The 56,044-nt window shown below is 67.0% G+C and carries 53 protein-coding genes (1 of these 53 cut by a window edge); 28 read left to right on the top strand and 25 right to left on the bottom strand.

The genetic code is table 11. The features are described from left to right. A protein-coding gene (locus ACO1BU_RS10095) for a hypothetical protein (RefSeq protein ID WP_424135810.1) crosses the window boundary here: on the top strand, window positions 1-224 show its 3' portion. It extends 154 nt beyond the left edge of the window; the window shows 224 of its 378 coding nt (coding positions 155-378); the start codon falls outside the window, past its left edge; its stop codon occupies window positions 222-224. 142 nt (window positions 225-366) lie between these two features. Next, window positions 367-942 carry a cytochrome b gene (locus ACO1BU_RS10090; RefSeq protein ID WP_424135809.1) on the top strand — a complete coding sequence of 192 codons (576 nt, stop codon included), beginning with the start codon at window positions 367-369 and terminating at the stop codon, window positions 940-942. A gap of 163 nt (window positions 943-1,105) precedes the next feature. Here the strand turns inward: ACO1BU_RS10090 and ACO1BU_RS10085 are convergent, their stop codons facing one another. The 12 genes from ACO1BU_RS10085 to ACO1BU_RS10030 form a co-directional block, all read right to left on the bottom strand. Further along, entirely contained in the window at window positions 1,106-1,873 is a 768-nt protein-coding gene (locus tag ACO1BU_RS10085; protein WP_424135808.1) for an ABC transporter ATP-binding protein, read from the bottom strand. Between the two features lie 31 nt (window positions 1,874-1,904). Continuing rightward, window positions 1,905-2,708: an MlaE family ABC transporter permease gene (locus ACO1BU_RS10080; protein WP_424135807.1), complete on the bottom strand. Its 804-nt coding sequence runs from the start codon at window positions 2,706-2,708 to the stop codon at window positions 1,905-1,907. Further along, a complete protein-coding gene (gene alr, locus ACO1BU_RS10075) occupies window positions 2,705-3,778 on the bottom strand; it encodes an alanine racemase (protein ID WP_424135806.1) in 1,074 nt (357 codons plus the stop codon). The genes ACO1BU_RS10080 and alr overlap by 4 nt, the downstream gene beginning before the upstream one ends. After that, complete coding sequence (locus ACO1BU_RS10070) at window positions 3,771-5,285, bottom strand: replicative DNA helicase (RefSeq protein ID WP_424135969.1); 1,515 nt, start codon at window positions 5,283-5,285, stop codon at window positions 3,771-3,773. Before ACO1BU_RS10070 ends, alr begins: the two co-directional genes overlap by 8 nt. A 27-nt stretch (window positions 5,286-5,312) precedes the next feature. Beyond that, window positions 5,313-6,599 carry a class I SAM-dependent methyltransferase gene (locus ACO1BU_RS10065; RefSeq protein WP_424135805.1) on the bottom strand — a complete coding sequence of 429 codons (1,287 nt, stop codon included), beginning with the start codon at window positions 6,597-6,599 and terminating at the stop codon, window positions 5,313-5,315. Between the two features lie 170 nt (window positions 6,600-6,769). Continuing rightward, on the bottom strand, window positions 6,770-7,336 hold the full coding sequence (rplI, locus tag ACO1BU_RS10060) for a 50S ribosomal protein L9 (RefSeq protein ID WP_424135804.1): 567 nt from the start codon (window positions 7,334-7,336) through the stop codon (window positions 6,770-6,772). 16 nt (window positions 7,337-7,352) lie between these two features. Further along, window positions 7,353-7,631, bottom strand: coding sequence for a 30S ribosomal protein S18 (gene rpsR, locus ACO1BU_RS10055; RefSeq protein ID WP_043830720.1), 279 nt, complete (start codon window positions 7,629-7,631; stop codon window positions 7,353-7,355). A gap of 6 nt (window positions 7,632-7,637) precedes the next feature. Continuing rightward, window positions 7,638-8,108: a 30S ribosomal protein S6 gene (gene rpsF, locus ACO1BU_RS10050; RefSeq protein WP_424135803.1), complete on the bottom strand. Its 471-nt coding sequence runs from the start codon at window positions 8,106-8,108 to the stop codon at window positions 7,638-7,640. A gap of 193 nt (window positions 8,109-8,301) precedes the next feature. Further along, a complete protein-coding gene (locus tag ACO1BU_RS10045) occupies window positions 8,302-9,153 on the bottom strand; it encodes a phytanoyl-CoA dioxygenase family protein (protein WP_424135802.1) in 852 nt (283 codons plus the stop codon). Between the two features lie 65 nt (window positions 9,154-9,218). After that, entirely contained in the window at window positions 9,219-9,902 is a 684-nt protein-coding gene (locus ACO1BU_RS10040) for a Fe2+-dependent dioxygenase (protein ID WP_424135801.1), read from the bottom strand. Window positions 9,903-10,006: 104 nt separating this feature from the next. Next, a complete protein-coding gene (locus tag ACO1BU_RS10035; RefSeq protein ID WP_424135800.1) occupies window positions 10,007-12,256 on the bottom strand; it encodes a TonB-dependent receptor in 2,250 nt (749 codons plus the stop codon). Window positions 12,257-12,543: 287 nt separating this feature from the next. Then, window positions 12,544-14,784 carry a TonB-dependent receptor gene (locus ACO1BU_RS10030; RefSeq protein ID WP_424135799.1) on the bottom strand — a complete coding sequence of 747 codons (2,241 nt, stop codon included), beginning with the start codon at window positions 14,782-14,784 and terminating at the stop codon, window positions 12,544-12,546. Window positions 14,785-15,079: 295 nt separating this feature from the next. Here ACO1BU_RS10030 and ACO1BU_RS10025 point away from each other — a divergent pair, with 295 nt between their 5' ends. From ACO1BU_RS10025 to ACO1BU_RS09990, 8 genes are all read left to right on the top strand, one after another. Next, window positions 15,080-15,346 (top strand): hypothetical protein, encoded by a 267-nt coding sequence (locus tag ACO1BU_RS10025; RefSeq protein ID WP_424135798.1) that lies wholly within the window; start codon window positions 15,080-15,082, stop codon window positions 15,344-15,346. A 115-nt stretch (window positions 15,347-15,461) separates the two neighbouring features. After that, a complete protein-coding gene (gene fabD, locus ACO1BU_RS10020; RefSeq protein ID WP_424135797.1) occupies window positions 15,462-16,421 on the top strand; it encodes an ACP S-malonyltransferase in 960 nt (319 codons plus the stop codon). An 8-nt stretch (window positions 16,422-16,429) separates the two neighbouring features. Beyond that, the gene (locus ACO1BU_RS10015) at window positions 16,430-16,876 is read left to right on the top strand and encodes a GNAT family N-acetyltransferase (RefSeq protein WP_424135796.1); all 447 of its coding nucleotides are present in this window, start codon (window positions 16,430-16,432) and stop codon (window positions 16,874-16,876) included. Next, window positions 16,876-17,613, top strand: a complete 738-nt coding sequence (gene fabG, locus ACO1BU_RS10010) for a 3-oxoacyl-[acyl-carrier-protein] reductase (RefSeq protein WP_424135795.1) — start codon at window positions 16,876-16,878, stop codon at window positions 17,611-17,613. Before ACO1BU_RS10015 ends, fabG begins: the two co-directional genes overlap by 1 nt. 176 nt (window positions 17,614-17,789) lie before the next feature. Beyond that, window positions 17,790-18,029 (top strand): acyl carrier protein, encoded by a 240-nt coding sequence (locus tag ACO1BU_RS10005; RefSeq protein WP_424135794.1) that lies wholly within the window; start codon window positions 17,790-17,792, stop codon window positions 18,027-18,029. 134 nt (window positions 18,030-18,163) lie between these two features. Beyond that, entirely contained in the window at window positions 18,164-19,447 is a 1,284-nt protein-coding gene (fabF, locus tag ACO1BU_RS10000; RefSeq protein WP_424135793.1) for a beta-ketoacyl-ACP synthase II, read from the top strand. 109 nt (window positions 19,448-19,556) lie between these two features. Continuing rightward, window positions 19,557-20,573: an endolytic transglycosylase MltG gene (gene mltG, locus ACO1BU_RS09995; protein ID WP_424135792.1), complete on the top strand. Its 1,017-nt coding sequence runs from the start codon at window positions 19,557-19,559 to the stop codon at window positions 20,571-20,573. A 40-nt stretch (window positions 20,574-20,613) separates the two neighbouring features. Beyond that, complete coding sequence (locus ACO1BU_RS09990; protein ID WP_424135791.1) at window positions 20,614-21,492, top strand: DMT family transporter; 879 nt, start codon at window positions 20,614-20,616, stop codon at window positions 21,490-21,492. A 59-nt stretch (window positions 21,493-21,551) separates the two neighbouring features. Here the strand turns inward: ACO1BU_RS09990 and ACO1BU_RS09985 are convergent, their stop codons facing one another. The 7 genes from ACO1BU_RS09985 to ACO1BU_RS09955 all read right to left on the bottom strand — a co-directional run bounded on the left by ACO1BU_RS09985 (window position 21,552) and on the right by ACO1BU_RS09955 (window position 27,815). Continuing rightward, window positions 21,552-22,247, bottom strand: a complete 696-nt coding sequence (locus ACO1BU_RS09985) for a 4-carboxy-4-hydroxy-2-oxoadipate aldolase/oxaloacetate decarboxylase (RefSeq protein ID WP_424135790.1) — start codon at window positions 22,245-22,247, stop codon at window positions 21,552-21,554. Then, window positions 22,244-22,972, bottom strand: coding sequence for a PIG-L deacetylase family protein (locus ACO1BU_RS09980; protein ID WP_424135789.1), 729 nt, complete (start codon window positions 22,970-22,972; stop codon window positions 22,244-22,246). Before ACO1BU_RS09980 ends, ACO1BU_RS09985 begins: the two co-directional genes overlap by 4 nt. A 15-nt stretch (window positions 22,973-22,987) precedes the next feature. Continuing rightward, window positions 22,988-23,854, bottom strand: a complete 867-nt coding sequence (locus tag ACO1BU_RS09975; RefSeq protein WP_424135788.1) for an amidohydrolase family protein — start codon at window positions 23,852-23,854, stop codon at window positions 22,988-22,990. A gap of 16 nt (window positions 23,855-23,870) precedes the next feature. Beyond that, on the bottom strand, window positions 23,871-24,842 hold the full coding sequence (locus ACO1BU_RS09970; protein ID WP_424135787.1) for a Bug family tripartite tricarboxylate transporter substrate binding protein: 972 nt from the start codon (window positions 24,840-24,842) through the stop codon (window positions 23,871-23,873). A 55-nt stretch (window positions 24,843-24,897) separates the two neighbouring features. After that, window positions 24,898-25,803 (bottom strand): NAD(P)-dependent oxidoreductase, encoded by a 906-nt coding sequence (locus ACO1BU_RS09965; protein WP_424135786.1) that lies wholly within the window; start codon window positions 25,801-25,803, stop codon window positions 24,898-24,900. After that, complete coding sequence (locus ACO1BU_RS09960) at window positions 25,800-26,690, bottom strand: ABC transporter substrate-binding protein (protein WP_424135785.1); 891 nt, start codon at window positions 26,688-26,690, stop codon at window positions 25,800-25,802. Before ACO1BU_RS09960 ends, ACO1BU_RS09965 begins: the two co-directional genes overlap by 4 nt. 117 nt (window positions 26,691-26,807) lie before the next feature. Continuing rightward, the gene (locus tag ACO1BU_RS09955; protein ID WP_424135784.1) at window positions 26,808-27,815 is read right to left on the bottom strand and encodes a LysR family transcriptional regulator; all 1,008 of its coding nucleotides are present in this window, start codon (window positions 27,813-27,815) and stop codon (window positions 26,808-26,810) included. Window positions 27,816-27,937: 122 nt separating this feature from the next. Between ACO1BU_RS09955 and ACO1BU_RS09950 the strand changes: the two genes are divergently transcribed. From ACO1BU_RS09950 to ACO1BU_RS09935, 4 genes are all read left to right on the top strand, one after another. Further along, window positions 27,938-28,957, top strand: coding sequence for a Bug family tripartite tricarboxylate transporter substrate binding protein (locus ACO1BU_RS09950; protein WP_424135783.1), 1,020 nt, complete (start codon window positions 27,938-27,940; stop codon window positions 28,955-28,957). A gap of 17 nt (window positions 28,958-28,974) precedes the next feature. Next, complete coding sequence (locus ACO1BU_RS09945; RefSeq protein ID WP_424135782.1) at window positions 28,975-30,000, top strand: Bug family tripartite tricarboxylate transporter substrate binding protein; 1,026 nt, start codon at window positions 28,975-28,977, stop codon at window positions 29,998-30,000. Window positions 30,001-30,173: 173 nt separating this feature from the next. Continuing rightward, window positions 30,174-31,157 carry a Bug family tripartite tricarboxylate transporter substrate binding protein gene (locus ACO1BU_RS09940; protein ID WP_424135781.1) on the top strand — a complete coding sequence of 328 codons (984 nt, stop codon included), beginning with the start codon at window positions 30,174-30,176 and terminating at the stop codon, window positions 31,155-31,157. After that, on the top strand, window positions 31,154-32,008 hold the full coding sequence (locus ACO1BU_RS09935) for an amidohydrolase family protein (protein ID WP_424135780.1): 855 nt from the start codon (window positions 31,154-31,156) through the stop codon (window positions 32,006-32,008). The genes ACO1BU_RS09940 and ACO1BU_RS09935 overlap by 4 nt, the downstream gene beginning before the upstream one ends. 49 nt (window positions 32,009-32,057) lie before the next feature. On the opposite strand, the gene ACO1BU_RS09930 is transcribed toward ACO1BU_RS09935, so the two are convergent. Continuing rightward, entirely contained in the window at window positions 32,058-33,422 is a 1,365-nt protein-coding gene (locus tag ACO1BU_RS09930; RefSeq protein WP_424135779.1) for an aminotransferase-like domain-containing protein, read from the bottom strand. 506 nt (window positions 33,423-33,928) lie between these two features. Here ACO1BU_RS09930 and ACO1BU_RS09925 point away from each other — a divergent pair. From ACO1BU_RS09925 to ACO1BU_RS09910, 4 genes are read left to right on the top strand one after another with little or no spacing between them, the layout of a single operon-like run. Continuing rightward, on the top strand, window positions 33,929-35,371 hold the full coding sequence (locus tag ACO1BU_RS09925; RefSeq protein ID WP_424135778.1) for an enoyl-CoA hydratase/isomerase family protein: 1,443 nt from the start codon (window positions 33,929-33,931) through the stop codon (window positions 35,369-35,371). Continuing rightward, window positions 35,368-36,960: a class I adenylate-forming enzyme family protein gene (locus ACO1BU_RS09920; protein WP_424135777.1), complete on the top strand. Its 1,593-nt coding sequence runs from the start codon at window positions 35,368-35,370 to the stop codon at window positions 36,958-36,960. The genes ACO1BU_RS09925 and ACO1BU_RS09920 overlap by 4 nt, the downstream gene beginning before the upstream one ends. Continuing rightward, window positions 36,960-38,681, top strand: a complete 1,722-nt coding sequence (locus tag ACO1BU_RS09915) for a thiamine pyrophosphate-binding protein (RefSeq protein ID WP_424135776.1) — start codon at window positions 36,960-36,962, stop codon at window positions 38,679-38,681. The genes ACO1BU_RS09920 and ACO1BU_RS09915 overlap by 1 nt, the downstream gene beginning before the upstream one ends. A 42-nt stretch (window positions 38,682-38,723) precedes the next feature. Then, window positions 38,724-39,725, top strand: coding sequence for a Bug family tripartite tricarboxylate transporter substrate binding protein (locus ACO1BU_RS09910; RefSeq protein ID WP_424135775.1), 1,002 nt, complete (start codon window positions 38,724-38,726; stop codon window positions 39,723-39,725). A gap of 69 nt (window positions 39,726-39,794) precedes the next feature. On the opposite strand, the gene ACO1BU_RS09905 is transcribed toward ACO1BU_RS09910, so the two are convergent. Together ACO1BU_RS09905 and ACO1BU_RS09900 are read right to left on the bottom strand one after the other, a co-directional pair. Continuing rightward, window positions 39,795-40,706 carry a LysR substrate-binding domain-containing protein gene (locus ACO1BU_RS09905; RefSeq protein WP_424135774.1) on the bottom strand — a complete coding sequence of 304 codons (912 nt, stop codon included), beginning with the start codon at window positions 40,704-40,706 and terminating at the stop codon, window positions 39,795-39,797. Window positions 40,707-40,855: 149 nt separating this feature from the next. Further along, complete coding sequence (locus ACO1BU_RS09900; RefSeq protein WP_424135773.1) at window positions 40,856-41,641, bottom strand: alpha/beta fold hydrolase; 786 nt, start codon at window positions 41,639-41,641, stop codon at window positions 40,856-40,858. Window positions 41,642-41,904: 263 nt separating this feature from the next. On the opposite strand from ACO1BU_RS09900, the gene ACO1BU_RS09895 reads away from it, so the two are divergent. From ACO1BU_RS09895 to ACO1BU_RS09870, 6 genes are all read left to right on the top strand, one after another. Beyond that, window positions 41,905-42,792, top strand: coding sequence for an FAD binding domain-containing protein (locus ACO1BU_RS09895; RefSeq protein ID WP_424135772.1), 888 nt, complete (start codon window positions 41,905-41,907; stop codon window positions 42,790-42,792). A 15-nt stretch (window positions 42,793-42,807) separates the two neighbouring features. Further along, window positions 42,808-43,296, top strand: a complete 489-nt coding sequence (locus ACO1BU_RS09890) for a (2Fe-2S)-binding protein (RefSeq protein ID WP_424135771.1) — start codon at window positions 42,808-42,810, stop codon at window positions 43,294-43,296. Further along, the gene (locus ACO1BU_RS09885) at window positions 43,289-45,763 is read left to right on the top strand and encodes a xanthine dehydrogenase family protein molybdopterin-binding subunit (protein ID WP_424135770.1); all 2,475 of its coding nucleotides are present in this window, start codon (window positions 43,289-43,291) and stop codon (window positions 45,761-45,763) included. The genes ACO1BU_RS09890 and ACO1BU_RS09885 overlap by 8 nt, the downstream gene beginning before the upstream one ends. Further along, on the top strand, window positions 45,763-46,491 hold the full coding sequence (locus tag ACO1BU_RS09880; RefSeq protein ID WP_424135769.1) for an enoyl-CoA hydratase/isomerase family protein: 729 nt from the start codon (window positions 45,763-45,765) through the stop codon (window positions 46,489-46,491). The genes ACO1BU_RS09885 and ACO1BU_RS09880 overlap by 1 nt, the downstream gene beginning before the upstream one ends. 24 nt (window positions 46,492-46,515) lie before the next feature. Next, entirely contained in the window at window positions 46,516-47,496 is a 981-nt protein-coding gene (locus tag ACO1BU_RS09875) for a Bug family tripartite tricarboxylate transporter substrate binding protein (protein ID WP_424135768.1), read from the top strand. 439 nt (window positions 47,497-47,935) lie between these two features. Beyond that, window positions 47,936-49,189 carry an MFS transporter gene (locus ACO1BU_RS09870; protein ID WP_424135767.1) on the top strand — a complete coding sequence of 418 codons (1,254 nt, stop codon included), beginning with the start codon at window positions 47,936-47,938 and terminating at the stop codon, window positions 49,187-49,189. 232 nt (window positions 49,190-49,421) lie between these two features. Here the strand turns inward: ACO1BU_RS09870 and ACO1BU_RS09865 are convergent, their stop codons facing one another. Together ACO1BU_RS09865 and rutA are read right to left on the bottom strand one after the other, a co-directional pair. Then, window positions 49,422-50,468 carry an Ldh family oxidoreductase gene (locus tag ACO1BU_RS09865; RefSeq protein ID WP_424135766.1) on the bottom strand — a complete coding sequence of 349 codons (1,047 nt, stop codon included), beginning with the start codon at window positions 50,466-50,468 and terminating at the stop codon, window positions 49,422-49,424. 176 nt (window positions 50,469-50,644) lie between these two features. Further along, window positions 50,645-51,730: a pyrimidine utilization protein A gene (gene rutA, locus ACO1BU_RS09860; RefSeq protein ID WP_424135765.1), complete on the bottom strand. Its 1,086-nt coding sequence runs from the start codon at window positions 51,728-51,730 to the stop codon at window positions 50,645-50,647. Between the two features lie 282 nt (window positions 51,731-52,012). Here rutA and ACO1BU_RS09855 point away from each other — a divergent pair, with 282 nt between their 5' ends. Further along, entirely contained in the window at window positions 52,013-52,840 is an 828-nt protein-coding gene (locus ACO1BU_RS09855) for a TerC family protein (RefSeq protein ID WP_424135764.1), read from the top strand. Here the strand turns inward: ACO1BU_RS09855 and ACO1BU_RS09850 are convergent. Beyond that, complete coding sequence (locus ACO1BU_RS09850; RefSeq protein ID WP_424135763.1) at window positions 52,803-53,591, bottom strand: SDR family NAD(P)-dependent oxidoreductase; 789 nt, start codon at window positions 53,589-53,591, stop codon at window positions 52,803-52,805. The genes ACO1BU_RS09855 and ACO1BU_RS09850 overlap by 38 nt on opposite strands. Before the next feature lie 30 nt (window positions 53,592-53,621). Here ACO1BU_RS09850 and ACO1BU_RS09845 point away from each other — a divergent pair, with 30 nt between their 5' ends. The 3 genes from ACO1BU_RS09845 to ACO1BU_RS09835 are packed head-to-tail and all read left to right on the top strand — an operon-like array spanning window position 53,622 to window position 55,880. Continuing rightward, window positions 53,622-54,515 (top strand): YicC/YloC family endoribonuclease, encoded by an 894-nt coding sequence (locus tag ACO1BU_RS09845; RefSeq protein ID WP_424135762.1) that lies wholly within the window; start codon window positions 53,622-53,624, stop codon window positions 54,513-54,515. Beyond that, the gene (gene gmk / locus ACO1BU_RS09840; RefSeq protein WP_424135761.1) at window positions 54,512-55,135 is read left to right on the top strand and encodes a guanylate kinase; all 624 of its coding nucleotides are present in this window, start codon (window positions 54,512-54,514) and stop codon (window positions 55,133-55,135) included. Before ACO1BU_RS09845 ends, gmk begins: the two co-directional genes overlap by 4 nt. 13 nt (window positions 55,136-55,148) lie before the next feature. Beyond that, complete coding sequence (locus ACO1BU_RS09835) at window positions 55,149-55,880, top strand: AEC family transporter (RefSeq protein WP_424135968.1); 732 nt, start codon at window positions 55,149-55,151, stop codon at window positions 55,878-55,880. Window positions 55,881-56,044 lie beyond the last annotated feature (164 nt).

Raw genomic sequence — 56,044 nt, 5'->3', positions numbered from 1 at the left:
TTCCGGCCCATGCGCCGCCTGAGCCAGGGGGTGGCATCCAGGCGCTTGTGCATGAGCACATGCAGTGGGCCGTTCAGCCCAATTCTAGCGGCGGCATCACCCTTCTCGTGCTGCATCCGGGGGCGGGCTGGATCGCCCTGCCATTGGACCTGACCGGTTCGAAGCGGATGCTGGCGCGCATGGCCCAGTGCCTTCCGGCCCCTGGCTCAACAGCCAAGAACTAAATCGTTGCCGTGATGTTTGAAGTCGCGGGATTCCTGCGAGCCGCGCGGACGGAGCTTTGCCGTCCGTGATGCGTCAAAGGGAAGGGCTGGGTTACCTTCCAACCGCATGGGCAGAGCCCGCCCGAGGGAGGTAGCGATGATCATGGGTGGAAGCTCTGGACGCATCGGAAGGGCCCAGGCAGAGCGAGAGCCACCGCTTCGCTACGGTGCGGTATCGCGTGCTTTCCATTGGGCCACCGTGGCGCTGGTGCTCACGGCCGCCAGCTTTGGTCTCTGGATCGCCCATGCCCGGCCGGATGACGAGGCATTCAAGCTCGCCCTCTACAACATCCATGAGAGCATCGGCGTGACGATCTGGGCCGTGACCCTCGCGCGCCTCGCCTGGCGCCTCGGCCATCCGCCCCCACCTCTTCCTGCCGACCTGCCCCGCGCATTGGCCTTTGCTGCGCGCGCCAACCACACCGCCTTTTATGTCTGGCTGCTGAGCATGCCGGTGGTCGGCTTCGTTGCTACGAATGCCTGGGGCTTTCCATTCAGCTGGTTCGGCCTGATTCCGCTGCCAGACCCGGTCGGAAAGAACGTGCCGCTGGCCGAGACCCTTACCCTCATCCACCGCCTGATGGCATGGAGTCTGATCGGCATGATCGTCCTGCACGTCGCCGGGGCATTGTGGCACCAGTTCATCCGCCGCGACGGCACGCTACGGAAGATGCTCTAGGCCAAATCTTTGCAGGCCGAAGGCGCTGCTTCGAAAAACCGCGGTCCGTACCTCGGAGACCCTCAGGCGCATGATCGGGCGGCTGATCGAAACCTGCATGCCCGATGAGTGCTGCAACGACCTCGCCAACTCAGGCAACGCGGCCGATCAAACTGGAGGCGCTCTAGCGCCGCAACTCCATAGCGATCGGTCCTTCGCGATCGCCATGCGCGAACTGATCCACCATGGCGTTGCCGGTTTCGCCCAGCGTCGCGGCGGGGCCGGTCCAGACAATCTTTCCCTTATGGATCATGGCCGCGTCATCCCCGATGCGGCGGGCGCTGGCCATGTCATGGGTGATGGTCACGGCCGTGGCGCCGAGGCGGCGGACACAGTCCACGATCAGCCCATCGATCACCGCGCCCATGATGGGGTCGAGGCCCGTGGTGGGCTCGTCGAAGAAGATGATCTCGGGTTCGGCAGCAATGGCGCGGGCCAGGGCAACGCGCTTTTGCATGCCGCCCGACAGTTCGGAGGGGGGAAGATCACCGACGCTGGCGTCCAGACCCACGGCGGCCAGGGCCTCGGCGGCCTTGTCACGCGCCTTCGCCCTGCTGATGCGGTTCTGGGCCAGGAGCTTGAAGCAGACATTCTCCCAGACCGGGAGGCTGTCGAAGAGGGCGCCGTTCTGGAAGAGCATGCCGGTGCGGTCGAGCACCGCCTCGCGCTCCCGCGCGGACATGGCCAGCAGGTTGCGGCCGTCGATCTCGATCAGCCCGGCATCGGGCTGGATGAGGCCGAGAATGCATTTGACGGTGACGGATTTGCCGGAGCCGGAGCCGCCGAGGATCACCATGGACCGGCCGGGCATGATGTCGAGGTCCACGCCGTCCAGCACCATCTTGGGGCCGAAGGACTTTCTCAGGCCGCGCAGGCGGATCTTGGGCGTCATGCGCCGCCCCCCGATTCAGGGCCGGATGCGATCATCGGGCGAAGAACGCTTCGGTCAGCACGTAGTCGAGGGCGAGAATAAGAATAGAGGAAGCAACCACGGCCATTGTGGTGGCCGAGCCGACGCCCTGCGCGCCACCGCGGGAGGTGTAGCCGCACCAGGTGCCCATCAGGGCCACGATGAAGCCGAAGACCGCCGCCTTCGCCAGGCCGCTGACCACGTCCATCCATTGCAGGAAGTTGAGCGTGGATTGGAGATAGCCGGCGCTGGAAAAGCCCAGCTTCAGGGTACCGATCAGGTAGCCGCCCATGACGCCCAGCACATCCGCCACCAGCACCAGGAGCGGCATGGCCAGGATGGCGGCCAGCAGGCGCGGGGTGACCAGATATTTCATCGGGTCGGTGGAGAGGGTGGTGAGGGCGTCGATCTGGTCGGTGACGCGCATGGTCCCGATTTCGGCGGCGAAGGCGGCGCCGATGCGGCCTGAGACCATCAGCCCGGCCAGGACGGGGCCAAGTTCCCGGGTTATGGAAAGAACGACCACATTCGCCACCGCCCCTTCCGCCCCGAAACGGGAGAAGCCGGAATAGGATTGCAGCGCCAGCACCATGCCCGTGAAGACCGCCGTCAGCCCCACAACGGGCAGCGAGAAATAGGCGATCTCCAGGAAGGCGCGGAGGAAAAGACGGAAGTGGAAGGGCGGGCGGACGAGGTGGCTCAGCCCCTCCAGCGCGAAGAGGGCAATGGCGCCCGTGGCGCGGCATAGCGAGATGGCGGCACGGCCAAGGGCCGCCACCCAGTCCAGGGGCTTCAGGGCAAGCGAGGCGGTGGTCACGCGGCCTTCACATAGGCGCGGCGATAGCGGGCCCCCAGGGAGGTCAGGATTTCATAGCCGATCGTGCCTGCCCAGGCGGCCAGATCGTCCGCGGAGTTGCCGGGGCCGATCAGCTCGATCATCGAGCCGGCGGCAATGGCGGGATGGTCGGTCACGTCGAAGGTGATGAGATCCATGGATATCCGGCCGACCAGGGGAACGTCCTGCGAGTGGTGACGGGCCACGGCGCGGCCGGAGAGAGACCTCAGATAGCCATCTGCATAGCCCGCGGCAACGGTTGCGATCCGGGAGGGGCGCTGGGCGACCCAGGTGGCGCCATAGCCGACAGGCGTGCCGGCCGGAATCTCCCTGACCTGAAGCACAGGGGCGGCCAGCCGGATCGTGGGGCGCATGGGGTTTGGGCGGCCGGGGGCCGGGTTCAGGCCATAGATGGCGCAGCCGGGCCGGGCGAGGTCGGAGGCGAAGTCACGCCCGAGGAAGAGGCCGGATGAATTGGCGAAGGAGGCGGGGGTGGCCGGAAGGCGCCGGCGGGCGGCGCCGAAGCGGGCGGCCTGTTCGGCATTCAGCGGGTGGCCGGGCTCATCCGCGCAGGCCAGGTGGGTCATGACATAGAGAAGATGGATGCCCCGCAACGGCGAGAGGTCGTCAGCCAGGCGGGTCAGCTCATCCGGGGAAAGGCCGAGGCGGGCCATGCCGGTGTCGATATGCAGGATGGCGTCGCGCCCCGTGCCAGACCAGGCCGCGACGTCGCCAGGCGAGTTGAGCACGGGGGTGAGGGCGGCGTCTTCGTCCTGTCCGGGACGGAAGCCGTTCAGCACGGCCACCATGGGGCCAGGGCCGATGGCGGCCCGGACCTCCATACCCTCTGCCAGATGGGCGACGAAGAAGTGCCGGCAACCGGCACTGGCCAGGGCCGGTGCGACCCGGGCGGCGCCCAGCCCATAGGCATCGGCCTTGACCGCCGCCCCTGTATCCCGCCCCCCCAGCTCGGCGTGGCGGGCTCGGAGGGCGGCCCAGTTGGCAGTGATGGCGTCGAGATCAACCGTCAGGACGCCAGACGTCTCATTCATAACTGTCTTGGTCGTGCGTCTGGTCGAGGTCGCCGAACCGGGTGAACTCACCCTCGAAGAACAGCCGGATTGTGCCGGTGGGGCCGTGGCGCTGCTTGGCGACGATCAGCTCGGCCTTGTTATGGGCCTGCTCCATGTCCTTCTGCCATTTGTCCAGCGCCTCGGTGTACTTCTCCTGGTTGTCGAAGTTCAGTTCCTTCGGCATGCGCTGGGCCAGGTAATATTCGTCGCGATAGACGAACATCACCACGTCGGCGTCCTGCTCGATCGATCCGGATTCACGAAGGTCGGCGAGCTGCGGCCGCTTATCCTCGCGACTTTCCACCTGGCGGGAGAGCTGGGAGAGGGCGATGACGGGAACCGAGAGTTCCTTGGCGATGGCCTTGAGGCCCTGGGTGATCTGGCTGATTTCCTGCACGCGGTTCTCGGGCCGGGTGCCCGCGGCGGGGCGCATCAGCTGGAGATAGTCCACGATGATGAGGCTCAGCCCCTTGGTCCGCATCAGCCGGCGGCAGCGGGTGCGCAGCGCTGAGATGGTGATGGCCGGGGTATCGTCGATGTAGAGCGGCAGGCTCGCCAGTTCGCGGCTCACTTCCACGAATTTGTCGAAGTCTCGCTGGGCGATGTCCCCGCGGCGGATGCGGTCGCCCGAAACACGTGACTGCTCCGAGAGAATACGGGTGGCGAGCTGGTCGGCGCTCATTTCAAGGGAGAAGATGGCGACACCGCCGCGGACGACCGCGTTCGGATCCTTCTCCTGCGCTTCCCGAATCACCGCCTTGGCGGCGCCGAATCCGATTTTCACCGCGAGCGCGGTCTTACCCATGGCGGGGCGGCCGGCAAGAATCAGAAGGTCCGACGGGTGCAGGCCGCCGAGCTTGCTGTCCACGTCCCGAAGCCCGGTGGAAAGGCCGGAGACGCCGCCCGGGGTGCTGAAGGCGCGCTCAGCCAGCTCCACCGCCGCGGTCAGTGCCTTCTCGAAGCTGACCATTCCGCCTTCGGTGGTGCCGTCGGTGGCCAGATTGAACAGGGCCTGCTCGGCGGCTTCCAGCTGGGCCTTGCCGTCCAGCTCCGGCTCCGCCCCGAAGGCGCGGTTCACCACCTCCTCGCCGAGATCCACGAGCTGGCGGCGCAGGTAGCAGTCATAGACGACCCGGCCATATTCGCCGGCATTGATGATGCCGACCATGGCCGTGAGGAGCTGCGTCAGATAGGCCGGGCCGCCCACCTCATCGAGCACGCCGGAATGCTCGAATTCCGCGCGCAGGGTGACGACATCGGCCAACTGGCCGGCCTCGATGCGCCGCTGGATCGAATGATAGATCCGGCCGTGGATCGGATCCGCGAAGTGTTCCGATGCGAGGAACTCGGAGACGCGCTCATAGGCCTTGTTGTTGGCCAGGAGCGCGCCGAGCAGCGCCTGCTCTGCCTCGATATTCGAGGGGGGCAGGCGCTGGGAAAGGCCGAGCACGCCGTTGCCGGCTGGCTCCGCCCCTGGCGGGAGCATCGCGTCGAAGGCGTTCATGAGGGCAGTTTAGCCCCCGGCGCGCTCCACGTCCTGCTCCACCTTCTCCCGGAGTGCTGTGGATGGCGGTGGATCATGTGGATAAGCTGCCGCTCGTTCCGCATCGATCATGTAGTCGCGGGTCAGGGGCAGGGTATCCAGCTTGCGGGTGAGCTGGACCTGCCAGTTCATATGGCCCCATCGGCGGAAGGCGAGTTCCGAGCATGCCAGGTAGAATTCGAACATCCGGCAGAAGCGCTCGTCATAGAGCGACTTGATGGCATTGCGGTTGGCCGCGAAGCGCTCCCGCCAGTGCCGCAGGGTCATGGCGTAGTGCAGGCGTAGGATTTCCAGATCGGTCATCCAGAGCCCGGCCTTCTCGATCGCCGGGATCACCTCCGATACGGCAGGGGAATACCCACCGGGGAAGATGTATTTGGTCATCCAGGGATTGGTCGTGGCGGGTCCTTCGGATTGGCCGATCGCGTGGATCAGGGCCACCCCGTCTTCCTTCAGCGCGCCTTTCACGGTGCGGAAGAAGGCGGTGTAGTGATTGATGCCCACATGCTCGAACATGCCGACCGAGATGACCCGATCCATCGGGCGCTTCCAGGCCCGGTAGTCCATCAGTTCGAACTTTACGCGGTCCGAGAGACCGGCCGACTCGGCACGGGCACGGGCTTCGGCGAGCTGCTCCTCAGACAGGGTCAGGCCGGTGACGCGGGCGCCATATTCCTTGGCCAGGGTGATGGCGAGGCCGCCCCAGCCGGAGCCGATGTCGAGCACCTCCAGATCCGGCCGGTCCAGCTTCAGCTTTGAAGCAAGGTGGCGCTTCTTAAGGGCCTGTGCCTCTTCCAGCGTTTCCTTCCCCGTGGGGAAATAGGCGCAGGAATACTGGCGGTCGGCATCGAGGAAGAGCGAATAGAGCGTGCCGTTCAGATCGTAGTGATGGGCGACGTTCCGGCGGCTGCGTGTGGTGGTGTTCAGGTCCAGCAAGCGCCGGCTAACCCAGCGCAGCCCGGCACCGAGCTTCATGGCCGGATGGGTGCTGCCCTGGGCGAGGTTCAGGATGATGACATCCAGCACGTCATAGATGGTCGAGCCTTCGATCGGCTCGACGCCACCATCCATGTAACCCTCGCCGAAGGCGAGGTTTGGGTTCCAGAGAAGGCGCCGGACGACCTCTGGGGTGGTGAAGGCGACGGCCGCGCTAGGCCCGGGCTGGGGGCCCTTGAACACGCGGCTCGTGCCGTCCGGGTAGCGGACCTTCAGGGATCCGTGGCGGATCAGGCGGGAGATGATGGAATCGAGAAGCAAGATTCGGCCTCCTTCAGGGGAAGGCTCTGCCTCTGTAACGGGGGGCGCAATTAGCACGACACGTAATCACGAAAGCGTGACGACCGAAACCTGATTAAAATTTGGCCAGAAACGCAAATGGCCGCCCCGGGCGAGGGGCGGCCATTCCCGATCCGCGCTTGCGCGCGAGTCTATTCGCGGGCGGCGCCCAGCTCGGAGAGCTCGGCGGCCAGCTCGGCCTCGAGGCTGGCCTCTTCGGCTTCCTGCTCGGCGCGCAGGTCCTCGCCACGTGCCTGCTTCTCGGCCTCTTCCGGGGAGCGGGCGACGTTCACGATCACCGGGATGGAGACCTCCGGGTGCAGCGCGATGCGGACGGTGGTCAGGCCCAGCGTCTTAATCGGCTGCTCCAGGATCACCTGGTCGCGGGTGATGGTGAGGCCGGCGTCCTTCGTCGCGTCCGCGATATCGCGGCCGGAGACGGAGCCGTAGAGGGCGCCGCTCTCGCCGGCGGAACGGATCAGGACGACCTGCAGGCCCTCCATCCGCTCGGCCACGCGCTCGGCCTCTTCACGCCGCTTGAGGTTCTGGGCCTCGAGCTGCGCGCGCTCACGCTCGAAGCGGGCCAGGTTGTCCTTGGTCGCGCGGATGGCGCGGCCGGAGGGCAGCAGGAAGTTGCGGGCATAGCCGGGCTTCACCTTCACGGTGTCGCCCATCTGGCCGAGCTTCTCGACCCGCTGCATCAGGATGACGTCGATCATGGTGCCGTGCCCCCGATCAGTCGTTGATGACGTAGGGGAGCAGCGCCAGGAAGCGGGCGCGCTTGATGGCGTTCGCCAGTTCGCGCTGCTTCTTGGCGGAGACCGCCGTGATGCGGGACGGCACGATCTTGCCGCGCTCGCTCAGGAAGCGAGAGAGCAGGCGCACGTCCTTATAGTCGATCTTCGGCGCGTTCGGGCCGGAGAAGGGGCAGGACTTGCGGCGGCGGTAGAAGGGCCGGCGGGCGCCAACGGCCGGGCGGCGCGCGGCGGGGGTGAGGTCGGTCGTATCGGACATCTTGGCTTACTCCTCGCCGCCCATGGGCTCGAGCTCGTCACGGGGACGGGCCCGGAATTCCTCGCGGTCATCGCCGCGCTCACGGCCGCGGCCGGAGCCGAAGCGGCCGGCCGGACGCGGGCCGCGGAAGCCGCGGTCACGGTCACGGTCCTCACCGCGCTTGGCGAGGATGGCGGAGGGGGCCTCGTCGATGGTTTCGATCCGCAGCGTCATGTGGCGCAGCACGTCCTCGTGCAGGCCGAGCTGACGCGCGACCTCCTTCTCGGCGTCCGCGGTGCAGTCCAGGCCCAGCAGCATGTAGTGGGCCTTGCGGTTCTTCTTGATCTTGTAGGCGAGGCCACGGAGGCCCCAGTACTCGCGCTTGCGGATCTCGCCGCCGGCACCGCCGATGATCTCGCCGACCTGGTCGGCGATGGCCTCGACCTGCGCCTGCGTCAGGTCATTCCGCGCAATAAGCACGGTTTCATAAAGTGGCATCTCTGTCCCTTCGGATGGCTCAGCCCCGGTGGCCGGCGCGGGATGCGGCAGCCAGAATAGGGCATAGCCGGGCGCGATGCCTCGCGCCCGGCAGGGTGGCGGGGCGTATAGGGGATGGCGGGGCAGGGGGCAAGCAGTTGTTCCGGCTTGCCCAGGGAGCTTCCCCCGGCGGTCCGGGCCGTGCTGCGGCGGGTCAGTGCACCAGTGCCATTTCCGGGATGGCCTCGCTGGCCCTCCAGAAGCGGCCGATCGCCTCAGCATGGGCCGCCATTGCGGCTGGATCGGCCTCCGCCGCCGGGCGGGGTTCCATCTCGAAATGGCCGTAGCGGTCTTCGCCCCGCACCAGGGTCGCGGAAAGGCGCGTCTCGCCGATATGGCGCACCCGCGTGGGAATATAGGAGATGCCGATACCGATGCGGTCCGCCGCCGAGCGGTTCGGGCGGGAGGCGTGCAGCGCCATGGTGTGGTGCAGCGAGAACTGGCCAGGTTCCAGGATCATGGGCACCGCCTGTGTCTCGTCCACCATCTCCGCCACGCTCTGCCCGCGGGAGAGCATGATGCGCGGGTCCTTGCGGTCGCGATGGGCTCGCTGCCCAGCCAGGTGGCTGCCGGGCAGCACCTCGACGCAGCCGGCCTCCAGGTTGCTCGGGGTCAGGGCCACCCAGGCCGTGACATGCTCGAAAGGCTCCAGGCCGAAATAGGTGCCGTCCTGATGCCAGGGCACGACACCCTCGCTGCGGGCGGGCTTCCACCAGATGGTGTTGTGGAAGGCCAGTATGTCCGGGCCGATCACCGATTCCACCGCATCCAGGATCGCGGGGTGGCGGATCAGCTCCGCCGCCCAGGGGAAGAGCAGGTAGGACTTCACGCGGGAGGAGGGCTGGCGGATGCCTGCTTCGGATTTGGGGCGCTCGGCCTCGGCGCAGCAGCGCACGAGGTTCTGCCGGTAGCGCTCCGCCTCCTCCGGGCTGAAAGCGGTGAGTGGGAAGACCATGCCGTCGCGGCGATAAGCCTCGACCTGTTCTGGCGCCAAGCTGCCCGTCATGCCCGCCTCCTGGGATCTCTCCGCGTCCGGAAGGACTGCAAGCGGCGTGCCGCTTGGCGACGGGATCAGATCTCGACCCAGCGCCGGAGCAGGTTGTGGTAGCCCGAGGTCATGGCCAGGACGCCCGGATGGTCGTCCGGCAGGTCCTGGCGCAGGGCGATGATGCCCATATCCATTTCGTAAAGAAAGGCGCGCTGGGCGTCGTCCTTCACCATGGACTGGGTCCAGAAGAAGGAGCCCCAGCGGCTGCCACAGGTGACGGGATTTACGTGGTGCAGGCTGGTGGAGGGATAGACCACCATGTCCCCGGCCGGGAGCTTCACCTCCTGCGTGCCATAGGTGTCCTGCACAACCAGTTCGCCGCCGTCGTAATCCTCGGGCGGGGAGAGGAAGAGGGTGGAGGAGACATCGGCCCGGATACGCTGGCCAGTGCCCGGCACGGCGCGGATGGCGTTGTCCACATGCGCCTTGAAGGTCATGCCCACGTCGTAGCGGTTGAACATGGGCGGCAGCACGCGCAGCGGCAGGGCGGCGGTGGCGAAAAGGGCGTTGCGGGCCAGGGCGCGCAGGACAAGGTCGCCCAGCTCCTTCCCCACGGGCGAGTCCACGGGGATCTGGAGGTTATGCTTCACCTTGGCCGATTGCTCGCCGGCGGTGGCGCGGCCGTCCTGCCAGGTGGCGGATTCCAGGCGCTCGCGGCAATAGGCGACCTCGGTGGGCGTCAGGACCTCGGGGATGCGGACGAGCATCGGGGCGCTCCGATACGGAAAAAGGAAACGGGCGGCGGGGTGGCAGGATGCCACCGCCGCCGCCCGCCGTCAGGCCGGGGCGCTGGGCGTGCCCCGGGGCCGTCTCAGAAGTCGGCGGCCAGGGAGACGAGCACGGTGCGGCCGGCAGCCACGACCGCGCGGTTGCCGAACAGGCCCTCGTAGTTTGTGCGGTCCGTCAGGTTGTAGCCGTTCACGCGTACGGTGAGGTTCTGGTTGACCTTGTGCTGGATCATCGCGTCGAGGCTGAAGTTCGCCGGAGCCTCGGCGGTGTTGTCAGCGGTCAGGAATACCTTGCTCCGATAGGTGATGCCGGCGCCGAGCGTGACATTGTAGGGCGTGTCACGTGCGATGTCGTAGGTGGTCCAGAGCGAGGCCGAATGCTTCGGCACGTACTGGATCTGCCTGCCGCGATTGGCCGGCGTGCTGGACTCCGTCGTCTCGCTGTCCAGATAGGTATAAGCGGCATTGATGTTCCATTCCGGCGTGATTCGGCCGGTGATGCCGAGTTCCACGCCGCGGATGCGCTGGCGGTCGCCCGTCTGGACGACAGAGGTCGGATCATTCGGATCCTGCGCGAAGGCGTTGCCCTTCTCCGCCTGGAACAGTGCGGCGGTCAGGCCGAGGCGGCTCTCGAACAGGCTGAACTTGGCGCCGATCTCGTGATTGGTGTTCCGCTCCGGCTCGAAGTCGCTGTTGAAGTTGGCGGCGGCCGCAGGGAAGGTCGTGAAGAAGGTGCCCGGCGGCGTCGTGGAGGTGGAGTAGGAGTAGTAGTAGGTCTGTTCGGGCGTCGGCTCCCAGATGATGCCGGCGCGCGGATCGAAGAAGCTGTCGTGGATGCTGTAGTTCTGGCTGGCCGCGGCGCCTGGCGTGCCAGCCGTGTAGTCCAGGTCGTAATTCGTCCAGCGGAAGCCGCCATAGATGGACAGCGTCGGCAGGAGCCACAGGCGCTCGTTCAGGAAGAGGCCGAGATTGTTCGCTTCCGTGTTGCGCTGGTTATTGGCCGCGCCAGTGGGCAGGAAGAGGCTGTTGTTCGAGGCAGAATCCAGCAGCGTCACATTGGGGCGGGTGGGCGAGTAGGGATAGGCGGTGCGGTCCACAGTCTCGCGCCAGAAGTCCACGCCGGCCGTCAACTCGTGCCGCAGCGGGCCGGTGGTGAAGCGCGCGACACCGGTGGTGAGGTTCTGGATAGCCTCGTTCACCTGATTGTAAGGCGCACTGGCGCCGCCTGTATAGGCAAGGGTTGGGTTTAAACCCCGGAAGAACTGGCCGGAGCAGGAGCTGCGCCAGGCGGCGAGAGTGGCGCCGGTGCCGCAGCTGACGGCGGTCAGTGCCGTGTCGCGGTCCACGCGGGTGAGGCGCGTGTCATTGGTGATGGTCAGCCAATTGCCGAAGCTGTGTGAGAAGCGGGCCGTCAGCCGGTCCACCGTCACATCGTCGATGTCATTCTGGACGCCGTACCAGTTTGAGCGGCGCACACCGTATTCCGAGGCCGGGCGGCCGATCGCGCCGGGGCCGCTGTAAACGACGGGCATGCCGCCGTCGATCGTGTGTTCGTCGTGGTAATGCAGGTATTCCACCGTAAAGGTGGTGGGGGTGCCCAGGCCGAAGGAGACGGAGGGAGCGACGCCCCAACGGCGCGTGTCGATGCCGTCGCGGTCCACGAGGCTGCTGCTCTGGCCCATGACGTTCAGACGGACCGCTGTGGTCTCGTTGATGCGCTGGTTGATGTCGGCGGTGAAGCGCGCGAAGGGGCCCATGCCGCCGGTGGCGGTGGCGGAGTAGCGGTTCTCAAGCGTCGGCAGGCGGCTGTTAACGTTGATGCCGCCACCAATGGCGCTAGTGCCGATAGCGAAGCCCGAGGCGCCCTTCAGAACCTGCACATCCTGATAGGTGAAGGCGTCGCGCTGGTAGGAGCCGAAGTCGCGCAGGCCATCCACCAGCACGTCGTTCTGGGCGGAGAAGCCGCGAATACGGAACTGGTCGCCCGTGACGCCGCCATTGCCCTCGCCAATGGTGGAGGTGATGCCGGGGACGTTCCGCAGCGCCTGCTCCAGCGTGGTGACGGTCTGCTGCTGGAGCACTTCCTGCGGAACCACGTTGATAGTCTGCGGCGTGTCCTGGATCGTGCCGGGCAGGCGGGGGTTGCCGGTCGGCGCCGTGAGCTGGTTCGGCATGGTGGCGCCAGTGACGGAGACCTCCGGCACGGCGACGGGGGCCGAGTCGTTAACGGGCTGGGCGAAGGCCCCGCCGCCCACCATGGCGGCGCCAAGGCCGAGGCTGGCCACCAGGGCAGTGCTGGGGCCGATATGCCCCCGGCTCGAAACGCGGCTCATGCTTTAGCGGCCTCGCGAATGATAATGCGAAGCGCTCCTAACTGAGCGGCTTACGTTCCGTCAAGAAGGTGCAGCCTTCCTGCAACAGAGGGCCTCCACCGCGTGGCAGTAGGGCAACTGGGCTGGTCGAGAGGACACGGGGAGGGGCGCTGTGTTCGCTGCCCCCTCCTGAATCCCTTGCTGGCTAGGAAAGGCGACCAGCCTTCGTTCTCCCGGGCGGCATCGGGTGGCTCGCCGCGGAACTCTCGGGGGGAGGGGCGCAACCGGCGCGCCCCGTCCCGGTGGGCTCAGAACTCCGCCGCGACGGAGACGAGCACGGTACGGCCTGCCGCGACCGCGACACGGTTCCCGAAGAGCGCGTCGTAATTCGTGCGATCTGTCAGGTTATAGCCGTTCACCCGGAGCGTCAGATTCTGGTTGATCTGGTGCTGGATCAGGGCGTCGAGGCTGAAATTTGCCGGCGCCTCGGCCGTATTGGCGGCATTCAGATAGACCTGCCCGCGCCAGATGATGCCGGCACCGAGGGTGACGTTCCACGGCGTGTCCCGCGCGATGTCATAGGTGGTCCAGAGCGAGGCCGAGTGCTTCGGCACGAACTGCACGCGCCGGCCGAGATTGGCTGCGGTTGTGGATGCCGTCGTCTCGCTGTCGAGGAAGGCGTAGGCGGCGTTGATGTTCCATTCCGGCGTGATGCGGCCGGTGATGCCGAGTTCCACACCGCGGATGCGCTGGCGGTCGCCGGTCTGCACCACCGTGCCGGGATTGTTGGCATCTGCGGCCAGCGCGTTGCTCTTCTCTGCCTGGAACAGCGCGGCGGTCAGGCCGAGGCGGTTCTCGAGCAGGCTGATCTTGGTGCCGACCTCATAGTTCCTGTTCCGCTCCGGCTCGAAGGCCGAGTTGAAGTTCGCCGCCTGGGAGGGGATGGTGGTGAAGAAGGTGCCGGGCGGCGTGGTGGAGGTGGAGTAGGAGAAGTAGTAAGTCTGGCTTGGCGTCGGTTCCCAGATGATGCCGGCGCGCGGATCCCAATAGCTGTCGCTGATGTCGAAATCCTGGGTCAGGGCGGTGCCCGGCGTACCCGCCTTGTAGGTCAGATCGTAGTTGGTCCAGCGGAAGCCGCCATAGACCGACAGGGTCGGCAGGAGCCACAGGCGCTCATTCGCGAAGATGCCGACGCTGGTCGAATCTGTCTCGCGATGGTTGTTCACCGGGCCGGTGCTCAGCGTATCGTTCTGGGTGAAGGGATCGCGCAGAAAGAAGCTGGGGCGGCCTGGCGAGTAGGCGCGTCCGTCGCGGTCAATGCTTTCCGTGAACACGTCCACACCGACGACCGCCTCATGCCGCAGCGGGCCCGTGGTGAAACGCGCCGTGGCGCTGGTCACGTTCTGGAAGGCGAAGCTTTCCTGGCGGTAGGGGCCGGGGCCGCCCGGCGTCACCAATGGGTTTCCTCCACTGATCAGCGTGCCGCCGCAACTCGCGTTAAAGGCCGCGAGGCTGGTGAGGGTGCTGGGGCAGCTCGTCGGGGTCAGGGCCGTGGCGCGGTCCACCCAGGTCGCGCGCGTGTCGTTGTTGATGGTCAGCCAGTTGCCGAAGCTGTGCGCGAAGCGGGCCGTCAGCCGGTCTACCGTCACGTCATCCATGTCGTTCTGCACGCCGAGGAACAACGAGCGGTCCAAGCCGAATTCGGGGGCCGGACGGCCGAGGCCGGTGAAGGGCGTGATCACTGGCGTGCCGCCGTCGATCATGTGACGGTCGTGGTAGTGCAGGTACTCCACGGTAAAGGTCGTGGGCGTGCCCAGGCCGAAGGCGATCGAGGGCGCGACGCCCCAGCGGCGCGTGTCCTGCTCCTGGCGATCGACGAGGCTGCTGCTCTGGCCCATGACGTTAAGGCGAGCCGCGATGGTTTCGCTGATCCGCTGGTTGAGGTCGATCGTGGCGCGGGCGAAGGGGCCCATGCCGCCGGTGACCGTGACGGCGTAGCGGTTCTCCAGCGTGGGGAGCCGGCTCTGCACGTTGATGCCGCCGCCGATGGAACTCGTGCCCACGGCGTAGCCTGAGGCGCCCTTGAGGACCTGCACCTCCTCGAAGGTGAAGGCGTCGCGCTGGTAGGAGCCGGGATCGCGGAGCCCGTCCACCAGGATGTCGTTCTGCGCGGAGAAGCCGCGGATGCGGAACTGGTCGCCGCTGACGCCGCCATTACCCTCACCGATGGTGGAGGTGATGCCGGGGACGTTCCGCAGCGCCTGCTCCAGCGTGGTCACGTTCTGCTCGCGCAGGACTTCCTGGGGGACGACATTGATGGTCTGCGGCGTGTCCTGAACCGAGCCGGGGAGGCGGGTCAGCCCGGTCGGGGCCTGGAGCTGATTCGCCGGGCGCGCGCCGGTGACGGAAACCTCGGGGACGGCAATCGGGGTGGCCGTTGAGGCGGTCTGGGCCAGGACCGGGCCGCCGACCATGGCGGCCCCGAGGCTGAGGCTGGCGACCAGGGCGGTGTTGGGAGCGGTCCTGCTCCGGTTGGTGGCGCGACGCATCCTCGGGAAACTCCAACAAGAGTTAAGAATGAGAATCGTTATTAGTTGATATGTAACAGTGGTCAACGATGCGTGTGCGAGTCATTCGCTGTTAGGCCGGAGCGTTGCGAGGAAACAACCGGTTCTCGAAACGCCGCGTCACTGCCGCCCGGATTGTCGCCGGGCCAGAGGATATTCGCGGCCCGGTTGCTGAAACGGATCGTCACTTCCCGCCTTCATTCTGCCGCTGACTCGCCTTCGTGCGGGTCCCAGAGTGGGCGCATCACGGTGCGCCCGAAGTCCGAAGGAGCTAGCGATGACGTCCTTGTTTTTCCGTTCCATCCTGATGGCCGGCCTGCTTGCCGGTGGCGCGGCCCTGGCTCCGGCGCAGGCGGCCCCCACCGTCGGCCTGATGCCTGCCGGCCCAGCTGCGGCCGCGCCGTCAAGCCTGCTGCAGGAGGTGCGCTGGGTGCAGCGTTGCCGGCCCGTGGTCGTGCATCGGCGCGACCGCTTCGGCCGCCCGGTGCGAGTGGAGCGCAGCCAGTGCCGCCGCGTGTGGGTGGGACCCCGCCGGCCCTATTAATCGGGCTCCTCTGTTGACAGTTCGGTGACGCCGCCGCTACCCCGCCGCGCCACGGCGGGGTAGCGGTACCCCAGGGCGATGCCCCATGCCGTGAGCAGGCAGGAAATGCGTCATCATGGCCCTTGCGCTCGTCTTCCCCGGCCAGGGTAGCCAGGTCGTCGGCATGGGCCGCGACCTCGCCGCCGCCTTCTTCCCCGCGCGGGAGGTGTTCGAGGCGGTGGACGAGACCCTGAAGCAGAACCTCACCCGCCTGATGTTCGAGGGGCCGGCGGAGGAGCTGACCCTGACCGCCAATGCCCAGCCGGCGCTGATGGCCGTCTCCCTGGCCGTGCTGCGGGTGCTGGAGGCCGAAGGCGGGTTCGACATCAAGTCGCGCGTCGCGCTGGTGGCCGGGCATTCACTCGGGGAATACAGCGCGCTGGCCGCCGCAGGGGCCTTTGACGTGCCACAGGCCGCGAGGCTGCTGCGGCTGCGCGGGGATGCGATGCAGAAGGCGGTGCCGGCGGGTACGGGCGCCATGGCCGCCCTGCTGGGGGCCGAGATGGAGCAGGCCCGGGCCATCTGCGAGCGCGCCGCCCTCGATCCCGCCACGGAGGAGACCGAGGTGGTCGAGGCCGCCAACGACAATGGCGGCGGGCAGGTGGTGATTTCTGGCCATAAGGGCGCGGTGGAGCGGGCAGTGGAGATCGCCAAGGCCGAGGGCATCCGGCGCGCCATGCTGCTGCCGGTCTCGGCGCCCTTCCACTCCTCCCTGATGGCGCCGGCGGCCGATGCGATGGCGGAGGCGCTGGAGCGCAACCCACCCAAGACCCCCGTGGTGCCGCTGGTGGCCAATGTGACGGCGGCCAAGGCGACCGACCCCGACGTGATCCGCGACCTGCTGGTGAAGCAGGTGACCGGCACGGTGCGCTGGCGCGAATGCGTGGCGACCATGACCACGATGGGCTGCGACACCTTCCTGGAACTGGGCGCGGGCAAGGTGTTGACCGGGCTGATGAAGCGCAACGCGCCGGATGCGAAGGCCATGGCTTGCGGCACGCCGGCCGAGATCGAGGCGGTGCTGAAGGCCCTTTGAGCCGCGCCATGACCCGGATCACGCTGGAAGATCAGGCGTTCCCGGCCGTGCGTGACGCGGTCTGGGGCGGGCTGCTGGCCTTTAACGAAGCCCATTCCGGCCCGGGCTCCTTCACCTCGACCCCGCTGAACGTGGTGCTGCGGGGGGATGATGGCGTACCGCTGGGCGGGTTGGTGGGCCGGAGCTATGCCGGCTGGCTCTATGTCGAGCTGTTCCATATCCCGCAGGCGCATCGGCGCGCCGGGCTGGGACGGGAGATGCTCTCCATGGCGGAGCGCGAGGCGGCCGCGCGGGGCTGCCTGGGCGTGCGGCTGGAAACCTATTCCTTCCAGGCGCCCGGCTTCTATGCCCGCATGGGCTATTCGGTGGTGGGGGTACTTCGCGACTGCCCGCCGGGCCACACACGATATTCCCTCGCCAAGCGCCTGGATGGCGCGCCTCTGGAGGCCTCCTGATGTTCGACCTGACCGGCAAATCCGCCCTTGTCACCGGCGCCACGGGAGGAATTGGCGCCGCCATCGCCCGGGCGCTGCATGCCCAGGGGGCCAAGGTGGCCCTGACTGGGCGGCGTGAGGCGGAGCTGGCCAGCCTGGCCTCGGAACTGGGGGAGCGGGTGCTGGTGGCGCCGGCCGACCTGTCCGACCCCGCCGCGCCCGCCGCCCTTGTGGAGAGGGTGGAGGGCGAGTTCGGCGCGCTGGACATCCTGGTGAACAATGCCGGGCTGACGCGGGACGGGTTGGCGCTGCGCATGGGCGACAAGGACTGGTCCGACGTGATCGAGGTGGACCTGACCGCGCCCTTCCGCCTGGCCCGGGCCTCTCTGCGCGGCATGATGAAGCGGCGGAGCGGCCGGATCATCTCGATTGCCTCCATCGTCGGCGTGACGGGTAATCCTGGGCAGGCCAATTATGCCGCGGCCAAGGCCGGGCTGATCGGGATGAGCAAGGCCCTGGCCCAGGAGGTGGCGCCCCGCGGCGTGACAGTGAACGTGGTGGCGCCGGGCTTCATCAAGACGGCCATGACGGATGCGCTGAACGACGCCCAGAAGACGGCGCTGATGGGGCGCATTCCCATGGGTAGAATGGGGGCGTCTGAGGACATCGCGGCTGCCGTGACTTATCTGGCCTCGAACGAGGCGGCCTGGGTCACCGGTGTGACGCTGCATGTGAATGGCGGGATGGCCATGGTGTGATGGACGAGGAACACAGTCCTTGATCGCGCGTTCGCGCGCCCCATCCTTGCTCTAGGCCCTGGGAAACAGGCGTGCTAAGGCCCGCGCCCTGCGCCCGGGTGTCGCACGATCTCGTGCGCCTGGCAGCAAGAGACGAATTTCCGGCGGTCACCCGCCATCTGGAGAGAGCAAGCGCGATGAGCGAAACCGCCGAGAAGGTGAAGAAGATCGTGGTCGAGCACCTCGGCGTCGAGGAAGCCAAGGTGACCCCGGAGGCCTCCTTCATCGACGACCTGGGTGCTGACAGCCTGGACACGGTCGAACTGGTCATGGCCTTCGAGGAGGCGTTCGGTGTGGAGATTCCGGACGACGCTGCCGAGAAGATCACCACGGTTGGCGACGCGATCACCTATATCGACGAGCACAAGACGGCCTGAGAGGGCCTACGGGAGTTGTGGTCGGCCTTCCTGGCCGGCCCGCTATCCGCAAATGACGCGCCGGGCGGCACCGTTTGGCCGGGGCTGCCTATCGCCTCGCCAGTACGGGGCCGGCGCGGGAGGGAGTAGCGAGAGTGTTCGGTCAGCTCACGGCACCGCGGCGCGTCGTCATCACCGGAATGGGTATCGCCTGCCCGTTGGGCCTGGGCGTGGAGCATGTCTGGAAGAAGATGCTGGCCGGCGAGTCCGGCATCTCCGCCATCCAGTCCTTTGACGTGTCGAACCTGCCGGCCAAGATTGCCGGTACGGTTCCGGCTGGCACCAAGGCCGATGGCGCGCTGGACCTGGGGGAGTGGATCCCCATCAAGGACCAGAAGAAGATGGACCGCTTTATCCAGCTCGCGCTGGTAGCGGCCACTGAGGCTGTAGAGGATTCCGGCTGGGTCCCGGAGACGGAGGAGGATCGTCATGCCACCGGCGTGATGATCGGTTCCGGCATTGGCGGCCTGCAGACGATCTATGATGCCTCGCTGCAAATCGCGGCGGGCAAGCATAGGCGGCTGTCCCCCTTCTTCATCCCCTCGGCACTGATCAATCTGGCCTCGGGGCATGTCTCGATCAAATACGGCTTCAAGGGCCCGAACCACTCGGTGGTGACGGCCTGCGCGACCGGCGTGCACGCGTTGGGCGATGCCGCGCGCCTGATCGCGCTGGGCGATGCCGATGTGATGGTGGCCGGTGGCGCCGAGGCTGCGGTGAGCGAGCTGGGCATGGCGGGCTTCGCCGCGTCCCGCGCGCTGTCCACCGCCTTCAACGACACGCCACCCAAGGCGTCCCGCCCCTGGGACAAGGACCGTGACGGCTTCGTCATGGGCGAGGGCGCGGGGGTGCTGGTGCTCGAGGAATACGAGCACGCGAAGAAGCGCGGCGCGAAGATCTATGGCGAGGTGATCGGCTACGGCATGTCCGGTGACGCCTATCACATCACCGCCCCGGCCGAGGGTCATGAGGGCGCCTTCCGCGCCATGAAGGCCTGCCTGCGCTCGGCGGGCGTCGCTCCGGCCGACATCCAGTACATCAACGCCCATGGCACCAGCACGCCGCTGGGCGATGATCTGGAACTCGAAGCGGTGGAGCGGCTGTTCAAGGACGACGCCAAGGGCGTTGCCATGTCATCGACCAAGTCGGCGATCGGGCATCTGCTCGGCGCGGCGGGCGCGGTGGAGGCGATCTTCTCCCTGCTGGCGATCCGGGACGACGTGGCGCCGCCGACGCTGAACCTGGAGGAGCCTTCCCACCCGTCGGCTATCGATCGGGTGGCGAAGGAGGCGCAGCCGCGGAAGATCGAGGTGGCGCTGTCCAACTCCTTCGGCTTCGGCGGCACCAACGCCTCCATCCTGTTCAAGGCCGCGGCCTGACCGTCGGGCCGGGCGACGCCCCGGCCCGCCCAGGCGCCTGGTGCCATGGGGCCCGGGCGTGACGATCCGCTCCGGGCCGCTTTCCGGATAGCCAGGGGACCGCCCGCCGATGGGACGAGCGATCCGTATTCTCCTGATTCTGGTCCTGCTGCTTGGCTTGGCCGGCGGCGGGGCCTTTCTCTATGCGCGCCACGTCTATGAACAACCGGGGCCGCTGACGGCGCAGGCCCAGCTCGTGGTGCCGCGGGGCGGCATCCAGGCGATCGGTGGAGCGCTGCAGGAGGCCGGGGTGGTGGCGGATGGCCGCCAGTTCCTGGCCGCCGCCTGGGCAACCAAGGCGCAGGGGGCGCTGCGGGCCGGGGAATTCGTGTTTCCGGCTGGGGCCTCCCTGCGGGATGTTCTGGATATCCTGCGGACGGCACGGCCGGTGCAGCGACGCCTGACAATCCCCGAAGGGCTGGTGGCCCGTCAGATCACGATGCTGATCGACCGGGCCGAGGGACTGACCGGTGAGACGCCGCCCATCGATGAGGGCGAGCTATTGCCTGAGACTTATACCTATCAATGGGGCGACAGCCGCGCCGGCATCGTCCGCCGTGCCACCGCTGCGATGGAGGCGGCGCTGCGGGAGGCCTGGGCCAACCGGGCGTCGAACCTGCCGATTACTTCCCCGCGCGAGGCGCTGGTGCTGGCAAGCATCGTGGAGCGGGAGACGGCGGTAGCGGCGGAACGGCCGCGCGTCGCTTCGGTGTTCATCAACCGCTTGCGGCGGGGGATGCCGCTGCAATCCGACCCGACAGTCGCCTATGCCGCGGCTGAGGGAGCGCCGCTAGAGCGTGGGCTGACGCGGGCGGATCTGGACCGGGACCATCCGTTCAACACCTATCGGAACCGCGGCCTGCCACCGGGGCCGATCGCCTCGCCAGGCAAGGAGTCGCTGCAGGCGGTCACGCGGCCGGAGGCGACGGAGTTCCTGTATTTCGTGGCGGATGGCAGCGGCGGGCATGCCTTCGCGCGCACGCTGGACGAACATAACCGCAATGTGGCGCGGTGGCGGGAGGTGGAGCGGGCGCGCGCATCGGCCCCGAATCCGGCACCGTCCGGCGCTCCGGCAGAGGCGCGGTGAGGCCACACGCCTCGCAAATGGCTTGAATGGGCCGGCGCCATTGCGCGGCTGGTCCCTCTGGTGGCGCCTGCTGGTGATTTCGGCCTTCTGGGCCTCGTCCTATCCTGTGGTGCGCTATGCGGCCGGGTTCATGCCGCCTTTCGCCTTCTCCCTGGGCCGGAGCGTGGCCGCAGCGGTGATCCTGCTAGGCTCGGCGTGGGGCATCGGGGCCTTCCGCGGGCTGCGTGGCGGCTTCTGGCGGCACGGGGCGGTGCTGGGCACCTGCAACGGATGGCTGGCCAACTGCCTGACGGCGGTGGCGCTGGCCTCCCTGGGGGCGGCCTCGGTGGTGTTGATCCAGGCCTCCTCGCCGCTTTTTGTGGGGGTGCTGGCCTTCCTGTTTCTGCCCGCGGAGCGGCCGGGGCCGAAAAACCTGCTTGGGATGGGGTTAGGCTTTGCGGGGATCGCGCTGATCCTCGGTCCGTCGGCGCTGTCGGGGGAGGCGGGCTTCGCGGCCGGGTGGCTGATGCTCGTCGTCGCGCTCTCCTACGCGGTCGGCACCGTCTATGTGCGTCGGGTGCGGCCGGGTGCCCCCATCGCACTGTCGGCGGGGCAGCAGGTGGTAGGGGCGATCGGCTCGGGCGGGCTGATGCTTGCCTTCGAGCCAGCCGGGAGCTTCGACCAGCCCTGGCCGATCTGGGCGGCGATGTTGTGGGTCGGGGTGTTTGCCTCGGCCGTGCCGCTGACGCTGTATCTGTCCCTGGTACAGCGGGCTCGGGCGACGGATGCGGCCATGACGGCCTATCTGCAACCCGGCTTCGCCGCGGTTTTCGCGGCACTGCTGCTGGGTGAATGGCCGGAATGGCGGGTGCTCGCCGGTGGGCTGGTGGTGCTGGCCGGCGTGTGGATGGTGACGGTGGAGGCCGGGCGGGGCCGCTGATGCCGGGCGTAGGAACGGTAAGGGAGGCAACCTGCCGGTTGCCTCCCCCGCCCTGAACCTTAGATCTCGTCCAGCGACGTCACGTAGCGCAGCCCGGCTTTCTCCAGCGCAGGGCGCATGTCGTAGAGATCCAGGCCGAGAACGCCGGAGGCGAGCTTGGAGCGCTTGCCTTCCTCATTGGCCTGCCGCTTCTCGGCGGCGGCGAGAACCTCCGCTGCATCGTGCCGCGGGATCACCACCACGCCGTCGTCATCGGCCACCACGACATCGCCTGGATTCACGGCAACGCCCGCGCAGACGACGGGGATGTTCACCGAGCCAAGCGTCGCCTTGACCGTGCCGCGCGCGGAGATGGCACGGGACCATACGGGGAAGCCCATCTCCCGCAGCACAGCCACGTCGCGTACCCCCGCATCGATCACCAGGCCGCGCACGCCGCGGGCCTTCAGGGAGGTGGCGAGAAGGTCGCCGAACATCCCGTCCGTGTTGTCCGTTGTGCAGGCGACGACGAGGATATCGCCGGGCTGGCATTGCTCCACGGCCACATGGATCATCCAGTTGTCGCCGGGCTGCGCCAGCACGGTGACCGCGGTGCCGACGGCAGCGGCGCCGGCCCAGGCCGGGCGCATATAGGTTTTCATGAGGTTAGGCGCGCGGCCCGAGGCCTCATGCGTGGTGGAGACGCCGAGCGGCAGGAAGCGGTCGACGGTCTCGAGCGGCGTGCGCTCGATCTGTGTGACGACGACGGGCCTCATGCCAGCACCTCGACGGCATCGGGGAAGATGGTCTGGTAGGCTTCGCCATACTTCATGGCCTTGCCGGAGTTGCGGCCGCCCTGCATGCCGCGGTTCAGCCCGACGCGCTCATAATAGTCCCAGAGGTGGCGCTGGGCGGGCAGTTCCTGGAAGGCCTTCCACTTCGTCTCCCAGACCTCGGTGATGTTGAGGATGCGGTTCGGCTTGAAGCCGCATTGCTCGGGCTGGTGCGGCTCGAATTGGAAGACCTGCGGGGCGGAATAGGTGACGCCGCCGGGGCCGGGCTTGTGGCCCGCGGCCTGGGCGATGATCCGCGCCTCCTGCGCGAAGCGGGAGGCCTCGGGGTGGTCCACGTTATAGGGGTCAGCGACCGCATGGGTCAGGACGAAGGAGGGGTTCAGCTCGCGGTAGATGTCGATGGTCCGGTCGAGCATGGCCTCGGTGAGGCGCAGCGGATAGTCGCCAGCGTCGAAGAACTCGATCTCCGCACCCAGGATGGCCGCCGCGGCTTCCGCTTCCGCACGGCGGCCGGCCTTGCAGGCCTCCAGCGTCATGCCAGGCTGCTTCCAGGCGCCCTGGCTTTCACCACGCTCGCCATAGGAGAGACAGACGATCTTCATGCGGTAGCCCATCTTCGCGTGCAGCGCGATGGCGCCACCGGCGCGCCAGACGAAGTCGCCGGGATGGGCGGTGATGACGAGGCCGGATTTCTGTGTGCCGGACATGGTGCTCTTCCGTTGTCAGCGCGCCCAGTAGAGGCGGCTGGGGTTGTCGATCAGGATCTTGCGGCGGGTCGCCTCATCCTCAACGGCGAGGGCAAGGAGATCCACCAGGTCGCCATCATTGGGCATGTCGCCGGCGATGTTGGGATGCGGGAAGTCGGTCCCCCAGAGGGTGTGGTCCGGTGCCACCTCTGCAAGGCGCCGAGCAAAGGGCACGGCGTCATGGAAGGGCGCGCCGGCGGAGGAGACGCGCTCCGGTCCGCAGATCTTCACCCAGGCCAGCGGGTTCCGCATCAGTTCCAGCAACCGGCGGAAGGGCTCCTGCTCCAGCCCGTTCTTCGCCTGCACGCGGCCCATATGATCGATGACGAAGGGCACCTTGATGCGGGAGATGCGCTCCGCATGTTCCAGGATGTCGCCTGCGTCGAGATGCAGCACAACATGCCAGCCGAGCGGCTGGATTTTGCCCAGCACACGGTCAAAGACCTCGAGATCCGGCGTGCCGCCGAGATGCTGCACGAAGTTGAAGCGCACGCCCCGCACGCCGCCGCGGTCCAGCTTCTCCAATTCCCGGTCCGTGATGCTGCCATCCACGATGGCGACGCCGCGATAGGCGCCCTCGCTGCGCTGGATGGCGTCGAGCATCGCGCTGTTGTCAGTGCCGTGGCAGCTCGCCTGCACGATCACCGCGCGGTCCACGCCGATGGCGGCGTGCACGCGGCGCAGATCCTCCACCGGCGCATCCGGCGGAGTGTAGCTGCGGTCGGGCGCATAGGGGAAAGTATCCGCGGGGCCGAAGACATGGCAGTGCGCGTCACAGGCATCCTTCGGCAGCTTATAGGCCGGGATCTTCGGGTTTGGGTCGGGCGCCTTGCAGGTCTTCATGATCCTGGCCTTTCCGTCACTGTATTGCGATGCCGGCACGCTCGATCACGGCACGCCACTTCTCCGCTTCGGCGGACATCAGCTGTCCGAGCTGGGCGGGGGTACCGCCCTTCGCTTCCACTCCGGCCTCCAGCAATTTCGCGCGGATGGCGGGGGCCGCCAAACCGGCGTTCAGCTCGCGATTGATCCGCTCGATCACTGGCACAGGAGTGCGCGCGGGTGCCACCACGGCATTCCAGGAGGTAACGTCGAAGTCGTTCAGCCCGGCTTCCTGCATCGTGGGCACGTCAGGCAGGTTGGCGGCACGCTGAGCGGAGGTGACGGCGATGGCGCGCAGCGAGCCGTCCTTGATCTGCCCCGTCAGCGGCGCGACGATCTCGAAGGCCACGGTCACGTCGCCGCGCAGCAGGGCCGTGAGGAGCGCGGGCGTGCCGGAGAAAGGCACGGTGGTGGCTTCGATGCCGGCGCTGATCTTGAACAGCTCTGCAGCCAGGTTCTGCGTGCTGCCCACGCTGATCGTGCCGATATTGCTGTTGCGCGGGTCGCTTTTCAGCCGCGCCAGCAGGTCCTGCACGCTGCGGATGGGCGCATTCGGGGCCACCAGTATGGCGATGGCGAAACTGCCCATCATTCCGACCGGCGCGAAGTCGCGCACGGGGTCGAAGGGCAGGGAGCGGAACAGGGACTTGCTGATCGCGTGGGCGTTGGTGGCCACCATCAGCGTGGCGCCATCGGCGGGCGCGGCAAGCAGTGCCTGGCCGGCAACGATGCCGCCGGCGCCGGGCCGGTTCTCAACCACCACGGGCTGCTTCAGGCGCTCGGATAGCGCTTGGCCCACGGTGCGGGCCGTTAGATCCGCCACGCCACCGGCCGCATTGGGAACGATCAGGCGGATGGGCTTGTCGGGCAGATCCGCCTGCGCCCGCACGGGAACGGAAGCGACGGCGAGGCCAGCCAGCCGCGAGATATCACGGCGCCGGAAAGGCATGGATGCTCCCCCCTGTCGAAACCACCGTTCTACCGCGTGACCCTGGTCGGCCTTCTTATTCCGCGGCGGCCTTGTGCTGCATCGTGGCGGCCAGGGCGTCGAGCAACGCGCCCAGATCCGTGGTGGCGAGTGCGGCCTTGCCCATTTCGCGGCCCCGTGCCGCCGCCCAGTCCTGCCGTTCAGCGATGGGGGCGCTCAGCAGCGGGTCCAGGCCCGCCTCCTGCACGGTGCGGGCGACCTCGCGCATTTCCTCCGCGCGGCGCTTGCCATGGATCAGGGCGCGGCTGATGACGTAGCGGGCCAGGCCGCGCCAATCCTCATGTGGCAGGGTGTCGGAGAGGGACTGGAGTACCTCCTTCTCCACGCCGTAATGGCGCGCGGCGAGCATGCATTCCGTGGTCAGCGCCTCCAGGCCCTTCACCATGACGCTGCGGCACATCTTCACGGAGGAGGCCTTGCCGACTTCCTCGGAGAAGAAGGTCAGGTCCATGCCGAAAGGGGCCATGAGGGCCATGAAGCTCCGCGCATGGGCGCCGCCAAGCAGGATGGGGGAGCGCAGGCCCTTGGGCGGCACGCTGCTCATCACCGCGGCTTCCACGTAACGCCCGCCGGCCTGTTCGACCGCGCGCCCGGCCGCCTGTTTGGTGGCCGGAGAGACGGAGTTCACATCCACCACATAGGGCGCATGGCCCAGCCCACCCGCCAGGGACTGCGCCGCCGCCAGGGCGGAGCCGGCGGTGACGGGGACGAAGACGATATCCGCCTGGGAAGCCGCTTCGGCGGCCGTGGCATGCACCGTTGCGCCGAACTCGCGGGCCCGGTCGCGTGCCGCATCGAGCACGTCGAAGGCATGGATTTCCGTCGCGCCGCCCGCGCGCAGGTCGCGGGCAAAGATGCTGCCCACTTCACCGAAGCCGATGATCGCGAAGCGCGGCATGGCAGTCTTCTCCTGGTCGTTCATTCCACGCCCTCCGGCAGGCCGTCCCAGACCTCGCCCACGGTCAGCGGGCGCGGCAGCATCTCCTGCTGCGTCATGTAGCGGAGGGCGAGCTCGATCACCGGGCGCAGCTCCGTGCGGCTGGACGGGGGTGGACCGCGGTCGCCGGGCGGAACCGGCGCGGCGGAGGCGCGCAGCATGCGCAGTAGCTCCTTCACCAGATCCGGCCGGCTCTGCGCCAATTCACGCGTCATGGTCACCATATGGTTCACGGGCACGAGCTGGTGGCGCTGCCAGAAGGCCTCGGCCGCCGCCGCAGGATCGGGGAAGACGGTGCGGAAGGCGGGATCATCCGGCGCGTCATTGCCGACGATCGCCGCATCCAGTTCGCCCGCGCGGAGCATGGCCAGCATGTCCTGCCCGGGCCTGGCGCGCTCCGCGAAGGGCGGGTCTGCGATGCCGGCGACATGGGCATCCTCGAAGGTGACCCAGCGGCTGTCGGATGGGCGGGGGCCGCCTTCCTCGGCGATGATGCCGCGTATCCACATGCCCGTGGTCTGGCTGTAGGCGCGCACGCCCACGCGGCGGCCAGCGAGATCGGCGGGGCTCCGGATGTCACTGTCCGCGCGGCAGAGCAGGGCGGATTGCTGGAAGCGGGCGGCGAGCACCACGGGCAGCAGCACCAGCGGGCGGTTCATGGCCCGGGCCTGCAGAAAGGTGGCGATCGCCATTTCCGACACATCAAAGCGCAGTTCGCGCACCATGGGAGCGAAGGCGCGGCTGATGACGGGGATATCGGCGAGATCCAGGCGGAGAAGCGGGGAGGGAACCTGGCCCTCCTTCAGCGCGCGGGTGCGGGGATAGGTGGCGATGGCCGCGCGCAGCGCGGCCGGGGTCTGCTGCGTATCCATGGGCCTAATCCATGGCCGGGGCGTGCCGCGCACGGCTCTGCGGTGCCATCATGGGGCCGTTCCTCCCATCCGCGGCCACGGCATTCTTGCCGGCACGCCGGAATTGTGGGGAGGGACCTAAGCTCCTTTCCTGCCGGAAGTCCTATCTCTTTTCCCGAGTTTCATATTCGTCTCGGTTATAGCGGCCAGGCCACGCTGCCCGATTTCCGAGACATAGGCGCGCAGGCAGGCGACGAAGGCATGGCCGGCGGGCGGCAAGGGGCGGTCGCGCGGCAGGATCAGCCCGGCCGGGCGGGGCGGCGCCGGCACAGGCAAGGGCACCACCCGAAGCGTACCCCGCAGCAGGTCGCCCGCCATCATCAGGCGCGGCATCACTGAGATCAGGTCGCTGGCATGCAGCATCTCCCGGATGAAGCCGTAGGAGCTGGAACGGAGAGAGGCGGCCGGGGCCAGGGCCAAGGTCTCCAACTGGATCTCGATCTCCTGTCCTACGCGCTGGCTGACAGTGGGCAGGATCAGCTCGTAGCGGCGCAGTTCCTCCAGGCTGGGCCTTTCCATGGCGAAGACAGGATGCTCGGCCCGGGCAAGAATGGAGATCGGCTCCTCCCAGAGCGGCTCGCGCAGGAAGCCGTCGGGCATGGCGGGTTCGTAGAGGCGGCCGACGATCAGGTCGATCTCGCCGGCGGCGAGCTTGGGCAGCAGGTCCTCCGTGCGGCCCTGGTCCAACCGGACGGCGATTCCCGGATGCTGTGTTTTCAGCCGCGTCAATGCGCCAGGCAGAACGCCTGTCGCAGCGACGGGAAGGGTGCCGATGGCCACTGTGCCGCCCTCGGGATCGGCGATGCGGTCCAGGGCCTCGTCCAGCCGGCGCAGTTCGGCAAGGATGCGGCGCGCGGATTCCACAAGAAGGGTGCCGGCCTCGGTGGGCCGCACCCCGCGGGGCAGGCGGTCGAAAAGGCGCTGCTGCAGGATGTCCTCCAGCTCGCGCAGGGTCTTGGTCAGGGCGGGCTGGCTGACGCCAATCACCGCGGCGGCCTTGAGCAGGCTCCGCTGGGCCATGATCGCGTCTACCGCTCGGAGGTGGTGCAGCTTCAGGCGCTGGTCGAGGTAGCGGCGGACCGTCATGGGGCGCTCCGGGGCGATATTCCGTCACCTTATAGCTCAAGCGGAAGAAGTGATGAGATGCCCTGGTGTGACCCCGCCTAGGTTGGCCGCCGATCCGACGGAGATCGGCAGGAGGGAGCGCGATGCATGGGCCCAGGCCCCCTGGTAATGCGGCAATGATTGCTGCCCTGCCACGCCGTGCGGCCCTGGCCGGGATGCTCGCGCTACCTGCGCTGCCCCGGGTGGCGGCTGCCCAGGCCCGCTGGCCGGACCGCCCTGTCCGCATCATCGTGCCCTTCACCCCCGGCGGCTCCTCCGACATCATCGCCCGCGCGTTGGCGGCGGAGCTTCAGGCCGAGTTCGGGCAGCCCTTCGTGGTGGAAAATCGCGGCGGCGCCGGCGGCACGATCGGAACCGAGGCCGCGGCCCATGCGCAGCCCGACGGCTATACGCTTCTCATGGGGCATATCGGCACGCTGGCCGTGAATCCCTTCCTGTATCGCAACCTGACCTTCGACACCGTCGAGTCCTTCGCGCCGATCGTCCTGGCAGCGGTGGTGCCGAACGTGATGGTGGTGAACCCGCGCAAGGTGCCGGCCCGCAGCATCGGCGAGTTGATTGCCCAGGCGAAGCAGAAGCCCCGCTCGCTATCCTTCGGGTCCGGCGGCAACGGCTCGGCTGCACATATCGCCATGGCGGCCTTCAACCTGGCCACCGGCACGGTCATGGAGCACGTTCCCTATCGCGGGACCGCGCCGATGATGAATGACCTGATCGGCGGAACCATCGACCTGACCCTTACCGGCGGCCCGCCCGCCCTGCCACCCGTGCGGGCCGGGATGTTGCGTGCCCTCGGCATTTCATCGCTGCATCGCCTTCCCGCCGCGCCCGATATCCCGACCATCGCGGAGCAGGGTGTTCCCGGCTTCGAGGCGACGCAGTGGTATGGGCTGCTGGCGCCCGCCGGAACGCCGCGCCCCATTGTGGACCGGCTGAACCAGGCTTCCGCCCGAGCCCTTCGTGGTGAGGTGTTGAAGTCCCGCCTGGAAGCCGAGGGGGCGGAGGCCGCGCCCGGCACCCCTGAAGCCTTCCGCGATTTCATCATCGCGGAGCGTACGCGTTGGGGCGATGTCGTCACCCGCGCAGAGATGCGCCTTGAGTGATTAAGAGGAAATCGTTGATGGAATTCGATCACGGCATCCTGCCGGGCGCCGGCGCCGCAGCGGGCCACCGCAGCATGGTGATCGGCCGGCGTGCCGCGCTCGGCGCACTGGGTGCGCTTGCTCTGCCTTCCATGGCCTGGGCGGCTTTCCCGGATCATGACGTCCGCCTGCTCGTCGGCTTCTCGGCGGGCGGCGCGGTGGATCTGGTCGCGCGACTGACCGCTGACTCCCTGCGCCCCGTTCTCGGGCAGAATGTGGTGGTGGAGAACCGGTCGGGCGCCTCCGGACTCATCGCCGCCGAGGCGGCCTCGAAGGCGCCGCCGGACGGCCACACCCTCTATGTCGCGGCGATGAGCGCCTATGTCGTACTGCCACAGCTGCCCGGCCAGCCCATGCCGCTCCACATGGAGCGTGACCTGACCCCGGTGGCCAATATCGCGAGCGTGCTCAATGCCCTGGTGGTCACGCCGCGTGCCCCGTTCAAGACAGTGCCGGAGCTGATCGCCTATGCGAAGGCCAACCCGGACAAGCTGACCTATGCTTCCACCGGCAATGGCACCAGCCAGCACCTGGCTGGTGAACTCTTCTGTCGGCAGGCGGGCATCCGCATGACCCATGTTCCCTATCGCGGCGGGTCCAATGCCATCGTGGACATCGCGGCTGGCCGGGTGGACATGATGTTCGGCAACTTCCCGGAATTTGTCGGGCAGATCCGCGATGGTGGGCTGCGGCTGCTGGCCTTCGGCAGCAAGCGGGCCTCGCCGCTCTTCCCCGATGCGCCCCTGGTCCATGACACCCTGCCGGGCTTCGATGTGAGCAACTGGATCGGGCTGGCCGGCCCTGCCGGATTGCCCGATGCCCTCGTTGCGTCCTGGAATGCGGCCCTGGCGCGCGTCACCGCATCGCCCGAGTTCCAGAAGCGCGTCACCGAGAACGGCATGGAAGTGCTGGGCCAGGACCAGGCGGCCTTCCGCGCGACGATTGCGGCCGACCGTCAACGCTGGGGTGAGGTGATCCGGGCCGCCGCGATCCGGGCGGATTAACGGGCGCCAGGAGGACGATCCGGACGCCGGTCCAGTGACGAGGCGGCATGGAACCGTTGGACGGGTTGCCAAGGCAGAAGCGTGGCGGCCTATGATCGGTTCAAACTGGAGGAAACGAACGCAATGAAAACCTGCCAAAGGTGGAACCTGCCCGTGGTGCCGGCCGGCCGGCCATGCTGAGCCGTCGTCAGGTCCTGGCGCTGGCGGGTTTGTCCGCTGGCGCCGCGCTACCCCGTACCGCCCTGGCCGCCTGGCCCGAGCGCCCGATCCGCCTCGTTGTGCCCTATGCGGCGGGTGGCAACATTGATGTGGTAAGCCGCCTGCTTGCGCCGCCGCTCTCGGAGCGCCTCGGCCAGACCGTGTTGGTCGATAACCGCCCCGGTGCCGGCGGCAGCCTGGGCGCGGAACAGGTCGCCCGTTCAGCACCCGATGGCTACACGCTGCTCGCCGGCTCGAACGGTCCGATCACCGTCAACCCGTTGGTCCAGGCGCGGCTTCCCTATGAACCGTTGCGGGATTTCATCCCCGTAACCCTGGTGAATGCCGTGCCGCTGGTGCTGATGGTGAACCAGAACGCCCGTGCCGCCAGCTTGGCCGAGGCCGTCAAGCTTTCGAAGGCGGAGCCCGGGAGCTTCACCACTGGTACGCCGGGCGCGGGCAGCACAGCCCATCTGACGCTGGAACTGTTCAACAGCGCGACCGGCGCCGCGCTGATACATGTTCCCTATCGCGGCGGCGGTGCGATCGTGCCCGATTTCATCGCCGGCAATATCCGCGCAATGTTCACTGAATTCTCGACCGCGCTTCCCCTGCACAAGGAAGGCAGAGGCCGCATCCTGGCTATCGCCTCCGCGCGGCGCTCGCCCTTCCTGCCGGAGGTTCCGACCTTCATCGAATCCGGCGTGCCCGATTTCGTCGCGGCAAGTTATTGCGGGGTGTTCGCCCCGCGCGCCACGCCGACGCCGGTCGTCACCGCCCTGCGGGACGCGGTTGCGGCGGTCACCGGTGATCCGGCTGTGCGCGCTAAACTGGAAGGGCTGGGCTCCGAGGTCGCATCCGGTGCGGAGCAGACGCCCGAGGGCTTCATGGCCTTTCTTCAACACCAGGCCCGTGATGCCAAGCGCGCGGCCGATCTTGCAGGTATCAAGCCGGAATGAGCACACCCGACCCCCGCATTCCGCCCGGCGCCTGCGATTGCCACTGCCATGTCTTTGGTCCGGCATCGCGCTTTCCCTATGCCGAGCCACGCTCCTACACGCCGGATGATGCGCCGCTGGAGGACTATCTCGCCCTTCTGGACCGGCTTGGACTGGCCCGGGGCGTGATCGTGCAGCCCAGCGCCTATGACCGCGATAACAGCGCCACTCTCGATGCCCTGCGCCGGGCGCCGGATCGGCTGCGCGGCGTGGGTGTGGGCGGTACGGAACTGACCCCCGCTATCCTGCGCGAATGGCACGCGGCCGGCATCCGAGGCTTGCGCGCCAATGAATACCGCCGGGCGGGTCAGGCCGCCTATCACGGGGGCGTCCGGCTTTCCGAGATCGAGCCGTTTGCGCCGATGATGGCCGAGATGGGCTGGCATCTTCAGCTCTGGCTCGATGCGGCGGATTTGCCGGAGTTGATGCCCCGTCTCCTTCGCCTGGGAATGCCGGTCGTCGTGGATCATATGGGCCGGCTGCACCATAGCCGTGGTACGAGCGACCCGGGCTTTGAGGCGCTGCGGCGTGGTGTCGCGGAGGGGCTTCTCTGGGCCAAGGTTTCGGGCACCTACCGCCTTGGGGCGACGGCGCCGGACTATGCCGAGGCGCGGCCCTTCCATGAGGCCCTGGTCGCCGCCAATCCGGACAACCTGGTGTGGGGTACGGACTGGCCGCATCCTCGCCCGGAAGGACCGGTGCCTGATGCTGCGCGGCTGCTGGAGGTCTTCCTGGACTGGACGCCTGAACCCGCGCGGCAGCGGATCCTCACCCGCAACCCGGAGAGGCTTTACGGCTTTCCGTCGGCGTAGCACCGGAATGCGGGCGGCCCAGAGGGGGCAGAGAGCTTAACGGCCCGTCCTATACGAGGGCGCGGCCGTTGTTCCTGTCGAGGATCTCGGCGAGGACCTCGAAGGCACGGCGCAGATCCTGAGCCCGCTCGACCGCGCCGAAGCAGATACGTAGGCCGCGCGGTGCGGGGGCCCCCGGTGCTTCCGTCGGCAAGGCCAGCATGACGCCGCTTGCCGCGGCCTCCGTGATGATTTCGGCCGGCGGCCGCGAGAGCGGAAGCCAGAGATGGAAGGCGGGCGCCGCCCCCGAGAGGCTTGCGACACAGCGCCCGAGTATCTCGCGCGCGAGACGGGAGCGCTCCTCCGCCACAACGCGTTTACGCTCGGATAGCGTCGCGACGCCACCGGAGCGCAGCAGGTGCACCGCAGCCGCAGCCGCCAGCGGCGATGCCATCCAGCCGGTGCTCCGGAAAGCGCCATCAGCACGCTCGCGCAGATGCTCAGGCGTTGACAGGGCACCGATGCGCAGGCCGGGTGCCACGCATTTCGCGAGGCTGTTGACATAGAGCACCCGCTCCGGCGCCAGGGCCGCCAGCGGGACGGTACCCGGCGAGAGGAAGGCGTAGACATCGTCCTCGATAGCGAGGGCGTCGTGCCGCCTCAGTACGGACACGACCGCATTGCGCCGTGCCTCCGACATGATGGTGCCCGTGGGGGTCTGCAGCGTCGGCATGCAGTAGAGCAGACGAGCGCCGGTGGCGGTGAAGGCAGCATCCAGCGCCTCGGGGATCAGTCCCTCGCCGTCGATCGGAACACCATGGAGCGCATGGCCGAGCCGCTCGGCCAGTCCCACGATGCCGGGGAAGGTAACCGCCTCCGTCAGCAGGATTCCGCCCGGGGGCTGGGCCGTCATCATTGCGACGGCGATGGCGTGTTGTGCCCCGTTGCACAGGAACAGTCGGTTTACCGGCACTGAAAGGCCCGTATCTCGGGCGATCCAGGCAGCGACCTCGGCGCGGTGCGCCGCGAGCCCGGCATGGGGCAAATAACCGAGTAGCTCGGCCAGTTCGCCGCTCCGCCCGACCTCAAGCAGGGCATTCTCTACCAGCGCGGCATCACCCGTATCCGGCGGCACATTGAGGCTCATATCGATCGTGCGAATGGCGTCCCGCGATGCCGCATGGTGGCCGGCCGCCCGCAGGCCAACCAGGGCAGGCGCATTGACGAAGGTGCCGCGCCCAACCTCGCCGGAAGTCAGGCCACGCCGCTCGGCCTCTGCATAGGCCTTTGCCACGGTGCCGACGGCCAGGCCCAGGCGGCTGGCCATCTCCCGCTGTGGCAGCAGGCGGCTACCGCGGGGAAGAAGGCCGGAGGCGACATCCTGTGCCAATGCCTCCACGATCGCCAGATACTGAGGACCCTGCTGGCTGCGCAAACGCGGAAGCCAATGAGATGCGGCACCTGCATCCGGATCGCTCACATCCGGCCGCGACGCATTGCGGATAAGCGATGGCGACGCGGTCAGAACGGCCTTTGAAGGGGCGAGACGGTCGGAACCTGCCATGCATCACCCCCTACGCGGCCCCATAGCGAAGCGCAACATTGGTGCAATGCACCACGGAATTGAACGATTGAACCAGGACTTCTAAGGGCAAATCCTGAATTGAACTAGGACGATTATTGACTGATGCGATTCAATCCGGCAGCGTGGTCGTCGAAACAGACACCGCCAAAGGCGGGTTCCCGAGCGACTGCCGGGAGAAGGAGGAACATGCCGTTCAAGATCTCCCGTCTCCGTCGACGAAGCTTGCGCCGCACCGGCCGGTGATCCGGAAAGGTCTGCCCTCCGCCGAGTGAAAGGCGTCCGGCAGCATCAAGCCGCTCCTGCGCAAGCTTCCTTTCCTGCAGCGGCTCGCTCCAAAGCCAAGAGGCTGTGTTCTGATGATTGATGTGATCCCCGTGCAAGATCGAGCCGGTCGGCTTTGTGCAGCAGGCCTGTCTGCCTCTGGACTCGAGGCCTTCCTGCATGCGCTGGATCGCTGTGCCCAGAATACCTCGGCCGCCGCTTCCCTGCAGGATGATGCGGCGGCCCTGCGCCTCGTCTACGCCCGCGCCCGCTCGCTTCTGGCCGAGATGCCGCTGCGTTCGCAACGCAACCCCGCACAGAAAGGTGGCGGCGAGGCGCTGGTGCATTTGGCCGCGGCCGCGGCACGCGACTTCTTCCGGCGGCATGCCGTCGGGCTTTACGCCGACATCACCGATGGCGGCTCTCGCTCTCTGCGGGTGGACGATCTGCTGCGGGAGGCCGCAGCCCGGCTTCCCGGCATCCTGCCGACCGAGGCCGAGCTAGCCGAGGAAAGCCAGCTGATGCAGCAGGACAAGGATGGGATGGAGATTCCTCAGGGGCTCTTCATCAGCCAGGTCATGAGCGACCGTGCCTCCGGCCTGCACCTGGTCCGCGCCATGCTGAGACCCAAGGCGGAATCGCTCGCCTTGCTGGACGAGTTCGTGCGCAACGGTCGCATCGACCTGGGCACGATCCGTGTCGAGGTCGAGGGCGAGACGGCCTATGTCTACATCCATAACGAGCGCTACCTGAACTCGGAGGACGACACGACGGTCGGTCCGATGGAGATGGCGGTCGATCTCGTGCTGCTGCATCCGGGCGTGCGCATGGGCGTGCTGCGCGGCAGCGTCCTGGATCACCCCAAATACAAGGGGCGGCGCGTGTTCTGCTCCGGCATCAATCTCACCCGCATCTATCAGGGCAAGCAGAGCTACATTTCCTTCCTGTATCGCAACCTCGGGCTCCACAGCAAAATCTATCGCGGCATTCTGCCTCAAGGGCTGGCCGACAGCCTGGAAGCGCCGATGGACGAGCCTGAGGAGACGACCGAGAAGCTCTGGGTCGCTGTGGTCGAGGCCTTCGCGATCGGTGGCGGATGCCAGCTGCTGCTGGTTGTCGACTATGTCATCGCGGAGGAGGGTTCCTACTTCAATCTGCCTGCGCGGAAGGAGGGCATCCTTCCTGGCGCGGCGAATATGCGCCTGCCACGCTTCGTTGGGGAACGTCTGGCTCGCGAGGCCATCATGTTCGACAGGACCTTCCGTGCCGAGACGCCGGAAGGCCGCATGATCGCGAACCAGGTCGTGCCCCGCTCGGAGATTGATCAGGCCGTGCGCGATTGCGTCGCCAATGCGGTCGGCTCCGGCATGGTGAGCGCGGGGGCGAACCGTAAGGCCATCCGGGTGCAGACAGAGCCGATGGACCAGTTCCGGACCTACATGGCCACCTATGCGCGCGACCAGGCCTTCTGCCATCTGAGCGAGCAGCTGGTCCGCAATCTCGAGCGCCATTGGAACGCTAAGGAGCGCAAGCTGTGACCACGACGCTTGGCGGGATGCTGCGCAGCAACGGGCAGGTCTTCGCTTCGCGCATGGCCATCCGTGACGACACCGGCACGCTGCGCTGGGATGCCTATGTCGATCGAATCGCTCGCACGGCCGCTGCGATGCGGCGGATGGGCCTCGGAGCTGGTGACCGCTTCGCCATCCTCGCGCGCAACAGCGTGGCGCAAGCCCTGCTGATCAATGCGGGCTATTGGAGCGGGATGGTGCCGGTGCCGCTCAACTACCGGCTGGCCCCTGCGGAGATTTCGCAGCTTCTGGAAGACGCGGCGTGCCGCGCCCTCTTCGTGGACGCCGCTCTTCAAAGCCTGCTCCAGAACTCGGAGATGGCCGGCTGGACCGACCGGGTCACGGTGATCGATGCCGCTGCAGGAGTCGGCACGCAGGACGCTTGGTCGGTCAGCGTCGCGGCCGCGACGCCGCTTCCACTGCACCCCGGCCATGAGGCTGATGACGCATTGCTGCTCTACACCGGCGGCACCACCGGCCGCGGCAAGGGTGTCAGGCTTTCCCACCGCAACATCCTTTCCAACGCGCTGCAGTTGGCGCGCGTCATGCAGGCCTGCGCTGACGATGTGTATCTGCATGCCGCGCCCATGTTCCATTCGACCGACCTGAAATCCACCGTGGTCAGCCTTTTCGGCGGGAGCCATGTCTATCTGCCGGATTTCAGCGCGGCCAGAGTGCTTCGGGCGGCGGAGCGGCATGGTGTCACGATCCTGAGCCTGGTGCCGACGATGGTGGCGCGGGTGCTGGATGATGCGCAGCCGTCCGACTACATGCTCCGTGCCCTGCGGCTCATCAGCTATGGCAGCTCCCCCATGGATGAAGGTGTGCTGTTGCGTGCCATGAGGGCGTTCCCGCAGGTGGGCTTCCATCAGTGCTACGGGATGACCGAGGCCTCCCCTTTTGTCGCGCTGTTGGACGAGGCGACGCACCGCCGAGCGGTTGGGGAGAACCGGCCGGATCTGCTGCGTGCCGCGGGCCGGCCCTTGCCGGCTACCGAGTTCCGCTTCCTGGATGATGCCGGCCGTGACGTGGCGACGGGCCGCGAGGGTGAGATTGCCGTGCGCGGGCCGCAAGTTGCCTCCGGGTACCTGAACCGCCCGCAGGACCAGGCAGCCGCCTGGCGTGATGGGTGGTTCCTGACCGGCGATATCGGGCGGCTGGACGAAGAAGGCTTCGTGCATGTGCTTGGCCGCAAGAAGGAAATGGTGATCACCGGCGGTGAGAACGTCTACACCCGCGAAGTTGAGGCGGTTCTGCTGCAGCACCCGCAGGTGGCCGAGGCGGCAGTGGTCGGCGTTCCCGATCCTCGCTATGGCGAGGCGCTTCTAGCCGTTCTGGTGCCCGCTGCCGATGGTCCGCCACCGGCACCCGATGCGCTTATTGCATTTTGTCGCGGGCACCTAGGCGGCTTTAAGATTCCAAGGCAGTACCGGTTCGTGACGCAGCTGCCGCGCACGCCGCTGGGCAAAATTCGCAAGCACGAGATCATTTCAGAGTATTTGCAGGCCGCCGCCACGCAGTCCTCGGACGCACGGGCGCCCATGGAGACACCGTGATGACCAGCATGCCCTCGCATTCCCCTGCCGCCGCGCTTCCGCCGCGGACCGGGGGGCAGGTGGTCGTGGATGCATTGCGTATCCATGGCGTGGACACGGTCTTCAGCGTGCCTGGTGAAAGCTTCCTGCCGGTGATCGACGCGCTTTACGGCGCGCGTGACCAAGTGCGGCTGGTGACCTGCCGCCAGGAAGGCGCAGCCGCTCATATGGCGGAGGCCTATGGCAAGCTGCGCGGCGTGCCCGGTGTATGCCTGGTGACACGCGGACCCGGTTCCACGAATGCGAGCATCGGTATCCACACGGCGCAGCAGGATTCCACTCCGATGGTGGTGCTGGTTGGGCAGGTCAGCCGCCGCTCCATCGGCCGCGAGGCTTGGCAGGAGATGGACCTACCCCGCGTGTTCGGCGCCATTGCCAAATGGGCCGTTCAGGTGGAGCAGGCGGAGCGCATTCCCGAAATCCTGGCACGCGCCTTCCAGGTCGCAACTTCTGGCCGCTGTGGCCCAGTTGTCGTCGCGCTGCCGGAGGACCTGCTCTACGAGACAGTGCAGGTGGCTGATACGGGTGCCTATCGTCCCGTGCAGGCGAATCCGGGCCATGACGATATGCAGCGCCTGCGCGCAATGCTGGCAGAAGCGCGGCGGCCGCTGGTCATCCTGGGCGGTAGCGGCTGGAACCGCGGGGCATGCGAGGCGATGGCCGAGTTCGCGCGCCGTTTCACCCTGCCCGTCGGCACGGCTTTCCGCCGCCAGGACCTGATCGACAATCACGATCCGCATTTTATTGGGGATATCGGCCTGGGCATTAACCCCGCTCTGGCCCGGCGCGTGCGCGATGCCGACCTCGTGCTGGCGATCGGCACCCGGCTGAGCGAGACAACCTCGCAGGACTACACCTTGCTGGGCGCCCCGTGCCCGGCACAGACGCTGGTGCATGTGCATGCCGATTCCGGTGAGTTGGGCCGGGTGTACCAGGCGGCGCTGCCGATCCAGTCGGGCATGCCGGCCTTCGCAGCAGCGGCGGCGGCACTGGAGCCGGTGGACACGACACGCTGGCAGGGTTGGACTGCGGCCGCCCGCGCCGACTATCTGGAGAGCATCGCGCCCACACCCATGCCGGGGGCGCTGAACATAAGCGAGGTGATGGCCCACCTGCGGGATGTGCTTCCGGCCGACGCCATCATCACCAACGGCGCCGGAAACTATGCGGGATGGGTGCATCGCTTCTACGGTTATCGCGGTTTCCGCACACAGCTCGCGCCGACCAGTGGCGCCATGGGATACGGAACGCCTGCCGCCTGCGCGGCGGCACTCATGCATCCGGAGCGCGTGGTGGTCTGCTTTGCCGGCGATGGCTGCTTCCAGATGAACATGCAGGAGCTGGCGACAGTGCGCCAATACGGCCTGCACATCATCTTTATCGTCATCAACAACGGCATGTTCGGCAGCATCCGCATGCACCAGGAGATGAATTATCCTGGAAACGTCTACGGAACGGCCATCGAGAACCCCGACTTCGCCCTACTTGCCCGTGCCTATGGGCTGCGGGGAGAAGCGGTAGAGCGCACGGAGGACTTTCCCGCCGCTTTCGCCCGCGCCCGGAACGCGGACGGTGCGTCGGTTCTGGAGCTGCGCATCGACCCCGAGGCGATCACGCCCCGCACCACGCTCAGCGCCCTGCGGGAGAAGGCTTTGGCCTCGCGCCAGATCGCGACTGCCTAAGAAAAACGAGAACACAGGCCAGAGCTTCGAGGAGGAAGCGACATGCAAGACAAACGCGTCCTTCGCCGTACCGTGATGACGGTGATGGCCTCGGCCCTGGGAGCGGGAGCGACGGCGAGCGCCTTTGCGCAACCAGCCGGCACCTGGCCGAACCGCCCGCTCCGCATTCTCGTGCCCTATGCGGCGGGCGGCTCGACGGACATCCTTACGCGTCTGCTGGCGCAGCAGCTCAGCGAGGAACTCAGGCAGTCCGTTGTGGTGGAGAACAAGGGAGGCGCCGGGGGCAATCTGGGGGTCACCTCTTTCGTCGCGTCGAGCTTTGACGACCACTATTTCCTGATGGTCAGCCAGTCCCAGATCTCGATCAATCAGTTTCTCTTCAAGTCGAGCCTGGGTTACGATCCCGTGGCGGATCTTGTGCCGGTGGGATTGGTAGCGCAGACGGCAAATGTCATCGTCGTGCCACCGAGCCTGCCCGTGACGACGTTCAAGGGGCTGATCGACTACTGCAAGGCTCGTCCCGGTAAGGTGGCTTATTCCAGCGCGGGTGTTGGCAGCACGGGGCACCTGCTGAATGAGTTGCTTAAGACTACAACCGGAATCGATATTGTTCATGTGCCCTATAAGGGCAACGGGCCAGCAATGCAGGCCGTGCTGGCCGGGGACGTACAGTTCAACACGGACAACATGCCGCAGCTTCTGCAGCAGATTAAAGGTGAAAGGTTGCGTCCGCTGGCGGTCACCTCCGCGCAGCGCTGGCCGCAACTCCCTGAAGTGCCAACCGTCGCTGAGTTGGGCTACCCGTCCCTCACCACCGCGGTCTGGTTTGGTTTGGTCGCGCAGTCGAGGATGCCACGGCAGACGGTCGACCGCATGAACGCAGCCATCAACAAGGTCCTGACGCAGCCGGGCTTCGAGGCAAAGCTGCGGGAGAACAGCCTGGAAGCTACGCCCGGAACGCCGGAGAAGATGGCGCAGCAGGCAGAGAGCGAGCGCCGTCGCTGGAGCGCCGTCGTAGAAGCTTCGGGCGCAACGGCGGAGTGAGATCTGCTCCGGAATCGGAGGCGTGTCGGAGTGGAACGCGGGGAATGGCGGTTGAAAGACGGTGGCCCTTCAGCCGCCCTGGACTGCGGACAAGGTCATGGACTCCTCCGTGTCCCGTCCCTCCCGCATCAGCCACTCGATGAAGTCATTGATCAACGGCGTGCGGGCAGGGGCATTGGCATAATAGCGCCTTTGCTTTGCGGCGAGCATGCCGAAGGGCGCGCAAAGCCGGCCGGCGATGATATCGTCGATCGTGAGGAAGATTGGCACGAGCACCACGCCTAGTCCCTCGGCCGCAGCCTGCAGTGCGAAGTACATCTGTTCGAATTGCAGTGTTCCCGCCGGCCGTAGATGGGGAACGCCGGCGGCCTCAAGCCATTCCGGCCAAGAATAGGGCTGGGTGGCATAGGCGATCAGGGTGCAGCTGGCGAGGTCTTGCGGCTCTCGCAGCTTTCCCCGCTCGGCCAGGTCCGCATGGCAGACCGGCACGATCACCTCGGTCATGAAGGGTTCGGACACGGCGGCCTGAAGAGGTGCCTGGGCGCCCCGAATGGCAATATCGTACCGGCCGTCAAAGATAACTGGGCCCAGCGAAGTGGTCATGCGCACCTCCACTTCGGGATGCCGCCGCTGGAAGCTGGACATGCGGGGAATCAGCCACCGCATGGTGAAGGTGGGCGGGGCGTTAACCTGCAGTGTTCCCGGCGCAGCCTGATCTCGCAGATGCAGCGAGGCAAGGGCGAGGCGGTCAAGTGCAGCCGTGGCTTCGGCGAGATAGGCGCGCCCTGCCTCGGTCAGCACCAGTTGGGCGGGGCGGCGCAGGAAGAGCGGTACTCCGAGCCATGCCTCGAGCTGCGCCACATGCCTGCTGATGGCGCCGTGGGTCACGCCCAGTTCCGCAGCTGCCTTGGTGAGGCTGGAGTACCTGCCTGCGGCCTCGAAGGCTCGAACGGCGTTGAGGGGGGGCAGGCGGCGGTTCATTCGAAGCGGGCCAGTGATCCGGATTCTGTCCTGATCACTGAAACGCGTGATCGTGCAAAGGACAAGTATCAGCTCCTCCGCACCCCGGCAATTTGCCGGGAAGCTGGAGTTGCCCTCCCGCTGAGATTCGGAGAAGCCGTGGCCGGTCGCTAGGCGACTTTCGCCATATGCTGAGTAAGTGCTGAGCGAATCGCCTTTGTCACCCCAGCCGCGCATTCGAAGGTCGGAATATGCGCCCCGGCCGGAATAACGGTCATCGCACTGCCGGGGATGGCAGAATGAATGGTCTGCGCGGCCTCCGGCGGCGTCGACAGATCCTTTTCCCCCACGATGATGGTCGTCGGGCAGTTGATTCGACCTCGCACGGAGTCGGGTGTCACATCCCGTAACGCCTCCGCCGCGCCGGCATAGCCCTCTGGCGGCGTGCGCAGCAGCATCTGGCGCAATCCCAGGGCGCTAGGCTGGGCAGCATCCACAACCCAGCGTGCCATCACCGCATCCGCGATCGCCTCGATGCCGCTTGCGCGGACGACGTCCGCACGATGTTGCCAAAGATCGGCCGGTGGAAAGGTCAGCGCCGTGTCGCAAAGGATCAGTGTCTCTACCGCGTCCGGCGCAAGAGCGGCCATCTCGAGTGCGATCCGGCCGCCGATGGAAATTCCGGCCACATGGGCTCGCCTGATCCCAAGTTGCTTGAGAAGGCCTAGAACATCGTGTGCGAGCGATGGAATGTCATAGGGCCCGGCCGTGACCTCGGTCAGCCCATGGCCGCGCATGTCCGGCCGCAGCACGCGGAAGCTTCGTGACAGAGCTGAGGCCTGCGGATCCCACACATGCAGCGAGGTGCCGAGGGAGTGCAGCATCAGCAGCACTGGCGCATCGGCTGGGCCTTCCTCCACATAATGCACGAGCAGGTCGCCAACACGTTCGAACATGGCCGTCACTCCTCCCCATTGTCCTGGCCGACCCAGAAGGCGGCGGAGGCTGGCACGGGCCACAGGATCGACGGAAGTGCCCACGTTGTGAGAATTTATCACACCACATCAGGAAATCTGATTTGCGGGGACGGTGTTGGGGCGCCTAACAGCCACGAGCGCTCATCCCCTGTGGATGGGCAGGATCACAAAATTCGGGAGGATGTGATGACCGCCCATCGTTCGCGTCCGGGCATGCATCCCGGCCTCCGGGGCCGCGCAGCATGAAGGCCGCCCCTTTCGACTACATCCGTCCTGAAAGCCTTGACCAGGCTCTCGAAGCGCTGACGCAAAATGGCCCCGATGCCAAGCTGATCGCCGGTGGCATGAGCTTGGTTCCGATGATGGCCATGCGCCTGGCGCGCCCGTCACTGCTGGTCGACGTTAACCGGCTGGACACCCTGCGCGGGATATCCATTGGCCCCAGCACGGTTGTCATCGGCGCTACCACTCGGCAGCGCGATCTTCAGGAGAGCGCAGCGCTGCGTGAGGCTGTTCCCCTGATCAGTGCCGCTCTTCACTGGGTGGGCCATGTGCAGACGCGCAATCGCGGTACGCTGGGCGGCAGCCTCGTCCATGCCGATCCCTCCGCAGAGCTGCCCCTGGCCGCACTCATGCTGGATGCACGTATTCACCTGCGCAGCCAGGTCGACGGCGAGCGCCAGATCGGCGCCTCCGAGTTCTTCATTGCCCCGATGTTCACGGCAACGGGCGAGACCGAGTGCGTGACAAAGATCGAGTTCCCGGTCTGGGAAGGCCCGGGCGTCGCCTGCGCCTTCGAGGAGACGGCGATCCGGCACGGCGACTTCGCCATCGCCTCCGCCGCCTGCCAGCTTCAGCTTGACGGGGCTGGCGTCTGTCGCCGCGCGGCCATTGGCCTCGGCGGCATGGCTGGAACACCGCTGGCCTTCCCGGAACTCGCGGCCGCGCTCGTGGGCCGCCGGATCGATGCCGGTCTGGCGAAGGACGTCGCGCAGGCTGCGGTGGAGCGCAGCGAGCCCGGCAACGATCTCCAGGCAGATGCCGATTATCGCCGCCACCTCGCCACCGTGCTGCTGACACGCGTGATCCTCCGCGCCGGAGCGGCCCCCGTCGCCGCCCTGGCTGCCTGAAGGAAGAGTTCAGAAATGTCCTCAACCCCCCTCGCCACGGTGGAAATCACCGTGAACGGCCGCGCCTATCGCCGTGCCGTTGAACCCCGCACCACCCTGGTGGACTTCCTGCGCGAGACGCTGGGTCTCACGGGCACGCATGTCGGTTGTGAGCACGGCGTCTGCGGCGCCTGCTCCGTGCTGCTGAACGGCGATCCGATCCGCTCCTGCTGCATGTTCGCTGTTCAGGCTGATGGTCTGTCCGTCACCACGGTGGAGGGGCTGGCGCCGGAGCGCGGCAAGCTCTCCGCCCTGCAGGATGCCTTTTGCGAGGCGCATGCGATGCAATGCGGCTACTGCACCCCGGGCATGCTGATCGCCTGTCAGGACCTGCTCACCCGGAGCCCCCATCCGGATGAGGAAGAGATCCGCGAGGCGATCGGCGGCAATCTCTGCCGCTGCACCGGTTATCAGCAGATCGTAGACGCTGTGAAGCTGGCGACGGGAGCTCCCGCTCATGGCTAATGCGCCGCGCGACAAGGCCTATGAGGCTTTCCGCTATATCGGCCGCCGCCGCCGCGCGGTGGAACATCGCCGCTTCGTCGTGGGGCAGGGCCGCTACGCGGCGGATATCCAACCGCCTGGCCTGCTCCATGTCGCCATTGTCGCCAGCCCTCATGCCAGCGCGCGCATCGTCTCGATCGATGCCTCCGCCGCGCTTGCCGTGCCAGGCGTTCACGCCGTTCTCACCGGGGATCAGCTGACGCCGGATCTGGAGCCGATGCTGCCCGGCGTGGATGCGCCGAAGGTGGAACGCTATCCGCTGGCCAACGGCGTGGTGCGGTATGTCGGCGAATGGGTCGTCGCGGTGGTGGCTGAGACGCGCGCCCTTGCCGAGGATGCGAGCGAACTCGTCCAGATCGAGTACGAGGCCACGCCGCATATCATGGACCCCGAGAAGGCCATGGAGGACGGGGCGCCGCTCGTGCACCCGGCCCACGGTTCCAATGTGATCTTCCGGCGCGTCTTTAGCTGGGGGCCGGTCGAGGCTGACTGCGCCGCCGCGGAACACCAGCTTTCCTATCGCGTACGATGGGCGCGATCCTCGACCGTGCCGATCGAAACCTTCGTGGTCACCTGCGATTGGAACGACGCTACGGAGATGCTGGATGTCTGGGCGTCGATCCAGATGCCGAAATATCCGGACCTGCTCGCGCGCAGCCTGCGGCTGCCCGGGAATTCCGTGCGCGTCCATTTCGACGTCGATGTGGGCGGCAGCTACGGCGTCAAGCGCGGGCTGAAGCACTCCATCCTCGTTGGCTATCTTGCCAGGATGCTCGGCCGCCCGGTTCGCTTTCTTGAGGACCGGCTGGAGAATATGCGCGGCGGCGACATGCAGGGGCCGGACCGTATTTTCGACGTCACCATGGCGTTCGATTCAGACGGCACGGTGCGTTCCATGAGAATGCGCGCGGTGGACGATATCGGTGCCTATTCAGGCCGCTCTCCGCTTCAGCTTGGCAAGCCCGTGGGCGCAATCGTCGGGCCGTACCGAATCAAGAGCGTCGAGTATGACGCGGTGTCCGTCATGACCAACAAGACGCCGCAGGAGGCCGTGCGCGGCTTCGGCCAGGCGCCGACCAACTACGCGATCGAGTCGGGAATGGACCGCGTGGCGCGCTTCCTGGGAATGGACCGGATCGAGCTGCGGCGGCGGAATCTGATCAGGAAGGACGAGTTCCCCTACCTCATCCCGAGCGGCACCACCTATGACTCCGGGGATTACGAGGCGGTCCTCGACAAGGCACTGCAAGCTGCCTCTTATTCTGATCTGCTGAAGGAGCGGGATGCGCTCCGGGCCAAGGGGCTGCTGGCCGGCATCGGCGTCTCCACCTGCCTCGAGCCCTCGGGTGGGAACTCAGCCTTCGAGCCGCTGTTCAACAAGAAGAACCCGACGACGACCTGGATGGATTCCTGTCTCGTCCGGATTGACCTGAATGGCGCCGTGACGGCGCTGATGGGCACCTCCACCTCCGGCCAGGCGCATGAGACGCTCGTCTCCACCGTGGTGGGGGAAGTGCTGCATCGCGAGCCCGACAGCATCCGCGTCATTCATGCGGACTCCCTGGGCGCACTGCCGTCCAACAGCCCGGTCGGCAGCCGCATGGCGATCATGCTGGGCGGAGCCGCTGCAGGGGCAGCGCAGAAGCTGCGGAACAAGCTGATCCGCATCGCTGCGCATAACTACCAGGTGCCGCCGGACGAAATTGTGTGGGAGGACGGAAATGCGGCCCTCCGCTCCGATCCGTCGCGCTGCATACGCTGGGATGCGCTGGTCGAGATCGCGCATCGCAGATACCACGAGATGCCGGAAGGCATGGAGCCCGGACTACAGGAGAAGTTCGTCTGGGAGGTGCCGACGGGCGGCCAGATGCCGACCGAGGATGGCCGCGTGCAGATGTATCCCTGCCATTCCTTCGAGTCCCATGTCGTGCTGGCGAGTGTGGATCCGGAGACGGGCAAGGTGACGCTGCACCGCTATGCGGTGGGGCATGACTGCGGCGTGATGATCAGCCCGGATGTCGTGCATGGCATGACCTATGGCGGCGTCGCGCATGGCCTCGGTGCTGCGCTGATGGAGCGCTTCGCCTTCTCCGAGGACGGTCAGTTCCTCTCTGGAAGCTTCGTCGATTACCTCATGCCCAGTTCGCATGAGGTGCCTGCGATCACCATCGCGGATCACTGCACGCCCTCTCCGCTCACCACCTTCGGCCAGAAGGGCTCGGGCGAGGCAGGGTATCTCGGTGGCCCCGCGGCCATTGCTGGCGCCATCAACGATGCGCTTGCTGAGCGTGGGGCTTCGATCGATGCCCTGCCGATGACGCCCCCTGCGATCTGGCGCGCCTTGGGCGCCGCCACAGGATCCGGTTCCATTCATTCCGCGCCGGCCAGACGTGAATTGTCGCCGGCCCTTCAAGGAGAGCACCGCTGATGTCTGATCCCCTCTCGATCGTCCAGGATGGGCGCCTGCTGCGCATCACCTTCGGGCGGGAGGACGGCGGTGTGTCCGATGGCATGGCCGCCCGGATGAGCGAGACGCTGCTCCGCGCGCATGAGACCTCGGATGCCGTGCTGCTCACTGCTGCTGGCCCGGATTTCTGCACGGGCCGCGTGCGCGAGGCCGGTGGTCCGCCCTCGCCGGAGGCCTACTCGCGCCGGCCGGAATATGACGGCATCTTCGGCAGCTACACGGCGATCCGCAACGCGCAGATTCCTGTTGTGGCCGCGATCGAAGGGCGGGCCATGGGTTATGGAACGGCTGTTGCCGCCCTATGCGATGTCTCCTTCGCCAGTGAAACGGCGCGCTTCAACATCCCGGAAATCGAGCACAATGTGATGCCGACCATGGTGATGTCCGCGATTGCCGGTCGCATGAGCCGCAACGCGATCCTTTGGATGGCCTATTCCGCCGAATTCATCGATGCGCAGCGTGCCCTGACATATGGGCTGGTCAGCCAGGTGGTTCCCGCTGCCTCGCTGAAGGATGAGGCGGAGCGCTTCTGCAAGATTCTGCTCGGCCGCCCGCGTCCGGCGATCCTTGGTCTTAAGGAATATCTGCGCGTGGCGCCGCGCATGGATGACCAGGGCGCGACCGACTACGCGCGGGCGCTGCACTCCATGGTGAACACCGCGGCGGCGATGAAGAAGCCGGCGCACTGAGCAAGACATAGGGAGGGAGGAGAGGTGATCAGGAACCCAATCGGCCGCCGGGCCGTGCTCGGCGGAGCCGCGGGACTGGCTGTGGCACCGGGTGCTTTCGCGCAGCCTGGCAAACGGACGGTGAGGATCATCGTCGGTTTTCCGGCGGGGCAGGCGACCGATACGGTCGCCCGCCTCTGGGTGGAGCGAATGGGCTCGAGGTCGCAGGACGCCTATATCGTGGACAACCGGCCAGGCCAGGGCGGCAGTATCGCCCTGGGTCAGCTCGCCCGGTCCGCGCCTGATGGCACAACGATGATGCTTGCGCATATGTCGGCGCTCTGCACCAACCCGCATGCATACCGGAGTGTTCCCTACGACACGCTGAAGGACTTCGATTGTGCCGGTCTGGTGGCCGATCTTCCCTTCGTGCTGGTCTGCAACCCGTCTCTGCCGGTGAGCAATGTCCAGGAGCTCATTCGGTATGCCCAGGCGAATCCGGGCAAGCTTACCAATGCTTCCTCGGGCAACGGCACCGTCTCACATCTGGCGATGGAGGAGGTGAAGCGCATTGGGAAGATGGAGATCACCCATGTTCCCTATCGCGGCAGCTCGCTCGGCCTGACCGACGTTATCGCGGGCACGGTTCAGGTGGCGCTGGAGACGGCAACCTCCACCATCCCCCATATCCGGGATGGGCGGCTGAAAGCTCTGGCTTCGGGAACGCAGAAGCGGCTGGCCAGCTTGCCGGACCTGCCCACGCTGTCGGAGCAGGGGATCCCGGGGGTGACGGCCGTGACCTGGCTCATGGCCCTCTACCCCAAGGGAACGGCCCGCGAGACGCTGAAGGAGACCTTCGACACTATCAACGTGACCATGCGCGGGCCGGAGATCGAGCAGCGCCTGCTCACGATTGGCGCGGTTCCCCGCTACAGCGCGAGTCTGGAGGAGGCGCAGAATTTCATGCGCGAGGAGTTCGTGCGCTGGGGCGAGATCGTTCGCCGCAATAACGTCGAGATGGAGTAGCAGGATCAACCTGCCCCTGGTCTGATTCGGGGGCAGGTCGTTACTTTTCGGTGCCGTGTCCGACGGCACAGCCGGGGGCCGCCGGACCGGCGGCTATAGGGAATAGCGGTCTGGCGCCACCTACGCCGGGACCTCCTACACGGGGCTGTGCTGGGTATTTTGCCGGAAGGCTGCAGCGGCCTATCCGCACTTGAAAGGTCATCGCCCGGACCTGAATGGTGGAACCTGATCCTCTGCCGGCTCGTTTCTTGTCCGCCTGGCTCCGGCGCAGACCTTTGCTCCGTAGGCTCGCTGCCGCGGGATAGGCTGCCCCATTTCAAGCGAATACCGGGTCTGATCTGCCTGCGTTTGCATCGGCGCGCCGGCTATGGGACGGAAGTTCCTCGTACGCGGACGGGGCCAACAAGAGCGCCGGCCGGAATTAAGGGGGAAGCAGCCATTGTCATCGCGCGAGGACCTGCCCCCTGATCCCGAGAAGAGCGCCCCGGCGGAGGAGACACGCCTTCTGCTGCTCGTGTCGCTGGCCCACCTCGTCAGTCATATTCATATCCTAGCCTTGCCGCCGCTCTTTCCCTTTCTCCGTGAGAGCCTGAATGTCGGGTTCGTCGAGCTCGGCTTCGCCTTGACGGTCTTCAATGTCGTCTCGGCCGTGGTCCAGGCGCCCGTCGGCTTCGTCGTGGATCGGGTTGGGCCCCAGCGCGTTCTCGCGGCCGGCCTCGGCGCCGGAGGATTGGCTCTGCTGTCCATTGGCCTGATCGGGACCTATACTTGGCTGCTCGTCGCGGCGGCGCTGGCAGGGCTGGCCAATGGTGTTTACCACCCGGCGAACTATGCCCTGCTTTCCACCGGCATCTCCCCAGGGCGAATGGGACGGGCCTTCTCCCTGCATACCTTCGCTGGCTATCTCGGCACTGCCATTGCTCCCACGCTTCTGATCGGGCTTGCGGTCCTGGCGGGGGCCGGGACAGCGCTCGCCGCGGCAGGGCTCGTGGGAATTCTGCTGGTCGCTTTTATTTTGCGGCTGCGTTCACCCGAGCCGAAGGGACAAGGCCAGAACCTGCCCCGGGGGCGAAAGGCGAGCCAGGAGGGCGGAACTGGTTCGGTGTTCACCCCCGCGATTCTGTCACTGACCGTGTTCTTCGCCCTGCTCAGTCTCTCCAATGGCGCGATTCAAAATTTCTCGGTTGCCGCCCTGCTCAGCGGTTACGGCGTGACTCTCAGCCAGGCCAATATCGCCCTGACCGGCTTCCTGATGCTCAGTGCCCTTGGCGTGCTGGTGGGCGGTCTTCTGGCCGACCGGACGCGGCGGCATGGCGACGTTGCCGCCATAGCATTTGCTTTGACGGCGTTGTTGACCCTGCTCATTGCCGTCGCGGATCTCGGGCCCGTGCTACTGATGGTTACCATGGGCGGGGCCGGCTTCCTGTCCGGCGTCATCGCACCGTCGCGGGACATGATGGTGCAGGCCGCCGCACCGCCCGGCACGACGGGCCGTGTCTTCGGGGTTGTCTCCACCGGCTTCAACATCGGAGGAGCCGTTGGGCCGCTGCTGTTCGGCTGGATTCTCGATCATGGGGCACCGCGTTGGGTCTTCGGCGCGGCCGTAGGCTTCATGCTGCTGACCGTGGCGATGGCCCTTTGCGACCGGTGGAGGGCCCGCCACCGGGGGGCTGTTGCCACGCCGGCCGAATAGCTGGCTTCGGCGAGTGGGCCGTCGAGCGCCGGGGCGGCTCGCCTCGGCCCTTGGCGAGAAGGCCGAGATAGCTTTCGCTGGGTACGCAAAGACCCCGCCGATCCCAAGATTGCGCAGGGGCGGCGACGATGGCCTTACCGACGGTCATGGGCTTGAGCTTTGGACGGTCTGCGGCGCGTGCTCTTCGGCCAGTGAAAAAGTGGGCGGCGCATTCACGCCGCCCAGGGGCGATTTACCAGCCGGATGGTAGTGCGACGCCCAGTTCGCGGGCGGTCTTGGATAGATCCCGCCATGTCTGCTCCGGCAGCACGAGGCCATCGCGGGCATGCCGCTCCTCGTTCCGGGCCTCGATTTCGCCGGGGTAGAACACCTCCTCGGTGCCTTCCATGGGCGGGACGGACTTGATGCCCGCGATCATCTCCTCCATCCGCGCCTCGAAGCGCCCGAGCGGACCGAAGGCTTCAATGTTCAGCGCCATCACGAAATGGCCGCAGCGGCTGCGCTTCTCCGCCTGATAGGGACCGTTCACCTCGTTCATGATGCCGCTGCCGGAGAGTACGCCGGACAGCACGTCCATCATGACCGTGATCCCATAGCCCTTGTGCTCGGCCATCGGCAGAATGACGCCGCCCAGCGCGGCCACCGGATCGGTGGTGCGGCGCCCCTGGGCGTCGATGGCCCAACTCTCCGGGATGGGGATGCCCTTCTGGCGGGCCAGGAAGATCTTGCCGCGGGCGACGACGGTGTTGGCGATGTCCAGCATCATCGGTGCGTGCCGCCCGGCTGGCGCGGCGATAGACCAGGGATTGTTGCCCAGCAGCTTCGTCCGGCCACCCCAGGGGGCCATGGCCGGGCTGCCATTGGTGGCCAACATCCCGACGCAGCCCTGCGCGGCCGCCATGCGCGTGAAATAGCCCAGGGCTCCGTGATGGTTTGAATCCCGCACCGAGACGATGCCAACGCCGTGCTTCTTCGCGCGGTCGATCGCATCCTGCATGGCGCGCCGGGTGATCACCTGGCCCACGCCATCCCGCGCGTCGATCACGGAGATTGCGCCGGCATCCACGAGCACTTCCGGATTCGTGACCGGCTTCATCGTGCCCGCACGCACCCGGTCGATATACCAGGCGGCGCGCAGCACGCCGTGGGAGGAGTGGCCCCACATATCGGCCCGAACCAGCGTCTCGGCGACAAAGGCCGCATCCTCGCCGGGCAGACCGGCGGCACCGAAGAGGGCGGTGACGAAGTTACGCAGTGCGTCAGGCGTGACTGGGGTCAAGTTTTGCTTCCTCCTGGCCGACCTTGGATGGGTCGAACCAGATCGTAAGCATAGCCCCGATATTGTCGTGCAGGGGTGGCATTCGTGCCGGCGCTGGCGCGGGTGCCTGCTTCGGACTGCAGGGCGGCGTTGAACCAGCCCGGGGAGGGCGGCGGCTTCCCCCCCCGCCGGAGCCATCAGGCCGGTATGGGGCTCCTTACCCGGGCACGGCAGCGCATCAGCGGCTGGATGTGCCGGCCGAAGGCTTCGATGCCCTCCAGGAAGTCGTCGAAGGTCATCATCACGCCGGCGAGACCGGGTACCTCCGCCATTTCGTCCAGCATCCGGGCGACGGAGGCGTAGGAACCGACCAGCGTGCCCATGTTCAGGTTGATGGCGCCCTCGGGCAGTGCATAGCGGGCCGAGTTGGTGTCCCCGCCTGAGCGGGTGTCGGCGGCGGCCTGGTTGCCCATCCAGGCGATCGCCTCGGTGTCGGCGCCATCCTGGTAGTGGTGCCACTTGGCCATCGCTTCCTCGTCCGTCTCGGCCGCGATGATCATGATCAGGGCGAGGGAGCCGACCTTGCGGCCTGTTTTCGCGGCGGCGGCCTGCACACGCTCGGTGGTCGCCGTGATGGCTTTGGGGGTGTTGATTCCCTGGCCCAGGCAGAAATTGTAGTCGGCATATTTCGCCATGAATTCCAGGCCGGGGCCGCTCTGGCCGGCGCAGACGATTGGGATGTCCTTCTCTGGCTTCGGAAGCAGGCGGCAGTCATCCATCTGGAAAAACTCGCCCTTGAAGTCGGACTGGCCGGTGCGCCAGAGCTCCTGCGCGATCCGGGCGTATTCAGAAAGGTGCTCGTAGCGGCGGCTGAAATGCTCGTCGCCAGGCCAGAGGCCCATCTGGGCGTATTCCGGGCGCTGCCAGCCGGTGATGAGGTTCACGCCGAAGCGACCCGGCGCGATGGAGTCAATGGTGACGGCCATGCGAGCCATGATAGCCGGGGGCAGCACCAGGGAGGCGGCCGTGGCGAAGAGCCGGATACGGTCCGTAACGGCGGCCAGCCCGGCCATGAGCGTGAAGGATTCCAGGTTGTAGTCCCAGAACTCCGTCTTTCCGCCGAAGCCACGCAACTTGATCATGGAGAGGAGGAAGTCGAGGCCGTAATGCTCGGCCTTTTGCGCGATGGCTTTGTTCAACGCAAAGCTGGGCTTGTATTGCGGGGCGTTGGACGAAATCAGCCAGCCATTGTTACCGATGGGAATGAAAACGCCAACTTCCATGCGCCTGCTGTCCTCTGCATGAGATCGGGGTACGGGCTCCAGAGCAAGACCCGTTCCAGACGCGCAGCAGCGCCGGAGCAAGTGATGAGCTCGGCCCTGAAAGTCTTGTGGTGCGGCCGGAATGTTACGGTACGCATCGAGGTCCGTAACAGCGTCCCGAGCTGGAGCGTCAACTGTACCTTTGGGCCGAAATAGCAGGCTCCCCGAGGTCAGGGGCCTTTCAGCTTTGCGATGGCCTCCCCATACAGGGCAGGCAGATTACAAAGAGGACATGTTAACGCCGTGGAAGCCGAGATCGTCGTCGCTCTTTTGGCCCTGATTGGGATGGAGGTGGTCCTCGGGATCGACAATCTCGTCTTCATCGCGATCTTGACCAACCGGCTACCGGTGGAAAGACGGCGCTCCGCAAGGTTGATCGGGTTAGGGCTGGCCGTGGTGTTGCGCCTGGCCATGCTGGCGGGGGTGGGGTGGCTTATCTCTCTTACCCAGCCGCTGGTCACGGTCTGGGGCATGGACTTCTCCGGCAAGGATCTGATCCTGATCGCCGGCGGGCTCTTTCTGATCGGCAAGGCGGTGATGGAGATCCATCATCGCGTGGACCCGGAGTCCCAGGCTCATGCGCAGGCCGCCAATGCCGTCACGGCGAATTTCGGGGCGACGGTGGTGCAGATCATCCTGATCGACATGGTCTTCAGCGTGGACAGCATTCTGGCCGCGGTGGGGCTGACGCAGGTGATGTGGGTGATCGTGGTGGCGATCTTGGTTTCCGTCATGGTCATGCTGCTGTCGATGGATGCGCTGTCGAACTTCATGGAGAAGAACCCGACGGTGGTGATGCTGGCCCTGGCCTTCCTGGTGATGATCGGCATGGTGCTGCTGGGCGAAGGCTTCGGCTTCCATGTGCCGAAGGGCTTCGTATACGTCGCCATGGCCTTCGCGGCGGCGGTGGAGGGGCTGAACATCTGGGCGCGGCGCTCGCATGCTCGGCGCGCGGTCAGCCCGACCAGCTCCACCGTGGCGGCGCCGGGGCAGGCTTCCTTGAGCCAGGCAGCGGCTATGGACTCCGCGCTGTCTAACCCTGCGGCCCGGCCTTCGCGGGAAGGCGGCTGAGCCAGGCGGGCGGCAGCGCGCCGCTGAGGCGCGCCGCCGCATAGAGAGCGCGGGGGAAAACGACCCGCGCCCGGCCGCGCGCGATGCCGGAAAGGGTTCGGCGCGCGGCATCCTCCGGCTCCATTAGTCCGGGCATGGGGAACTGGTTAGGCGCTGTCATCGGCGTGCGGATGAAGCCGGGGCAGATGGCGTGCAGGCGGAGGCCGTCCCGCCGGGCGGTGGCGTCGGTGGCCTCGGTCCAGCGCTGCAGGGCCGCCTTGGACGCGCAATAGGCGGGTGCGCCGGGCGAGGCCATGAAGGCGGCGATCGAGGCGATGGCGGCGATCCGGCCGCGGATGCCGTCGGGGCCAGGCGGCTGGATCCGCATCATTTCCGCTCCCGGCAGGATGGTGTTGAGGGCGCCGGTCAGGTTCACGGCAAAGATGCGGGCTACCTGGTCGGACGTTTCGTGGGTGCCCCCGGTGCCGGCGGAGGTGCCGGCATTGGCGATGAGAAGGTCCAGCCCACCGGTTCCATGCACCCATTCGGCGGAGGCCGCCGCGTCGGTCACGTCGAAGCTGGTTTCCGTGACGGCGGCGCCGGCGGCGCGGCAGGCCTCGGCCGTGGCGGCGAGGCGGGCGGTGTCGCGGCCGGACAGGTGCAGGGTACGGCCGGGGGCGGCGAGTTCGCGGGCCAGGGCGGCGCCAAGACCGGAGGAGGCGCCGGTGATCGCCGCGCGGCGCCAGGGCCAGTGTTCGCCAGTGCCTTGCATCGCGCCCTCTCCCGCCGCAGAAGGCCGCACATGGCCATCCGATCCATGACCGGCTTCGCGCGCGCCACCGGCACCCTGCCGGACGGTACCGCTTTCACCTGGGAACTCCGCAGCGTCAACGGGCGCGGGCTGGATGTGCGGCTCCGCCTGCCGGGCGGGCTGGACGCGCTGGAGGTGCCGTTGCGTGAGGCGGCCGCGGCGCGCTTCGCACGGGGGAACGTATCCGCCAACCTGACGGTGAAGCGCGAGGACCGGGCGCCAAAGCTGGTACTGGACCAGGCGGCGCTGGAGCGCGCCATGGCTCTGGTGCAGGAATTGGCGGAGCGGATGCCCGGGGCGGCACCGCCGCGGCCCGAGGCGGTGCTGGCCCTGCCTGGCGTGCTACGCACCGAGGTGGAGGTGCCGGACGAGGCGGCCGAGGCGGCGCGCCGCACGGCGGTGACCGATGGCTTCCAGCAGGCCCTGGCCGAATTGTTCGAGGCGCGGGCGGCGGAGGGAGCGCGGCTGCACGCCATCCTGACCACCCTGCTGGACGAGATCGCGGCACTGCGCGAGCAGGCGGTGACGCAGGCCGCGACGCAGCCGGAGGCGCACCGGGCCCGGCTGACCGCCGTGCTGACGGATCTGCTGGAAGGCGACCGGCGCGTGCCGGAGGAGCGGCTGGCGGCGGAGGTGGCGCTGCTGGCCGCACGATCGGACGTGCGGGAGGAACTGGATCGGCTGGGTGCGCATGTGGAGGCAGCGCGGGCGCTACTGGCCGATGCGGCGCCGGTTGGACGGAAGCTGGAATTCCTGACGCAGGAATTCGGGCGGGAGGCCAACACGCTGGGCGCAAAGTCCGGCAGCCTGGCGCTGACGCGGATTGCCTTGGAACTCAAAGCAGCTATTGAGCGGCTGCGCGAGCAGGCGGCGAACGTGGAATGACGAATATGAAGCGGCGCGGTCTGTGCCTGGTTCTGGTGGCGCCCTCCGGGGCCGGGAAGACGAGCGTGTCGCGCGCGCTGCTGACGCGGGAGAGCGAGCTGTCGCTCTCCATTTCCGCGACCACCCGCGCGGCGCGGCCGGGGGAGGTGCATGGCGTGCACTACTTCTTCCACACGCCCGAGGAGTTCGAGGCGATGGAGGCGGCCGGCCACTTCCTGGAAAGCGCGCATGTCTATGGCAAGCGCTACGGCACCCCGCGCGGCCCGGTGGAGGCGGCGCTGGCCGAGGGGCGGGACGTTCTCTTCGATGTGGACTGGCAGGGGCATCTGCTGCTGCAGAAGACCATGCCCGGCGATGTGGTGGGGGTGTTCCTGATGCCGCCTTCTATCGAAGAGCTGGAGCGTCGGTTGCGCGCGCGCGGAACCGATAGCGAGGAGGAGATCATCCGCCGCATGGGCAAGGCGCGGGACGATGCCTCCCACTGGCAGGAATTCGACCATGTTCTGATCAACTCCGACTTCGCGGAAACGGTGGATACGGTCGCCGCCATCCTGCGCGCGGCGCGGACCGAGCGGGCGCGCAATCTCTGGCTTCGGGATTTCGTGGCGGCGCTGGGCTAGCCCCTTGCTCGGCGTGCTGGGGATTGTTGCCCCTGTCTTCGTGCTGATCGCGGCCGGCTATGTCGCAAGTATCCGGCGCATGGTGTCGGATGAGGGGCTGAGGGCGATCAATGACTTCGCCTTTTGGCTCTGCTCTCCGGCGCTGCTCTTCCTCTCCGCGGCATCGAGTGGCGGGCTGGCCGGGCATGGCGGGCGGCTGGAACTGGTCTTCTTTTCCGGCGCGCTGGCCATTTACGGCCTGGCATTGCTGCTTGCGCGGGTGCTGGCGCGGCGGAGCCTGACGGAAGCGGGGCTCTTCGCCATGAACTGCGCCTTCGGGAACACGCTGATGATGGGCGTGCCGGTGGCGTTGGCGGCCTTTGGGCCGGCTGGCGTCGGGCCGGTATCGGCCATTATCGGGCTCCACTCCCTGATTCTGCTGCCCTTGACCACCATCGTGGTAGAGGCGGGGATGGCAGCGGGCGCCTCGCCCCTGCGTGTGCTGCGGACCACGCTGCGCTCCGTGGCGCGGAACCCGATCGTGATGGCCGTGGTGGCGGGAAATCTCTGGGCGTTGATGTTGCCGATGCCTCCCGATTTCCTGCGTCGGACCCTGGAACTGCTGGGCGGCGGGATGAGCCCGATGCTGCTCTTCTGCCTCGGCGCCTCCTTGCGGGAGTTCCAGATTCAGCGGGATTGGGCGGATGCACTGGTGATCGGTGCGCTGAAGCTGGTTGCGATGCGAGCTATGGCCGAAACTGGGTGATGGCGATGTGAGAGAGGCGGCGTATCGAGGTGGGTGGAAGCCTGCCTGAACCTCCCGAAGGAGCGATACGCCGAGATGAGCGATACCACTGTTGTCCCCCTGCGTCAGCCGGAGACGGTCGAGGATCCGCTGACAGCGGTTTTGAGGAGCGGCGCCCGCCGGCT

The sequence above is a fragment of the Roseomonas chloroacetimidivorans genome, assembly GCF_049629625.1.
Lineage (GTDB): Bacteria > Pseudomonadota > Alphaproteobacteria > Acetobacterales > Acetobacteraceae > Roseomonas > Roseomonas chloroacetimidivorans.
This window is presented reverse-complemented; position numbering and strand designations above follow the sequence as displayed.

Coding starts and splice junctions, on each gene's coding strand:
- alr (WP_424135806.1), bottom strand. CDS start 3,778: ATGAATGAGACGTCTGGCGTCCTGACGGTTGATCTCGACGCCATCACT.
- ACO1BU_RS10030 (WP_424135799.1), bottom strand. CDS start 14,784: ATGCGTCGCGCCACCAACCGGAGCAGGACCGCTCCCAACACCGCCCTG.
- ACO1BU_RS09845 (WP_424135762.1), top strand. CDS start 53,622: ATGGCCATCCGATCCATGACCGGCTTCGCGCGCGCCACCGGCACCCTG.
- ACO1BU_RS10015 (WP_424135796.1), top strand. CDS start 16,430: ATGACCCGGATCACGCTGGAAGATCAGGCGTTCCCGGCCGTGCGTGAC.
- ACO1BU_RS09960 (WP_424135785.1), bottom strand. CDS start 26,690: ATGGATACGCAGCAGACCCCGGCCGCGCTGCGCGCGGCCATCGCCACC.
- ACO1BU_RS09985 (WP_424135790.1), bottom strand. CDS start 22,247: ATGAGGCCCGTCGTCGTCACACAGATCGAGCGCACGCCGCTCGAGACC.
- ACO1BU_RS09935 (WP_424135780.1), top strand. CDS start 31,154: ATGAGCACACCCGACCCCCGCATTCCGCCCGGCGCCTGCGATTGCCAC.
- ACO1BU_RS09880 (WP_424135769.1), top strand. CDS start 45,763: ATGTCTGATCCCCTCTCGATCGTCCAGGATGGGCGCCTGCTGCGCATC.
- ACO1BU_RS09955 (WP_424135784.1), bottom strand. CDS start 27,815: ATGACGGTCCGCCGCTACCTCGACCAGCGCCTGAAGCTGCACCACCTC.
- ACO1BU_RS09940 (WP_424135781.1), top strand. CDS start 30,174: ATGCTGAGCCGTCGTCAGGTCCTGGCGCTGGCGGGTTTGTCCGCTGGC.
- ACO1BU_RS10025 (WP_424135798.1), top strand. CDS start 15,080: ATGACGTCCTTGTTTTTCCGTTCCATCCTGATGGCCGGCCTGCTTGCC.
- rpsR (WP_043830720.1), bottom strand. CDS start 7,631: ATGTCCGATACGACCGACCTCACCCCCGCCGCGCGCCGCCCGGCCGTT.
- ACO1BU_RS09965 (WP_424135786.1), bottom strand. CDS start 25,803: ATGAACGACCAGGAGAAGACTGCCATGCCGCGCTTCGCGATCATCGGC.
- ACO1BU_RS09850 (WP_424135763.1), bottom strand. CDS start 53,591: ATGCAAGGCACTGGCGAACACTGGCCCTGGCGCCGCGCGGCGATCACC.
- ACO1BU_RS10045 (WP_424135802.1), bottom strand. CDS start 9,153: ATGACGGGCAGCTTGGCGCCAGAACAGGTCGAGGCTTATCGCCGCGAC.
- ACO1BU_RS09910 (WP_424135775.1), top strand. CDS start 38,724: ATGCAAGACAAACGCGTCCTTCGCCGTACCGTGATGACGGTGATGGCC.
- ACO1BU_RS09980 (WP_424135789.1), bottom strand. CDS start 22,972: ATGTCCGGCACACAGAAATCCGGCCTCGTCATCACCGCCCATCCCGGC.
- fabG (WP_424135795.1), top strand. CDS start 16,876: ATGTTCGACCTGACCGGCAAATCCGCCCTTGTCACCGGCGCCACGGGA.
- ACO1BU_RS10005 (WP_424135794.1), top strand. CDS start 17,790: ATGAGCGAAACCGCCGAGAAGGTGAAGAAGATCGTGGTCGAGCACCTC.
- fabD (WP_424135797.1), top strand. CDS start 15,462: ATGGCCCTTGCGCTCGTCTTCCCCGGCCAGGGTAGCCAGGTCGTCGGC.
- ACO1BU_RS09975 (WP_424135788.1), bottom strand. CDS start 23,854: ATGAAGACCTGCAAGGCGCCCGACCCAAACCCGAAGATCCCGGCCTAT.
- gmk (WP_424135761.1), top strand. CDS start 54,512: ATGACGAATATGAAGCGGCGCGGTCTGTGCCTGGTTCTGGTGGCGCCC.
- ACO1BU_RS09900 (WP_424135773.1), bottom strand. CDS start 41,641: ATGTTCGAACGTGTTGGCGACCTGCTCGTGCATTATGTGGAGGAAGGC.
- ACO1BU_RS10070 (WP_424135969.1), bottom strand. CDS start 5,285: ATGCTCCCGCCAGGGGCGGAGCCAGCCGGCAACGGCGTGCTCGGCCTT.
- rpsF (WP_424135803.1), bottom strand. CDS start 8,108: ATGCCACTTTATGAAACCGTGCTTATTGCGCGGAATGACCTGACGCAG.
- ACO1BU_RS09905 (WP_424135774.1), bottom strand. CDS start 40,706: ATGAACCGCCGCCTGCCCCCCCTCAACGCCGTTCGAGCCTTCGAGGCC.
- ACO1BU_RS09885 (WP_424135770.1), top strand. CDS start 43,289: ATGGCTAATGCGCCGCGCGACAAGGCCTATGAGGCTTTCCGCTATATC.
- ACO1BU_RS09925 (WP_424135778.1), top strand. CDS start 33,929: ATGATTGATGTGATCCCCGTGCAAGATCGAGCCGGTCGGCTTTGTGCA.
- ACO1BU_RS09890 (WP_424135771.1), top strand. CDS start 42,808: ATGTCCTCAACCCCCCTCGCCACGGTGGAAATCACCGTGAACGGCCGC.
- ACO1BU_RS09915 (WP_424135776.1), top strand. CDS start 36,960: ATGACCAGCATGCCCTCGCATTCCCCTGCCGCCGCGCTTCCGCCGCGG.
- ACO1BU_RS10090 (WP_424135809.1), top strand. CDS start 367: ATGGGTGGAAGCTCTGGACGCATCGGAAGGGCCCAGGCAGAGCGAGAG.
- ACO1BU_RS09945 (WP_424135782.1), top strand. CDS start 28,975: ATGGAATTCGATCACGGCATCCTGCCGGGCGCCGGCGCCGCAGCGGGC.
- ACO1BU_RS09950 (WP_424135783.1), top strand. CDS start 27,938: ATGCATGGGCCCAGGCCCCCTGGTAATGCGGCAATGATTGCTGCCCTG.
- ACO1BU_RS10040 (WP_424135801.1), bottom strand. CDS start 9,902: ATGCTCGTCCGCATCCCCGAGGTCCTGACGCCCACCGAGGTCGCCTAT.
- ACO1BU_RS09970 (WP_424135787.1), bottom strand. CDS start 24,842: ATGCCTTTCCGGCGCCGTGATATCTCGCGGCTGGCTGGCCTCGCCGTC.
- ACO1BU_RS10035 (WP_424135800.1), bottom strand. CDS start 12,256: ATGAGCCGCGTTTCGAGCCGGGGGCATATCGGCCCCAGCACTGCCCTG.
- ACO1BU_RS10085 (WP_424135808.1), bottom strand. CDS start 1,873: ATGACGCCCAAGATCCGCCTGCGCGGCCTGAGAAAGTCCTTCGGCCCC.
- ACO1BU_RS09895 (WP_424135772.1), top strand. CDS start 41,905: ATGAAGGCCGCCCCTTTCGACTACATCCGTCCTGAAAGCCTTGACCAG.
- rutA (WP_424135765.1), bottom strand. CDS start 51,730: ATGGAAGTTGGCGTTTTCATTCCCATCGGTAACAATGGCTGGCTGATT.
- mltG (WP_424135792.1), top strand. CDS start 19,557: ATGGGACGAGCGATCCGTATTCTCCTGATTCTGGTCCTGCTGCTTGGC.
- rplI (WP_424135804.1), bottom strand. CDS start 7,336: ATGATCGACGTCATCCTGATGCAGCGGGTCGAGAAGCTCGGCCAGATG.